General features: G+C 58.9%; 40 protein-coding genes, 1 tRNA gene and 2 pseudogenes (1 of these 43 running past the window's edge). 17 read left to right on the top strand and 26 right to left on the bottom strand.

Going from position 1 to position 57671, the window contains the following annotated elements:
* Window positions 1-1197: the 5' end (the start) of a glycoside hydrolase family 3 N-terminal domain-containing protein gene (locus H3T89_RS08290; RefSeq protein WP_198216803.1), read on the bottom strand. It extends 1881 nt beyond the left edge of the window; the window shows 1197 of its 3078 coding nt (coding positions 1-1197); it begins with the start codon at window positions 1195-1197; its stop codon lies beyond the left edge, outside the window.
* Window positions 1198-1618: 421 nt separating this feature from the next.
* Between H3T89_RS08290 and H3T89_RS08285 the strand changes: the two genes are divergently transcribed.
* The 3 genes from H3T89_RS08285 to H3T89_RS08275 all read left to right on the top strand — a co-directional run bounded on the left by H3T89_RS08285 (window position 1619) and on the right by H3T89_RS08275 (window position 5933).
* A complete protein-coding gene (locus tag H3T89_RS08285) occupies window positions 1619-4048 on the top strand; it encodes a glycoside hydrolase family 3 C-terminal domain-containing protein (protein WP_198216802.1) in 2430 nt (809 codons plus the stop codon).
* Complete coding sequence (locus H3T89_RS08280) at window positions 4041-4712, top strand: hypothetical protein (protein WP_198204248.1); 672 nt, start codon at window positions 4041-4043, stop codon at window positions 4710-4712. Before H3T89_RS08285 ends, H3T89_RS08280 begins: the two co-directional genes overlap by 8 nt.
* 171 nt (window positions 4713-4883) lie before the next feature.
* Window positions 4884-5933, top strand: coding sequence for a glycosyltransferase family 2 protein (locus H3T89_RS08275; RefSeq protein ID WP_198216801.1), 1050 nt, complete (start codon window positions 4884-4886; stop codon window positions 5931-5933).
* On the opposite strand, the gene H3T89_RS08270 is transcribed toward H3T89_RS08275, so the two are convergent.
* On the bottom strand, window positions 5897-7264 hold the full coding sequence (locus H3T89_RS08270; protein ID WP_198204250.1) for a sensor histidine kinase: 1368 nt from the start codon (window positions 7262-7264) through the stop codon (window positions 5897-5899). The two genes, H3T89_RS08275 and H3T89_RS08270, sit on opposite strands and share 37 nt — an antisense overlap.
* Window positions 7261-7971 (bottom strand): LytR/AlgR family response regulator transcription factor, encoded by a 711-nt coding sequence (locus tag H3T89_RS08265; protein WP_015021056.1) that lies wholly within the window; start codon window positions 7969-7971, stop codon window positions 7261-7263. The genes H3T89_RS08270 and H3T89_RS08265 overlap by 4 nt, the downstream gene beginning before the upstream one ends.
* 196 nt (window positions 7972-8167) lie before the next feature.
* On the opposite strand from H3T89_RS08265, the gene H3T89_RS08260 reads away from it, so the two are divergent.
* Window positions 8168-9121, top strand: a complete 954-nt coding sequence (locus tag H3T89_RS08260) for a DMT family transporter (RefSeq protein WP_198204251.1) — start codon at window positions 8168-8170, stop codon at window positions 9119-9121.
* Here H3T89_RS08260 and H3T89_RS08255 read toward each other — a convergent pair.
* From H3T89_RS08255 to dnaA, 8 genes are all read right to left on the bottom strand, one after another.
* Window positions 9067-10182 (bottom strand): VanZ family protein, encoded by a 1116-nt coding sequence (locus H3T89_RS08255; RefSeq protein ID WP_198216800.1) that lies wholly within the window; start codon window positions 10180-10182, stop codon window positions 9067-9069. The two genes, H3T89_RS08260 and H3T89_RS08255, sit on opposite strands and share 55 nt — an antisense overlap.
* Window positions 10183-10240: 58 nt before the next feature.
* Window positions 10241-10867 (bottom strand): DUF3566 domain-containing protein, encoded by a 627-nt coding sequence (locus H3T89_RS08250; protein ID WP_198216799.1) that lies wholly within the window; start codon window positions 10865-10867, stop codon window positions 10241-10243.
* A 105-nt stretch (window positions 10868-10972) separates the two neighbouring features.
* Complete coding sequence (gene gyrA, locus H3T89_RS08245) at window positions 10973-13600, bottom strand: DNA gyrase subunit A (protein WP_415873482.1); 2628 nt, start codon at window positions 13598-13600, stop codon at window positions 10973-10975.
* A gap of 135 nt (window positions 13601-13735) precedes the next feature.
* Entirely contained in the window at window positions 13736-15784 is a 2049-nt protein-coding gene (gene gyrB / locus H3T89_RS08240) for a DNA topoisomerase (ATP-hydrolyzing) subunit B (RefSeq protein ID WP_198216806.1), read from the bottom strand.
* Between the two features lie 292 nt (window positions 15785-16076).
* Window positions 16077-16562 carry a DUF721 domain-containing protein gene (locus H3T89_RS08235; protein ID WP_232348564.1) on the bottom strand — a complete coding sequence of 162 codons (486 nt, stop codon included), beginning with the start codon at window positions 16560-16562 and terminating at the stop codon, window positions 16077-16079.
* Window positions 16563-16570: 8 nt separating this feature from the next.
* Window positions 16571-17833 (bottom strand): DNA replication/repair protein RecF, encoded by a 1263-nt coding sequence (gene recF, locus H3T89_RS08230; protein WP_198216797.1) that lies wholly within the window; start codon window positions 17831-17833, stop codon window positions 16571-16573.
* 29 nt (window positions 17834-17862) lie between these two features.
* Window positions 17863-18987 carry a DNA polymerase III subunit beta gene (gene dnaN, locus H3T89_RS08225; protein WP_110416627.1) on the bottom strand — a complete coding sequence of 375 codons (1125 nt, stop codon included), beginning with the start codon at window positions 18985-18987 and terminating at the stop codon, window positions 17863-17865.
* Window positions 18988-19401: 414 nt separating this feature from the next.
* On the bottom strand, window positions 19402-21144 hold the full coding sequence (gene dnaA / locus H3T89_RS08220; RefSeq protein ID WP_198216796.1) for a chromosomal replication initiator protein DnaA: 1743 nt from the start codon (window positions 21142-21144) through the stop codon (window positions 19402-19404).
* Window positions 21145-21476: 332 nt separating this feature from the next.
* Between dnaA and rpmH the strand changes: the two genes are divergently transcribed.
* From rpmH to H3T89_RS08180, 8 genes and pseudogenes are all read left to right on the top strand, one after another.
* Window positions 21477-21611 carry a 50S ribosomal protein L34 gene (rpmH, locus tag H3T89_RS08215; protein WP_015022700.1) on the top strand — a complete coding sequence of 45 codons (135 nt, stop codon included), beginning with the start codon at window positions 21477-21479 and terminating at the stop codon, window positions 21609-21611.
* Window positions 21612-21637: 26 nt separating this feature from the next.
* A pseudogene (gene rnpA, locus H3T89_RS08210) lies at window positions 21638-22021 on the top strand (ribonuclease P protein component); the annotation flags it as partial.
* A gap of 119 nt (window positions 22022-22140) precedes the next feature.
* Window positions 22141-22452, top strand: coding sequence for a membrane protein insertion efficiency factor YidD (gene yidD / locus H3T89_RS08205; RefSeq protein ID WP_015022698.1), 312 nt, complete (start codon window positions 22141-22143; stop codon window positions 22450-22452).
* Window positions 22453-22454: 2 nt separating this feature from the next.
* Entirely contained in the window at window positions 22455-23477 is a 1023-nt protein-coding gene (gene yidC / locus H3T89_RS08200; RefSeq protein ID WP_198216795.1) for a membrane protein insertase YidC, read from the top strand.
* Window positions 23478-23654: 177 nt separating this feature from the next.
* Window positions 23655-24296, top strand: coding sequence for a Jag family protein (locus H3T89_RS08195; protein WP_198216794.1), 642 nt, complete (start codon window positions 23655-23657; stop codon window positions 24294-24296).
* A gap of 354 nt (window positions 24297-24650) precedes the next feature.
* Window positions 24651-25535 (top strand): 16S rRNA (guanine(527)-N(7))-methyltransferase RsmG, encoded by an 885-nt coding sequence (locus tag H3T89_RS08190; protein ID WP_198216793.1) that lies wholly within the window; start codon window positions 24651-24653, stop codon window positions 25533-25535.
* Window positions 25536-27580: 2045 nt separating this feature from the next.
* The gene (locus H3T89_RS08185) at window positions 27581-28528 is read left to right on the top strand and encodes a ParA family protein (protein ID WP_198216805.1); all 948 of its coding nucleotides are present in this window, start codon (window positions 27581-27583) and stop codon (window positions 28526-28528) included.
* A 4-nt stretch (window positions 28529-28532) separates the two neighbouring features.
* Entirely contained in the window at window positions 28533-30125 is a 1593-nt protein-coding gene (locus H3T89_RS08180; RefSeq protein ID WP_198216792.1) for a ParB/RepB/Spo0J family partition protein, read from the top strand.
* A gap of 774 nt (window positions 30126-30899) precedes the next feature.
* Here the strand turns inward: H3T89_RS08180 and trxB are convergent.
* Window positions 30900-31850 (bottom strand): thioredoxin-disulfide reductase, encoded by a 951-nt coding sequence (gene trxB / locus H3T89_RS08175; RefSeq protein ID WP_198216791.1) that lies wholly within the window; start codon window positions 31848-31850, stop codon window positions 30900-30902.
* A 121-nt stretch (window positions 31851-31971) separates the two neighbouring features.
* Here trxB and H3T89_RS08170 point away from each other — a divergent pair, with 121 nt between their 5' ends.
* Window positions 31972-32316, top strand: coding sequence for a hypothetical protein (locus tag H3T89_RS08170; RefSeq protein ID WP_198204261.1), 345 nt, complete (start codon window positions 31972-31974; stop codon window positions 32314-32316).
* A gap of 1205 nt (window positions 32317-33521) precedes the next feature.
* On the opposite strand, the gene H3T89_RS08165 is transcribed toward H3T89_RS08170, so the two are convergent.
* The 5 genes from H3T89_RS08165 to H3T89_RS08145 all read right to left on the bottom strand — a co-directional run bounded on the left by H3T89_RS08165 (window position 33522) and on the right by H3T89_RS08145 (window position 43326).
* The gene (locus tag H3T89_RS08165; protein ID WP_198216790.1) at window positions 33522-34724 is read right to left on the bottom strand and encodes a D-alanine--D-alanine ligase family protein; all 1203 of its coding nucleotides are present in this window, start codon (window positions 34722-34724) and stop codon (window positions 33522-33524) included.
* Window positions 34725-34727: 3 nt separating this feature from the next.
* Window positions 34728-36011, bottom strand: coding sequence for an aminotransferase-like domain-containing protein (locus tag H3T89_RS08160; protein WP_198216789.1), 1284 nt, complete (start codon window positions 36009-36011; stop codon window positions 34728-34730).
* A 243-nt stretch (window positions 36012-36254) separates the two neighbouring features.
* Window positions 36255-40478 carry a lipid II flippase MurJ gene (locus tag H3T89_RS08155; RefSeq protein ID WP_198216788.1) on the bottom strand — a complete coding sequence of 1408 codons (4224 nt, stop codon included), beginning with the start codon at window positions 40476-40478 and terminating at the stop codon, window positions 36255-36257.
* Entirely contained in the window at window positions 40475-42688 is a 2214-nt protein-coding gene (locus H3T89_RS08150) for a DUF6049 family protein (RefSeq protein WP_198216787.1), read from the bottom strand. The genes H3T89_RS08155 and H3T89_RS08150 overlap by 4 nt, the downstream gene beginning before the upstream one ends.
* Window positions 42685-43326, bottom strand: coding sequence for an NUDIX hydrolase (locus H3T89_RS08145; protein WP_373637670.1), 642 nt, complete (start codon window positions 43324-43326; stop codon window positions 42685-42687). Before H3T89_RS08145 ends, H3T89_RS08150 begins: the two co-directional genes overlap by 4 nt.
* A gap of 108 nt (window positions 43327-43434) precedes the next feature.
* On the opposite strand from H3T89_RS08145, the gene H3T89_RS08140 reads away from it, so the two are divergent.
* On the top strand, window positions 43435-44847 hold the full coding sequence (locus H3T89_RS08140; RefSeq protein ID WP_198216786.1) for a CCA tRNA nucleotidyltransferase: 1413 nt from the start codon (window positions 43435-43437) through the stop codon (window positions 44845-44847).
* Between the two features lie 122 nt (window positions 44848-44969).
* On the opposite strand, the gene H3T89_RS08135 is transcribed toward H3T89_RS08140, so the two are convergent.
* From H3T89_RS08135 to H3T89_RS08095, 9 genes are all read right to left on the bottom strand, one after another.
* Window positions 44970-45629: a hypothetical protein gene (locus H3T89_RS08135; protein WP_198216784.1), complete on the bottom strand. Its 660-nt coding sequence runs from the start codon at window positions 45627-45629 to the stop codon at window positions 44970-44972.
* Complete coding sequence (locus H3T89_RS08130) at window positions 45602-46258, bottom strand: InlB B-repeat-containing protein (RefSeq protein ID WP_198216783.1); 657 nt, start codon at window positions 46256-46258, stop codon at window positions 45602-45604. Before H3T89_RS08130 ends, H3T89_RS08135 begins: the two co-directional genes overlap by 28 nt.
* A 221-nt stretch (window positions 46259-46479) precedes the next feature.
* Window positions 46480-47091, bottom strand: a complete 612-nt coding sequence (locus tag H3T89_RS08125) for a LytR C-terminal domain-containing protein (protein ID WP_015022681.1) — start codon at window positions 47089-47091, stop codon at window positions 46480-46482.
* Window positions 47092-47101: 10 nt separating this feature from the next.
* Window positions 47102-48022 carry a 4-(cytidine 5'-diphospho)-2-C-methyl-D-erythritol kinase gene (locus tag H3T89_RS08120; RefSeq protein WP_198216782.1) on the bottom strand — a complete coding sequence of 307 codons (921 nt, stop codon included), beginning with the start codon at window positions 48020-48022 and terminating at the stop codon, window positions 47102-47104.
* Window positions 48019-48900 (bottom strand): 16S rRNA (adenine(1518)-N(6)/adenine(1519)-N(6))-dimethyltransferase RsmA, encoded by an 882-nt coding sequence (rsmA, locus tag H3T89_RS08115; protein WP_198216780.1) that lies wholly within the window; start codon window positions 48898-48900, stop codon window positions 48019-48021. The genes H3T89_RS08120 and rsmA overlap by 4 nt, the downstream gene beginning before the upstream one ends.
* Window positions 48901-48933: 33 nt before the next feature.
* On the bottom strand, window positions 48934-50364 hold the full coding sequence (locus tag H3T89_RS08110) for a G5 domain-containing protein (protein WP_198216778.1): 1431 nt from the start codon (window positions 50362-50364) through the stop codon (window positions 48934-48936).
* Between the two features lie 402 nt (window positions 50365-50766).
* Window positions 50767-50840 (bottom strand) — tRNA-Thr (locus H3T89_RS08105).
* Between the two features lie 110 nt (window positions 50841-50950).
* Window positions 50951-51874, bottom strand: a complete 924-nt coding sequence (locus tag H3T89_RS08100; protein WP_198216777.1) for a DsbA family protein — start codon at window positions 51872-51874, stop codon at window positions 50951-50953.
* Window positions 51875-51935: 61 nt separating this feature from the next.
* Entirely contained in the window at window positions 51936-53954 is a 2019-nt protein-coding gene (locus tag H3T89_RS08095; protein ID WP_198216776.1) for a serine/threonine-protein kinase, read from the bottom strand.
* A gap of 165 nt (window positions 53955-54119) precedes the next feature.
* Here H3T89_RS08095 and H3T89_RS08090 point away from each other — a divergent pair, with 165 nt between their 5' ends.
* The 3 genes and pseudogenes from H3T89_RS08090 to H3T89_RS08080 form a co-directional block, all read left to right on the top strand.
* Window positions 54120-54518 (top strand): carboxymuconolactone decarboxylase family protein, encoded by a 399-nt coding sequence (locus H3T89_RS08090; RefSeq protein WP_154312993.1) that lies wholly within the window; start codon window positions 54120-54122, stop codon window positions 54516-54518.
* Window positions 54519-54719: 201 nt separating this feature from the next.
* The gene (locus H3T89_RS08085; protein WP_015022674.1) at window positions 54720-55847 is read left to right on the top strand and encodes an ABC transporter ATP-binding protein; all 1128 of its coding nucleotides are present in this window, start codon (window positions 54720-54722) and stop codon (window positions 55845-55847) included.
* A 171-nt stretch (window positions 55848-56018) separates the two neighbouring features.
* Window positions 56019-57380 (top strand): annotated as a pseudogene (locus H3T89_RS08080) (DUF4032 domain-containing protein); the annotation flags it as partial.
* Window positions 57381-57671: the final 291 nt, after the last annotated feature.

Below are 57671 nucleotides of genomic sequence, written 5' to 3'. Positions count from 1 at the left end.
CACAAACCGGTCACCCTCCTGGTTGATGTGCAAGTCTCGCCAGTCAAAGGTGGTGTAGCTCAGACCATAACCGAAGGGATAGATGACTTCGTGGGCATGGTCGAAGTCACCGGCATTCCCTTGACCGAGGACCTTGTCCTCATAGCGTGTTTCATAGTAGCGATAGCCGACGTAAATACCTTCCGCATAGGTCAGATAGTTGTACTTCGTGGGCTTGCCCTGCTTGTTGTAATACTGGTAATCTCCGAAATTGTGCGCAGCAGGGGAGTCGAGCGCATGCCGTGCGAAGGTGTCGACCGTTCTGCCTGATGGATTCAGTCGGCCAGAAAGAACGCCTGCCAGTTGGCGGGTGATGTTCTCTGAGTAGACTACCGATCTGATGTGAGGGAATTGATCAAGCCAGCCCAGGTCCAACGCAGCATTGGACTTGATGACTAGGACAACATTGTCAAAATTCTGGTTCAGATAGTTCAGAACAGAAAGCTCATTGGAGTCTGGCTCTAGGTAAGTCCTGCGCTTGTCCTGGTCCGAACTTGCATGGTTATACATCGAGCGAGGCATATCACGGCCTTCGCCAGCTACACGGCTCAGTAGATAGACCGGCACTGTACCCTTAACAGAATCCAGCAATCCCGGCTCCCGCTTGAGGACATCGATAGAAGCCTCGTTGATGCGAAAGTCTTCGCCATCGCCAAAGTTAACGGATCCTGCGGCCAAGCCGTATTTCTTGCCAGCATCCTTGCTATAGAACTGCCAAAGTTTGTCATTTACCTTGAACCCTTCCTGCTCAAGTACTTCTTTGGCAGTAACACCCTTGGACTTAGTCAGCATGTTGGCACCGTCTGCCTTCACGCTATTGGCGCTGAAAAGACTCAAATGGGCACCTGACTTGAGGGGCAGGGCCTCGTCCTGATTTTTCAGCAGAACTGTACCTTGTTCAGCGATGTTCGAAGCCAACCTGTTTTCGGCAGCTTTGATGGTATCGACATTGTAATCGGCTTTGTAATAATTCAGGTCGAGATTTTTATCCTTGATTTGGGAATTATCGATACTCTGCCTGTTGTAGTTCATGATGTTTGACAGAATTTTGTTGGTTTTTAGCTGGGGGTTTGCAAGCATCAAACCAACGATGAGTGCCACAGCGAATATAATGGAGACGATCGTTTTGATTATCCTCACTACTTTTGCCTTCTTCATTGAATTCCTTTCTCTGGCATTGACGTGGTAATCCCTGCATCACCTCCGAGAACCGGGTATTCCGATCGTCAATTCAAATGAATGATAAAAAATTACAGAATCCGATGGTCCATAAAATGACTGAATTGTTCTTTCTCCCACTTAAATTGTCGGAATTCCTTATCAACGCCACAAAAAGAGCAACGAATATTCATGATTGCCACTCAGCTTTTCAACCATTCATGCCAGGAAAATGACAATTTATGGAGTTTTTTCTCAGTATCACTAGTCTTCGCTGAATAATGAACAGCGGAATATGGCAAAACGATTGATGCGAAATCATCGTTGCCACAACCGGAATACGACTGACGATATTCATATCCAAACAGAGCAAGATTGAAATTGCAGCGTTCCGGCGGAAGTTGTTTGGAGAAGGAACACTATGGAAGTCAAGGATCTGACAGTTCTGGAACGGGCATCGCTGCTCTCCGGAAAATCCACCTGGGCGACCCGAGCCTTGAAGAGGGCGGGCATCCCGAGCATGGTCCTAAGCGACGGCCCGCACGGCCTGCGCCGCCAGACCGGATCAGGGGACAACCTTGGTATGGGCAAGTCCAAGCCGGCCACCTGCTTCCCCACAGCCGGCACCGTGGCCTGCTCATGGGACCCGGAGCTGGCCAAGACCATGGGCCAGGCGCTGGGCAGCGAAGCCAGAAGTCTGGGCGTCAACATGGTTCTGGGTCCTGGCATGAACATCAAGCGCAACCCCCTGTGCGGCAGAAATTTTGAATACTATTCCGAAGACCCCCAGGTGGCCGGTCGTATGGCTGCAGGCCTGATTGAAGGCATCCAGTCCCAGGGCGTGGCCGCAACCCCCAAGCACTTCGCCATGAACAGCCAGGAGCTGCGCCGCCAGGCATCCGACTCCGTGGTGGACGAGCGCACCATGCGCGAGCTCTATCTGACCGGATTCGAGATCGCCGTGCGCCAGGCCCACCCCTGGGCCATCATGACCTCATACAACATGGTCAACGGCACCTATGCCAACGAGAATCCCCACCTGCTCAAGGACATCCTGCGCAAGGAGTGGGGCTTCCAAGGAATGGTGGTCTCGGATTGGGGTGGCTCCAACAGTGCAGTCGCCGCAGCCGCCAATGGTTCCTCCCTGGAAATGCCCCAGGCCGGATACGACTCCGTCCGCCAGATAGCCAAGGCCGTGCAGGAGGGCCGCCTGGCCGAAGCCGACCTGAATGCCCGGGCCGAAGAGGTGGCACGGCTGGCCAAGCTGACCTACCACTCGGATATGGATCCTGATGGAAACCTGACCGCGGATCAGATACGGGACCACCATCAGGTGGCACGGCGCATCGCCGAGGGATCAGCCGTCCTGCTGGTCAACCGGGAGGGACGCCTGCCACTGGCTGCCGGCACCAGGATCGCCCTGGTCGGGGATATGGCCAAAACCGCCAGGTTCCAAGGATCCGGATCATCAAAGGTCAACGCAGCCAAGCAGGAGAGCATGCTGGACCTGCTCAGACAGGGCAAGGGCGACGGCCTGGAGCTGGCCTCCTACAGCCAGGGATACGAACGCCATGGCGAGAAGAACCAGTCTTTAATCGACCAGGCAGTGGCTGCGGCTAGCCAGGCTGACGTGATTGTCGCCTGCGTGGGCCTGGATGAACGCAGCGAATCCGAGGGCCTGGACCGCTCCCACATGGACATTCCCAGCAACCAGGCCGACCTGATCAAGGCCCTTGGTGCGGCGGACAAGCCCCTGGTGGTCGTCCTGGTGGCGGGCTCCCCCGTCACCACCGACTGGATCGACCAGTGCGATGCCGTTCTCTACATAGGATTGTCCGGGCAGGCTGGGGCATCAGCCACCCTGAACATCCTGACGGGCCGGGTCAACCCCTCAGGCCACCTGGCGGAAACCTGGCCCAAGTCCTATGCCGACTGCCCTAGCGCCGACTGGTACCCCGACCCTGCTCACGAATCGATCTACCGGGAGGGCCCCTTCGTCGGCTACCGCTACTATCTGACCGCCGACGTGGAGGAACGCTTCCCCTTCGGATACGGCCTGTCTTACGCACACTTCACCTACGCCGATCTGGCCGTGGACGACAAGGGAGCCACCTTCGCCCTGACCAACGACTCGGACAAGCAGGGAGCCACAGTTCCCCAGCTCTATGTCCAGGCGCCCAAGGGCGGCGTGCTCAGACCGGTCCGGGAGCTGAAGGGCTTCAAGAAGGTCAGCCTGGAGGCCGGCCAGTCAACCCAGGTCCGTATCGACTTCGATCAGACGACCTTCCGGCACTTTGACACGGCCAGCAGCTCCTGGCAGGTCGAGTCCGGCGACTGGACCATCATGATCGGGTCGAACGCCCGCAACATGGAGTTGAGCGGGCATCTGACCGTCCAAGGAACCGTCGATCCGCAGAATCCCGACCCTGCCCTGGGCGCCTACCTGGACGGCCGGGTCAAGGAGCTCGACGATTCCGCTGTGACAGCGCTCTTCGGTCACGCGGTAGCCCGACAGGGTTCAGTCACCACCTTCGGCGTCAACGATCCGCTCTCATCCTGGAAGGACTCCAGAAGCGCCCTTGCCCGGTTCGTGGCCAACTTCCTGTCCAAGAGCGAGAGCCGCCACGAAGCCAAGACCGGCAACCCCGACCTGAACACCCTCTTCCTGCTCAACATGCCCCCAAGGGCCATGGCCAAGATGACCAACGGACTGATCGACACGGCCATGGTCGAGGCCGTCGTGCGCATTCCCAATGGCCACCTATGGCGGGGGCTGGGCGGATTCATCGCCGGATTCTTCAGGAACATGTCCGCCAACCGCCGGACCGGAAAGGAGCTCAATCATGAGTGATCAGCACAGCCAGCAGGCCGGACAGCCGACTCAGGGGAAGGCAACGACGACCTCACAGTGGGCGATCGTCCGCTGGTGGCGACGGTTCAGCGACCGGCACACCACCCTGGCCCAGTTCATCGTCTTCTTCATCCTGTCCAACGGGGTCACCGTCCTGCAGCTGGTGCTCATGCCGGTGCTCAAGGCCATCTTCAACGGCACCTCCCTGGTGGGCACCAACTTCCAGATCTGGCGCATGGGTACCGTCGGCGGCAAGCCCTACTACCTGTTTGACTATGCTGCCGGATCCATCGGCCAGGGCGGCGGGGGCGGCCTGGCCTACTTCCTCGCGGTGGAGATCACCCTGCTGATTGCCCAGATCATCAATTTCTTCCTCCAACGCAACATCACCTTCAAGTCCAACTCCTCGGTCTGGAAGGCGGCCTTCTGGTACCTGGTGGCCTATGTGATCATCACCATCATCGCAGCAGCGTTGCAGGGCTGGTACAAGGACCCCATCTACGGCTTCTTCCAGCACACCCTGAACTGGGGTAGCCTGGGGACCACCATTGCTGACCTGGTCACCATGATCATCAACTCGGCCATCTCCTTCTGGGTCTTCTTCCCCATCTTCAAGGTCATCTTCCGTCAGGAGCCCACCGAATCTCAGGCGAGCGCCCAGTAAAATTCCGGCCCCACTCCCCCGGCTGCCAATGAACCGGCATGCATAGGCGGCCAGAGGGACGGGGCCTTTTCCTCAAACCCATCATGTACAGTGGTCGCAACGGCCGCCGGCGGGATTACGGCAACCCCGCCGACATACCCGCTGACCCATTCTTTTGCGAAGTGATCGTTCATGACAGCTGACCGACCGGCCTCCACGAGCCCGCCCGTTCTCACTTTCATCGTCCCCGCTTATAACATGGCAAAGCATCTGCCGACCTGCCTGGATTCCCTCCTGAGCAGGGAGTGTGACGATCTGGAGGTCATCGTGGTCGATGACGGATCCACCGATGCCACAGCGCAGGTGGTGCAGTCATACCAGGCACGCCATCCGCACACCGTCCGTCTGATCAGCCAGACCAACAAAGGTCACGGCGGCGCGGTCAACACCGGCCTGACAGCCGCCCGGGGCCGCTACGTCAAGGTGGTCGATGCCGACGACTGGGTGGACCCGACCTCCCTGAGTCTGGTCCTGGACCAGCTGCGTGACCAATCGCGACGTACGAATCCAGTGGACATGGTGGTCACCAACTACGTCTATGAAAAGGAGGGCCGCAAGCACAAGCGGGTCATCAACTTCCGCAGCGTCATGGATCCGGGGCGGGTACTGGACTGGAACCACCTACGGCGGTTCGGACTGGCCCAGTACATGATCATGCATGCCCTGATCCTGCGCACCGAGGTGCTCCGCCAGGCCCACACACGCCTGCCCGAGCACACCTACTACGTGGACTTCATCTACTCTTATCAGCCCCTGCCCTGGGTGCATACCCTGCTCTACCTGGATACGAATTTCTACCGCTATCACACCGGTCGCCAAGGCCAGTCGGTACAGACCTCGATCATGATCGCCCGGGTTTCACAACTGCTGCTGGTCAACGGGCTCATGGCGGATTCCACACCTGAACCGGGGATGGTTCCCCGTGGACTCTATCGTTATATGATCCACTATCTGTCCATCAACTGTGTGGTGACCTCGGTCTTCCTGATCCTCTCCCGCAATCCCAGCAACTACAGGAACAAGGACATGCTCTGGAACAGGCTGAAGCACCGCTCCCCCGTCATCGCCTCCGACGTCCGCTCCACCCTGCTCTGCCGGATGATCAACATGCCGGGCAGGCCGGGCCGCCTGGCCATTCGTCTGGGTTACAAGGCCGCCGAAGCCGCCATGGGCTTCAACTGATCGCCCTTCCTGGGCAGGAGCACGCAGAGGCTGAACCAATGATGCTCGGTGCGCAGGGTCATCTCCCCCTGGTAGCGGTGGGCTATGTGCCGGATGGACTTGACACCATACCCATGCAGGCCATCGTCAGTCCTGGTCTTGGTGGTGGCCAGCTCGCCATTGCCCTTCCAATTCAGGGGCGAGGTGAAGTAGTTTTCGATGCGAATCACCACGAATTGTCCTCGAGCATATAAGGCTACCTTGATCAGGCGGCGGTCAGGCTCCTTGACCTTTCTCAAGGCCTCGATGGCATTGTCCAAGGCGTTGCCAAAGAGGGTGGAGACATCCATGGGGGCCATCCCCTCCAAAAGCGAACCGTCGGCCACCATGGTCAAAGTGATTCCCTCTTCCGAACAGATGCGCTCCTTGGTGGACATGACCACGTCCAGGATGGGGTTACCAGTGTGCTGCTGCGACCCGTACCGTCCGACCGCAGCCTCCAGCTCCTCGAAGTCCTGGGACTTGCGCTCGGGGTCCATCTGCGAGCGCAGGGCGGCGATCTGATGCTTGAGGTCGTGGGCAAGCCTGCCCATGGCCTCCAGATTCTCCTTGGAACGCATGTACTCGCGATGCTGGCTGTATGAGCGGGCATTGATGGAGGCCAGTTCGGCGCTGGTATGGCTCTCCCGCAGCTGTTCCTGCTGGGCGTAGAGCATGGCGAACCCGCACAGATCCACCAAGGTGCGGATGTAGAAGACCTCCAGTCCGACCCGACCGGAGAAGGGGGTATTGGTTGACACGAAGCTCAGGTTGGACATGGCGAAGGTGACCACTGCGATGACCGCGGCAATAAAGACGCTGCGTCCAGGCACGGAAGGCTGGGCATCGGCGAAGTTTCGCCGCTCCGCCACCCAGGCCAACAGCCCGACACCGCCATAGATCAGGACCAGCAGGATCAGGGAGGCCGGGCCGTACAGGCTGTGGCTGGAAGGCCGCATGAAGGAGTCCAGCTGCCAGTGCAGGGAAGCGACCAGCTCAGCCAGGACGAAGGCACGGGCCAGCAGATAGGCCCCATCCAGCGCACCCAACCCTGAAGCCAGCATGATGATGGCATACATGCAGGCCACAGCCAGGCACATACTGATGATCCAGAAGGCGATAGGCAGGGTGCCAGCCCAGTATTGAACCACGATCAGCACAGCCAGACCAGGCAGGAGGACCGCTGCCATCCGCAGGCGGGAGATTCTCGGCCCGATGGCCAACAGGTAGACAAGGCAACCCAGCCACTCGCTGATGGCCGTATAGAGCCGGGGGATGTCAGGCAGGGCATTGAGGATGTGGGTGGTGGTCATGGCCGACCTGCCACGTAGGCGGTAAGAGCCGTCATAAAGGACTTCTTGCGGGGCCTGCTGACCCGCAGCCGCTGACCGGTGGACATAATGCAGTCCTGGTCCTCCATGCCCGTCACGTGGGCCAGGTTGACCAGGTAGCAGGAGTTGGAGCGAAAGAATCCCCGCTGGTCCAGCTGGCCCTCAAGACTCTTCAACGTACTGTTGGTGGTCAGCGAGGAATCCAAGGTATGGATGACGCTGCTGTGGCGGACGGATTCGATGAAGACAATGTCCTTGAGGGGAATTCTGGTGGATCGGGCGCCCTCGGTAATCAGAATGGACAGGTCCACGCGGCCGCGCACCTGGGCGATGGACCGGTCCAGCTCCTGGGAGAAGGCGAACCAGGGCAGGGGCTTGAGCAGGTAGGAGAGAGCGCCCACCTCATAGCCATTGATGGCGTACTGGGGGGCGGAGGTGATGAAGACGATGACCACCGACTCATCACGGGCGCGTACCCTGCGGGCCACTTCAATCCCGTCCATGGGGGTCATCTGAATGTCCAGAAGGAGGATGTCGTAAACAGGCCGATACCCATCTGCAAAGGCCTTGCCATCGGTGAAGACGCTGACCGTCAGTTCCTCCTGACGCTCCTTGCGATAGCGGCTTAGGTAATTGACCATGGTCCGACAGCTGATGGAATCGTCATCCACCACTGCGATTCTGATCATCCTGGCGCACACTCCTTACCCCGTCGGCCAAGGACCTATGGCCGCCGTTATCACCATTCTTCCATGATATCGGAGATGTCCGGCATGGCAGACCCTGCTTGCCCGAAGCCGAACCAGGACAAGCCTGGTTTGGACTACTCGCTTTTGTCTCGCAAATCAATTCTCACTTGTGGACGGGCAAGATTAGAGTCGAAACATGTCTACCTTCGCACCCCCTTCGTCCTGGAAACCCTCCACCTGGCTGGCCCGTCTGATGCTGCTGATGGCCGCCGCCGCCTGGGGAGCCGGATACACCTTCGAAAAGGTTGCCATGGAGACCCTGACTGTGCGTTGGCTGATGGGCATTCGCATCCTGTGTGCCATCGTCATCATGACGCCCTTTTTGCTGCCACGGCTGCGCAGAACCGGAGCCATACACACCCTGGTACCGGGTCTGATTCTGGGGGTCAGCTACTGGGCGGCTTTCAGCCTGCAGCTGATGGGACTGACCACCATCGCCCCAGGCCGCAACTCATTCCTGACGGCCACCTACTGCATCTTTGTGCCCTTCCTGGTCTGGATCATGGCACGTCGACGGCCGGCCCTGCGCCACTTCATCGCGGCCGCCATCTGCATCCTGGGTGTGTCTCTGATCTCACTGCCAGCCCACGGCGGGGGACAGGGGCTGGCTCTGAGCACCGGTGACCTGCTGACCCTGGCCGGCGCCCTGCTCTACGGGGTCAACCTGGTAATCACCGGCTTCCTGACCAAGGAGTTCGATGCCCCCACCCTGACCTACCTGGAGCTGCTTTTCGGCGGCATCCTCTTCCTGGTCTGCGCGCTGATCTTCGATCCCTTGCCCAGTGCGGCCGACTTCACGCCTTCGACCCTGGGCTCCATGATTTATCTGACGCTGATCTCGACCCTGATGGCTCAGAACTTCCAGAACATCGCCTTTTCCAGGGTTCCAGCCGCCCAGGGTTCGCTGATCCTGTGCTCGGAGAGCCTGTTCGGCATGCTGGTCTCGGTCCTGGTCCTGCACGAGGAGCTGACGGCCACCCATCTGTTGGGATTCGCCATCATCTTCGCCGCCATCATCCTGTCCGAGGTCAGGCTTCACCCCCACCGGTCGTCGGAGGATTCCTCTGCACCCGTGTCCTCCTCCCGGTAGGCTGTCCCAGGCAAGAGGTCATAGGGCATCTGCCGCTTGATCAGATAGAAGACCAGCAGGAGCAGGGCCAGGATGCGCGTTGCAATCTGAACGTTGCCGGTCCAGGGGCCGAAGACTGCCAGGATGACTGCGGTCCGGAACAGATAGAAGAGGAAGCGGGACCAGCCATGCCGCTGCTTGGTCTCGACGGTCATGTGGGTGAAGGTGGCACCCAGCGTCCGTCCCCGACGGGGCAGGGGGATGAGCAGTTCGAAGATCAGCAGCATGACCAGATTCACCACAGTTCCAAACACATCCAGAGCGGATGGGGCGATTAGCAACCCGCCAAAGCGGTAGTGGCCATCCAGCTGGTAGGTACCCAGGCGATGGACCGCATAGGTCACGCCCATCCCCAGGGACATGGACAGGATGGTGGCCAGGAGCAGATCCAAAGCCAGCGAGACGGCACGGTGTATGAACCCGGGGTTGGTGACCAGCTGGGCGGCGTCAGCCTGACGGGTGGGGACTAGTTTGTTGGCCACCATGGCCACCAGGTAGCCGATTATGGCGCCAGAAGTATTCCAAATCAGATCGTCCACGTCGAAGAGACGGTAGGCGCAGCCCACGATGCCGAAGACCCCGGTCAGCTGGGCCGTTTCGATGAAGAGGGAGACCAGGAGGGCGACCGGCAGGGCCAGGATGAAGCGCCAGCGGAAGACCCGCCCCATAATGAAGCCCAGGGGCAGGAAGAAGACTACATTGAGTAGGATCTGCAGCATGGCCATACGACCGCCTGTGCTCAGATCGGTCAGGAACTGCAGGGGGTTGAGCTGGGGGCTCAGATGATGGGTGGCGCAGAAGGCGGCACGGTCGTCAGGCATGGGCCAGAGGGTGAAGAAGACCAGGGCCAACAAGTATAAGACGGTCAGGTAGGCCGCCATGGCTGCTGTCAGCCGGAGCCGGTGATAGCGGTTGTAGATCAGGGCAAGAATGGGCAGGGTCAGAATCAGCGAGGCCAGCGGCCAAAAAACCAGAGATATGCCAAAGGAGCCGCTGAAGTAGTCCAAGTATGTCGAGAGCACGAATCCAGTCTAAATCGCTCTCGAGTCTATCGACCGATTGACCGTGCCGACGAAGAGCTCAGTCGTCGCCCAAGGTCACGTGGATGCCGCCTACCAGGGAACTGACCAGGTTGTAGAGGAAGGCGAAAATGGTGACCATAACCACTACTATGACAATCTCGAAAATGGAGAAGATGGTCACCGAACTCAGAACCGTCCCCAGGCTCAGCACCTGGCCCAGGTCGAAGCCGCCCGCGTCCAGGCCCGTCTTGGAGATGACCTGGGTCAGGTTGTCAAAGAGCCCCATGGCGTTGAGCAGGAACCAGAGCAGGGCAGCAGCCACCACCTGAATGATGCCCCCGGCGATGGCCAGCAGGAAGGTGACTTTGGCCACCGACCAGGGCTCCAATCGGGTCAGGGACAGTTGCATACGCCGGGCCCGAGGAACATGAGGACGCGCCGTCGAAGCCGAAGCCGCAGGCCTAACAGGACGGGACGAGGATACCTTGACCGGACCGGCAGCAGAAGCTGCGGTTCTTGCGGGACGTCCAGATGCCGTCCTGCCGGCTGCAGGAGTCGGGGGAGTGACCGATGAAGATCGACGGGACTCGCCCTGTGCGGATTCATCAGCCTTGGTCTTCCCCTTTTGGGGCTTACCAGCACCCTGCTTGCCGGCCTTGACCTGCTCCTGATCATCCTGGCTCATCGGCACTCCTTGATCCTTGCGTTCAATGGCCCGCGCATACTGCCGCTGGGCCTGCATGACTTCTTACGAGGCTACCAGTCTTGTCAGACTGGTAGCGGACCAAACTCAGTCCTCCTGGGTCAGGCTCTGACCGTCGCCGGTTCCGGTGGTGGCGATGGGCTGATCCTTGGCTGCCAGGGGAGCGGCGGAAGCCAGGTCGGTCTGACCGGCATCCTCTTCCTGGTCATCACGTTCGGCATTACGAGCGATGGAGAGAATCTCGTCACCCTTGTCGGGCTTGGCCAGGGTGACCCCCTGGGTGTTACGACCGGTCCGCTTGACCTCGGCCACATCGGAGCGGATGACCTTGCCGGACTTCATGATGGCCATGATCTGGTCATTCTCGTTCACCACCAAGGCACCGACCAGGGATCCACGGCCCTCCACCATGGCGATGGCCTTGACACCGTAGCCGTTACGGCCCTGCAGGCGGTACTCGCTCAGGGCGGTTCGCTTGGCAAAGCCCTCATCGGTGACCACCAGCAGGTCATCCTCGGACTCCTTGGCAATCACGTCCATGCTCAGCAACTCGTCGCCGGGCCGGAATCGCATGCCCTGGACGCCGGCGGTCTGCCGTCCCATGGGCCGCAGAGTGGAGTCGTCCGCCGAGAAGCGCACGCTCATGCCCTTGCGGGAGACCAGGATGATTTCGTCGTCGGCATTGCAGAGGGCGGCACCCACCAGCTCGTCGCTCTGGGGCACCTCCTGTCCCTCCTCGTCGGTGACGGTGCCCAGCTCCATCAGTCGCACGGCGATCAGGCCGCCCTGACGGGGCGAATCATACTCGTCCAGGCGGGTCTTCTTGACCCGTCCTGTCCGCGTGGCCAGTACCAGATAGTCGGCATCGTCGTAGCCGTGCAGGGAAAGGACCTGTTCAATCCGCTCGCCTTGGCCCAGCTGGAGCAGGTTGGCTACATGCTGACCCTTGGAGTCACGGGAACCCTCAGGCAGTTCATAGGCCTTGAGCCGGTACACCCTGCCCTTGTTGGTGAAGAAGAGCAGCCAGTTGTGGGTGCTGGTCAGGAAGAAGTGGTCCACCACGTCGTCCTCGCGCAGCCTGGCCCCGCGGATGCCCTTGCCGCCGCGGTGCTGGGCACGGTACTCGTCGGCCTTGGTCCGCTTGACGAAGCCGGAATGGGTGACGGTGACCACCACCTGCTCGTCGGCAATCAGATCCTCCACGTTCATCTCGCCCGAGTAAGGGACGATCCGGGTGCGCCGCTCGTCACCGTACTTGTCGACGATCTCGTCCAGCTCGTCGCCCACGATGGTGCGCTGGCGCTCTGGGTGGGCCAGGATGTCGTTGTAGTCGGCGATCTTGCGCATGAGATCCTCGTGCTCATCCAGGATCTTCTGCCGTTCCAGGGCGGCCAGACGGCGCAGCTGCATGGCCAGGATGGCGTCGGCCTGAACCTCGTCCACATCCAGCAGCTCCATCAGGCCGGTGCGGGCAGTCTCTACATCCTTGGAGGCTCGAATCAGGGCAATGACCTGGTCGATCATGTCCAAGGCCTTCAGATACCCCTGCAGTATATGGTCGCGATCCTCGGCCTCACGCTTCAGATAGCGGGTGCGCCGCTCGACCACGTCCAGCTGGTGGTCCACCCAGTGGCGGATGAAGGCATCCAGACTCAGGGTCCTGGGAACCCCGTCCACCAGGGCCAGCATATTGGCCCCGAAGGTCTGCTGGAGCTGGGTGTGCTTATAAAGGTTGTTGAGAACCACCTTGGGCACGGCATCGCGCTTGAGCACCAGGACCAGGCGCTGGCCGGTGCGGCCCGATGTCTCGTCGCGCATGTCGGCGATGCCCTGGATCTTGCCGTCGCGCACGGCCTCGCGGATGGACGAGGCCAGCCGGTCGGGGTTGACCTGGTAGGGCAGTTCGGTGACCACCAGGCACATCCTTCCGCGGATCTCCTCGGTATTGACCACTGCCCGCATGGTGATCAGGCCCCGTCCTGTCCGGTAGGCCTGCTCGATGCCCTTGTGCCCAAGAATGGTGGCGCCCGTGGGGAAGTCAGGCCCCTTGATGATGGCGATCAGGGCGTTGAGCAGCTCCTCCTTGGAGGCCTCGGGATGCTCCAGTGCCCAGTGCACACCCTTGGACACCTCGCGCAGGTTGTGCGGAGGAATGTTGGTGGCCATACCCACGGCGATCCCGGCCGATCCGTTGACCAGCAGGTTGGGGAAGCGGGAGGGCAGAACCGTCGGCTCCTGGGTTTTGCCGTCGTAGTTGGGGATGAAGTCGACCGTATCCTTGTCGATGTCGCGCACCATCTCCATGGCCAAGGGGGCCATGCGGCACTCGGTGTACCTCATGGCGGCTGCCGGGTCGTCGCCGGGGGAGCCGAAGTTGCCCTGGCCGTCCACCAGCGGATAGCGCATGGACCAGGACTGGGCCAGGCGCACGATGGTGTCATAGATGGCCGCATCGCCGTGGGGGTGGTACTTGCCCATGACGTCGCCTACAACGCGCGAGCACTTGTTGTAGCCGCGGTCGGGCCGGTATCCACCGTCATACATGGCGTAGATGACCCTGCGGTGCACTGGCTTCATGCCGTCGCGGACGTCGGGCAGGGCGCGCTCCACAATCACTGACAGGGCATAGGACAGGTAGGATTCCCGCATCTCCTGCTGAAGGTCAATGGGCTGAATCCGCTCGCCCTTCAGGAGGCCGTAGTCGGTGTTGTCCATCTCCTGAGGGCTGAGTGGCTCTCGAGACCCGTCGGGCAGGTTGAGGCCATCCTGTTCCGGGTTGTTGTCGTTGTTGTTATCGTCTGCCAAAATCAATCCTTAGCTCAAATGTTGAAAAGGGGAGGCGTCCGCGTCTCAGGCGTCGATGAAGCGGGCGTCGTGGGCGTTGCGCTGGATGAACAGACGCCGGGGTTCGACCTCGTCGCCCATGAGCATGGTGAAGGTCTCGTCGGCCTGCTCGGCGTCATCGATACGGATCTTCTTGAGGATGCGGTGCTCCGGATCCATGGTGGTCTCCCAGAGCTCCTGGTAGCTCATCTCGCCCAGACCCTTGTAGCGCTGGATTCCTTCGCCCTTGGGCAGCTGTCGACCGGAGGCCTTGCCCTCGGCCAGGACCCTGTCGCGCTCGGCATCGGTGTAGACGAAGCTGTGCGGTCCCTTGGTCCACTTGAGCCGGTAGAGCGGTGGCATGGCCACGTAGACATAGCCAGCCTCGATCATGGGCCGCATATAGCGGAAGAAGAGGGTCAGATTCAGGGTGGCGATGTGGGCGCCGTCCACATCGGCGTCGGCCATGATGATGACCTTGTGGTAGCGCACCTTGTCGATGTTGAAGTCCTCGCCGTATCCGCCGCCCACGGCAGTGATCAGGGATTCGATGGTGTCGGACTTCATCATGCGGTCCAGGCTGGCCCGCTCCGTGTTGAGGATCTTGCCGCGCAGGGGCAGGATGGCCTGGGTCATGGGATTGCGCCCCTGAATAGCCGAGCCGCCTGCGGAGTCGCCCTCCACGATGAACAGCTCGCACTCCTCGGGGTCGTTGGACTGGCAGTCCTTGAGCTTGTCTGGCATGCCGGCCGTCTCGAAGATGGACTTGCGACGGGTGTTCTCGCGCGCCTTCTTGGCCGCGATCCGGGCCCGGGATGCCTCCATGGCCTTCTGGATGATGGCCTTGGCCTGGCCTGGGTGGGCGTCGAACCAGTCGCTCAGTCTCTCGGTCATGACCCGCTGGACGAAGGTCTTGGCCTCGGAATTACCCAGCTTGGTCTTGGTCTGGCCCTCGAACTGGGGGTTGGTCAGCTTGACGGAGACCACGGCGGTCAGCCCCTCGCGCACGTCGTCACCAGAGAGGTTGTCGTCCTTGTCCTTGAGGATGTTCTTGTCCCGGGCGTAGCGGTTGATCATGCTGGTCAGAGCCGCACGGAACCCCTCCTCATGGGTGCCGCCCTCGGTGGTCGCGATGGTGTTGGCGAAGGTGTGGACCGACTCCGAGTAGGCGGTGGTCCACTGCATGGCCACCTCGGCGGAGATGCCCAGCTTCAGATCCTCGGCCTCGAAGTCGATGACCTCGGCCTCCACAGGCGTGGCCTTCCTGACCTTGACCAGGTAGTCCACATAGTCCTTGATGCCGTTGGCATACTGGTAGCTGACTGACTGGCCCTTCTGCTCCGGGGTCTGCTCCTCGCCCGCCACCTCGTCACCGGCCTGGTCATTGGGGCGCAGGTCGGTCAGGGTGATCCGCAGACCCTTGTTGAGGAAGGCCATCTGCTGGAAACGGCTACGCAGGGTCTCAAAATCATAGACCGTGGTTTCGAAGATCTTGGGATCGGCCCAGAAAGTCACCGAGGTGCCGGTGCTCTCGTCCGGCCCCATGGCCTGGTCCTTGGACAGGGGAGCGGTTGGCTTCTGGTTGCGGAAGCTCTGATGCCAGTGATAGCCCTGTCGGCGCACCTGGACGTCGATCCGGGTAGACAGGGCATTGACCACGGAGATGCCCACGCCGTGCAGGCCGCCCGAGACCGCGTAGCCGCCGCCACCGAACTTGCCACCGGCATGCAGCTTGGTCATGACCACCTCGACGCCGCTCTTGCCCTCGCCTGGCACCTCGTCCACAGGGATGCCGCGCCCGTTGTCGTCCACACGGATGCCGTTGTCAGGCAGGATGGTGACTTCAATATGATCGGCGTACCCGGCCAGGGCCTCGTCGACCGAGTTGTCGACGATCTCGTAGACCAGATGGTGCAGGCCCCTGGGGCCCGTCGAGCCGATGTACATGCCGGGACGGACGCGAACTGCCTCCAGCCCCTCCAGCACCTTCAGATCGCTGGCGTCATAGTGCTCGGGGGAGAGCGAGTCATCCAGCTGCGCGTCGTCCAGCCGGTCCAGCTGATCCTGGCCCGTCATGCCATCATCCTGAGGCTTGTCCTCCTCATGCTCCCGGCCCTCTTGCGGGGTCCGGGACGGGTCGGTGTTGAGATCTGCCACGGATAGTCCTTTCTGCACCCCCATCGTCGGCCACTGACGACAAAGCAGCTTCCGTTCGTGGTCGAGCGGGGGATTGAGTCATGGTCACCAGGTTCCAAATCGTCCATAAAGGGGCCTTGGAAGCGTTTGACCCTATAACCTATAGATTACCAGCGCTATGGGACTTTAGGCTTACAGAAAGCTGGGAAGACGGTATTCGCAGATTATGGGTTCACCCATAGGTGTCGCGCACGCCTCGGCCGGGCGGATCGAACCGCGAACGGCGGAAGCTGTAGTTGTGGGGGCCGGTCACTCGAATCTGCTTGACCGGCATGCCCAGTCGTTTGACAATGGTCGCCTTGAGCTGGGGGACCAGGTAAGTCAGCTGGGTGGCCCAGACCGTGGTCTGCGCCTGGATAATCAGCACGCCCTCCTGGTAGGAGACCACTCTCGAATGGGCGGCGATGCCGGGTCCCACCACACTGTCCCACTGGTTGCGCAGCCGGGCCACCTTCAGATGGCTGGTCCACCCGCTCCCGGCAGCCAGGCTGGTCACCACGCCTCCTAGTTTGGCTGGATCGCGGCCCGGCTTGCCGAATGCATACCAGGCCTTACGGGAGTTGTCCTCCCGCTGTCGACGAGTGGCAGCCCGTCGCGTGCAGCCTTCGAAGACCAGGGCCGGCAATCGACGCTGGTCCAGGTGCAAGGTTTCAACCATGGGCGCCTTCATGACTGGTCGTTTTCTTCCGACTCATGCGGCATATCCGAGTCGTCATGAGCCGTCCCTCTGGTTCGACGCAGGTCCTGCATGGCACTGGCAATGGCGGGATCCTGGGCGGCCGGATCGGATGGCTGCACAGGCCTCAGTTGGGACACATCCACCAGCCTGGCACCCTGCAGGGAAGGAATATCGCTGTCGGCGGCCACGGTGATCAGCACCTGGTCCTGCTGACGGGCAAAATCCAGAATCTGATCCCTGCGGCCCCGATCCAACTGGGCGAAGACATCATCCAGAATGACGATGGGCTCCATGGAGCGACGATCCTTGACCACCTGCAGCAGAGCCAGCCGCAAAGCCAGGGCCAGGGTCCACATCTCACCGTTGGAGGCGAACTCCCGGGCAGGCATGCCATTGAGAGTGAAAGCCAGATCATCGCGCTGGGGACCGATCAGATTGGTTCCCCGGGCCACTTCTCCCGGGTATATCCGCTGAAAGTGACGGCTGACGGCTTCGGCGACTTCGGGACCTGTCTGCTTATCTGGGCCAATCTCCTCCAGAGATGGCCGGTAGGTCAATCGAGCATCCTGATCAGAGCCTGCCAGCCGACCATACAAATCGCTGAACGGCTGATTCAGAGCCTCTACCAGAGCCGCTCGTCGGCAGCTCAAATCCAGTCCGGTGCGAATGAACTGCCCAGTCCAGACCTCAAGGCCGGACAAGGCGGCGTCACGCCCATTACCCGAGGGATCATAGCCTGCTTGGGAGAGCTGCTTGAGCAGGGCGGAGCGCTGCCTGGCTACATGGCGAAAATCCTGCCGGACCTGGAAGTAGTCGGCATCGAGCTGGCTGCCGGCCTGGTCCAGCACGGCCCGCCTGGCTGCCGGCTCTCCGGAGACCATCAGCTGATCCTCGGGGCTGAAAGTCACGCAGGGCACCCGACCTACCAGGTCACGCTGATAGAGGGAAGGCCCGCCGTTGATTCTTCCCCGGTTGGCTCCCTTGGCGGCAATGGTCAGCTCATAGTCGGTGGCGGTTCCGTCCTGCTCCAGCCTGGCCCTGATGGTGGCCTTGGACTGCCCACGTTCTACCAAAGGCAAGGAGGATGAGGTCCTATGGCTGCCGCCAGTGGAAAGGACCTCGATGGCCTCGACCAGGTTGGTCTTACCCAGGCCGTTGCGCCCCTCGAGAATGGTCACCCCGGGTTCAAGATCGAGGACGCAATGCTCCCAGGAACGGAAGTGATCCAGAACCAGACGGGAGATGTGCACGACGATCGTTCCTCGAACCTGCCCGGGTGTCAGTTGTTGAAACGCATGGGTACCAGCAGGTAACGGTAGTCCATGGACTCCTCAGAATCCTGCTCCTGCTGACCGTTGAACTCCACGGCCTTGACAGCCGAGGTCATCTTGATGCGGACAAAGGGCTCGGCAATGGCGCCCAACCCATCAATCAGATAGCTGGGGTTGAAAGCCACCGTGATGTCTTCACCGTCCAGATCCACCTGCAGAACCTCATGGGCCTGCGCCTCGTCAGCTGTGCCTGCGCTCAGGGTCACCTCGTTGCCGGAAAAGACCATACGAATGGGGGCGTTGCGTTCGGCCACCAGAGCCACACGCTTGATGGCGTCAATCAGATCCTGCCGGGCGATGACCGCCTGGATGGGGTACTCGTCCGAAAAAAGACGATCAACGGCCGGAAATTCTCCATCAATCAGCTGGGTGGTGGATATTTTGCCAGCGTTTTCCACGCCCATGATGGTGGGGTTGTCAGCCTCGTAATCCATGGTTACATTCTGGTGTTCGTCCAGGGAACGGGCGATGTCTCGCAGCAGGGAGCCACGGATCAGCATGGAGGTGGAAAAGTCGGAGTCGCGAGGAGTCCAGGTGAAGCTCGACCGGGACAGCCTGAAACGGTCGGTGGCGGTCATGACCACCTTGTCACCGGTGATTTCGGTCTTGACGCTGGTCAGTACAGGCCGGCTCTCTTCCCTGGAAACGGCGACGATGGACTGGGAGATGGACTGGATAAAGGTCTCAGCATCCACCTGACCCATGGGTTCGGGGACGGCAGGGAGGTCTGGATACTCGCTGTCGGGCATCAGTTGCAGGGAAAAAGTCGATTTGCCCGAGGTAATGGTCATCTTGGATCCCTCGGTTGACAGATAGGTCTTCTCAGACGGCAGGGATTTGGTGATGTCCGCCAACAGTTTGCCCAGAACCAGAGCTGTTCCGGATTCGTCGATGCCTGCTTCGATGTGGTTTCTTGCCGAAACCTCGTAGTCGAAAGCGGACAGTTTCAATGTTCCGTCAGAGGCTTCCATCCTGATACCCGCCAGAATCGGCGAAGCCGGTCGGGAAGGGATGATGCGGGTGGTCCAGGCCACTGCATCCGAGAGTGCGGATGAATTCACTTCTACTTTCATGGGAGCCTTCTTGTCGATGAATGAACTGGTCTCATTCTATCGAATAGCTCTGGTGATGTGGTTGGAGTGAGCAGATGTGCTTGAGTATGAAGGTGACTATTGCATAAATATACATAGAGTCATCGTAATAAGCACGGTGGATGGTGTGGATAAGTTCTTAAATCCTTGCAACGCGGTGGATACGCATCACCCAATCGCTGTGGATAAGTGGTGAGGCCGATGTGACCAAGAAGCCAAGTTATGCACAGGGATGGATTTCTGCAGAGTTATCAACAAAAGTAGTGTGGTTATTCGCTGAGAATCCACCACCCGTCCCCGGAAAAGTGGTGGGTTATTCCCAAGGTTTGCCCACATCCGGGGATAAGTAGGTGGATATCTTTTTCCGGCAATCCACACTGGTGCCTGCGTGTCGTGTCAGTTCTGAGGCTGCTTGAGCCGGACCGTCAGCTCCATGACGTAGTTGTAAATCTCCCGCTTTTCCTGCATCTCATTGGAGATACGAGTGTATGCGTGCATGACTGTGGTGTGGTCGCGGCCACCGAAGACCTCGCCAATGTCAACCAAGGACATGCTGGTCATTTCCCGTGCCAGGTACATGGCAATCTGCCGGGCCAGGGCGATGTTCTTGGTGCGCGTGCGGCCGACTATATCGTCAAAGGTCAGATGGAAGTACTTGGCCACCTGGGAGATGATGTCAGTGGGCTTGATTTCTACGTCCGTTGAGAAGAAGTCCTGCAGGGTCTGTTCAGCCAATGCTGTGGTAACCGGCTGATTATTGAGGCTGGCCACGGCCGTGACGCGGGTCAGGGCCCCCTCAAGTTCTCGGATGTTCTCGGTGAAGCGTTCCGCAATCAGGTCCAGGACCTCGTTGGGAATGCTGACCCCGTTCATGGAGGCCATCATCCTAAGTATGGCCACCCGGGTCTCCCTGTCTGGTGGTTTGACATCCACGGTCAGACCCGAATCGAAGCGCGAAATCAGTCGGGATTCGAAGCCTTTCAGATTCTTGGGGGCCACATCCGAGGCGATGACGATGCGCTTATTGGCGTCATGGAGGGCATTAAAGGTGTGGAAGAACTGATCCAGGGTGGCTTCCTTGCCTCCCAGAAATTGGATGTCATCGATAAGGAGCACATCCACCTGCCGATAGCGGCGGTTGAATTCAGCTATCTGGCCCGATCCTTGGGTGGAGTTCTGCAGGGCGTCAATGAATTCGTTGGTGAATTCCTCCGAGTTGACATATCGGACCTTAAGCGAGGGATCCTTGACCAGAGCATAATTGCCGATGGCGTTGAGCAGATGGGTTTTGCCCAGGCCTGAGCTGCCGTAGATACATAAGGGGTTGAAGTCCTGGCCCGATCCTTCGGCCACGGCCAAGGCCACGGTCCGTGCAAAACGGTTGGAGTCGCCTGGGACGAAGGTGTCGAATGTGGCGTTTTTGTTCAGGTGGGTCTGTGGGTCACGCTCCACCCTGTTCTGGCTCATGGGGAAGCGCGGCACGGTAAAGGCGGGCCGGGATGCGGTCCTCTCTGCCTCGCTTTGTTGATCGGCATCACCGCCTGCCGTTGACCTCATAGCAGGGGAGGGCTCTGACAGCTCAGCCTGCATATCCAAGGTCATGGGCACATAGGTGCCCTCATGGAAGTCATTAACGGAAACAACAGGGGACTTGGATGTTCCAGCAGTCTCGGTCTGCCAGTCCGAGTGGGTCTCCGATCCGGGGGTTCGATCTGCGCCGGTCTGACGCTGATAGTCGCCGTAAGGATCCTGAGCGGGACTGTGGACCTGACGGAACTCGCCGCTTCCCGGGGCGGAGCCAGCCAAGGCGGATGTTCGTTGGTCTTTCTGCTGGTCGGCAGCCATCTGTTTGGCCATCTGCTCCGGATAGACGATCTTGATGGCCGGGAACATTTCCTGGTTGGTGACCAGCTGCAGTGCATTGAGGAGGGGCTGACTGAGCGGTCCCTGCACAGCCTCCTGGGTGGCCTTGGAGGAGACCCGCAGAACGATGGTGGTGCCGAAGACCGCCTCAGGGGTGATGTCCTCCAGCCAACCCTTGTCCCTGGAGGTCAATGAGCTGCTGTAGCGGAGCACCTGCAGGACCGAATCCCAGATTCTCTCGGCCTGGGCAGCGGCATCCAGCGGATCCTGCGCCATCAGTGTGCTCCTCTCTTCTCGACGACGGATTGTCCCGGTCTTCCTGCTTCTCTCAAAGTAGACAGTAGCCCATTGTTACACCGACTTTGCGTGGTTATCCACAGGATAGCGTGTTGTATCTGCGCCGAATGTGAATAACAGTGATGTAATTTGTGGATAAGTGAGGGGGCTCTTTCTCCCGCCATGACAGGGTTTGCGCAAGGTAGGGAGTGGTTTTCACCAGTAGGATGATGGAAGCCTGTTTGACTCCGTCCCGGCTCATGTGTACCGTGATATAGCTTGACTCATTACGAGCCGTACTCGAGTATGTCTACACACGGGAGCAACGAATTATGAAGAGGACATTCCAGCCCAACAATCGCCGTCGTCACATGAAGCACGGATTCCGCGCTCGCATGCGCACCCGCTCCGGTCGTGCCCTGATCAACCGCCGCCGGGCAAAGGGCCGTCGGACCCTCTCCGCCTGAGCCGGATCCCAATCCCTTTTCAGAAGGTGGAACGGCTGAGGAGCCACCGGGAGTTCACGGCGGTGCTCAGGCGACGTCATCGGGTCAGTAGTAGGGATCTGGTCATACATTATTGGATACCCGGATCTGACCGGACGGCGACCCAGTTGCCGGTGACATCGGCTGTGCGCGAAGGGCGGCATGACATCCTGCCTGTAGGCAGACGCCGCATGGGGCTTGCTGTGTCCAAAAATGTGGGTAAAGCCGTGACCAGGAACAAGGTCAAGCGCAGATTCAGGCAACTTGCCGGATTCAAGGAGGACCTGCTGCCATCCTCCTGTGATCTGGTCCTGCGCGCCAAACCCAGCGCTGCTACAGCCACCTACAAGCAGCTGGAGGAGCAAGTGGACAGGCTCTTCCGTGACCTCACGCATAAGACCGGAAAGACTGTCGGCAGTCTCGATGCACAGGGACAGTCAGGTCTGCAGCTCGCCGGCGGATCCAAGGGTCGACCGATTCAACGACTGGAAGCCAACGAAGGATGCAGGGCATGAGCGGCCTGGCCTCCCGGACTTTGCAGGGTGCAGTCCGCTGGTATCAGCGCCACATCTCACCCTTGTCGCCGCCGAGGTGCCGTTACTACCCGACGTGCTCACAGTACGCTTTGACCGCCCTGAAACGGTTCGGGGCCTTGCGTGGAACCATCCTGGCAGTTCTGCGGCTGTTGCGTTGCACACCCTTCAACAACGGCGGAATCGATGACGTGCCCCAAAGATTTTCCATCTTCTATCGGTTCTCGTGGTCAAAGGCCCATGAGGAGGCCCGGCTGACCCCCATGGCCCCAGACAAGGAGACGGCCTGACAATGTTCCAGAACAACGACACCTTTACTTTCGATACGGGCATATACGGCTTCTTCTACAAGATCCTGTACCCTATCGAGTGGCTCATGACCTACATCATGACCTACTGCCACAAGTTCCTGACATTGATCGGGTTCCACAAGGGTCCCGGCGTGGCCTGGGCGCTCTCGGTAGTGATGTTGGTGCTGGTCGTCAACCTGTGTGTCCTGCCGCTCTTCATCAAGCAGCTGCGATCCATGCAAAAGATGCAGGCCCTGCAGCCCAAACTGATGAAGATCCAGAACAAGTACCGCAACAAGAAGGATCCGGCTAGCCGAGAGGCCATGAGTCGGGAGACCATGAAGGTCTACCAGGACAATCATGCCAACCCTATGGGGTCCTGTCTGCCTGCGTTGGTTCAGGGCCCGGTCTTCATGACCATGTTCTATGTGCTTTCGGCTGTGCCCTTTATTGCCAGGGGCAAGCGGGCGCCCTTGGGAGCCTTCAATCGACAGGTGGCGCGAGAATTCGAGGAGACCACCTTCTTCGGGCTGCGGATTTCTGACAACTTCATGTCAGCCCAGGGTGCGGGCCGCATAGTCATTGTGGTCTTCATTGTGCTCATGTGCCTGGCCATGTTCTACTCGCAGTTCCACAACGTCCGGCGGAACATGCCCAGGTCGGCCATGCAGGGACAGCAGTACAAGTTGCAGCAGATGATGGCCTTCATCTTTCCGGTCATGTATATCTTCTCGGGCATATACTTCCCCTTCGCTGTGTTGATTTACTGGTTGACCAACAACCTTTGGAATCTGGGCCGAACCCTCTTCCAGGTCCGCCATATGCCAACGCCGGGCTCGCCTGCCGCGGAGAGCAAGGAAGAGCGTGACCATCGCCGTGAGAATGCCCGCCGCAAGCGCCAGGGGCTGCCCTCTTTGGAGGAGGAGCAGTTGATGGAGGCCAAGAGGTTGGAAGAGGAAGCCCGCAACAACAAGAACGTTTCCCACCAGCGCTCTCAGCCCCATCGCAAACGTCGCGGCCGTTGATGCGGCTACTGGCGGTGGAGGCCGGCGTGGTGACCCGGCTTTCGGTCGGGCGAATACTGGAGTAGTCTGCAATCATCACGTCCGTGTATCCTCAATACTGGACACTCGATTTGTGACCAGGAATCCAGTGGACCTGAGGTTATGAATCGGATGTAAACGCGTGTAAGGAGAGCATAGATGTCTCAGTCTCTGGACCAGGGAAAGACCATCGAGCAACTCAATGAGGAGGCGGATGTCGCCGCCGACTATCTGGAGGGGTTGCTGGACATCGTCGATTACGAGGGCGATATCGAGATGGGGGTGCGCAACCACCGTCCGACCGTACAGATTGTGGCTGACGACGATACGGATATCAAGCATCTGATCGGCAAGGATGGTGAGGTGGTCGATGCTCTTCAGCAGCTGACACGCTTGGCCGTGCAGCAGAAGATAGGGGAGCGCTCCCATCTGATTGTGGATGTGGATGGTTTCCTGCGGCGCAAGCGCGAACATCTTCGCGAGCAAGCCCTGGATGTGATTGATGAGGTTCGTGAGACTGGCGACCCTGTCAATATGAAGCCTATGAACTCTTTCGAGCGCAAGATCGTCCATGACATGGTCCGCGAGGAGGGGCTGAAGTCACGTTCCCACGGCGAGGAGCCCCACCGGTACGTCACTGTCTATCTGAAGGCCAAGAGCGAAGACGAAGACCTGCCTGACGATGTTGAGGACGAGCCAGTCGGGTATGACGACCCGCTGGACGTGGATGAAACCGATCAGGTCGTCGATTCGGCTGAATACGAGGCTGATGATGATCCTGCGGATGCTGATAGGGAGTGACTGTTAAGCCTCACAGGGCTATGCGTTGATCAAGTATTCATGACGTCGGCCTTTCTGGATTGGTACACTGTTTGGTTCGGTCATACTGTCTGTTGTGCTATCTGCCAGCGCTGTACCATTTGGCAGGTGTGTGTAGTGCTGTCTGGCTCATGATTGTGCTTAGTCTGCCATGTTGCTTAATCCGGATTGCTCTTTTGCGTTTGAAAACCATATGGTGGTAATGGTCTTAGAAATGCAGCTGTTTTCGATTCTGGCAGCGTGAATAATCCTGCTGGATACGACGAGACTATATGACGCTGTTATGGTCTGTGGCTTTGGCCGACTGGGCGTGGAAGGTGAATGTGAGGAGTTGAAATGGCTGTTGTGGATGATGAGCTGAACGATAGTCCCCTCTTGAGGCAGGTGCTCGGCGATGCTCTGGTACCCATGCAGCGCTTTCATGATAAGCTCTTGCGCGAGGGTGTGGAGAGGGGCATCATTGGCCCTCGCGATGAAGACATTATTTGGGAACGGCACATACTCAATTCAGCGGCTATTGTGCCTTTCGTGCGAGAGCGATTGAGCACTGACGGCCAGACGGCAACGGTGGCGGATATAGGTTCCGGTGGGGGCTTCCCAGGCATTGTACTGGCTGCCTGCCTTCCGCAGTGCAGTGTTGTTCTTGTCGAGCCAATGGAGCGGCGTGTGACCTGGTTGCAGGAAGTGGTTGATGAGTTGCACCTGGCAAATGCTGTTGTGATTCGCAAGCGTGCGGAGGATCTGGTTCCACAATCCTCTAAGGCTTCGATTCGGCACAACAAAAAAAGTTCACAAAGCCGCCATCATGGTCGTCGTCGAATAGAGAAACAGTCTGTTTCGGCATACGGCCGTGTTGGCTCTTTAGCCTCGACCGAAACCAGGAATGCTGACAGCCAACAAGATGTAAATGACCATGACTCTTCGGAGGTTACGGGTGGTGCAGGTCTAGCAGACGTCCAATCCAATCTTTCAGTTCCACAGACTTTTGACGTTGTGACGTGCCGAGCTGTAGCCCCCATGACTAAGCTCGCCGGATGGACCCTGCCGCTTTTAAGATCGAGAGGTCAGCTTATTGCCCTTAAGGGTCGTTCGGCACAAGCTGAGCTGGATAAGGCTGCCAAAGAGATAAAAAAATGTCATGGAGAGAATCCACGGGTTTGCCTAGCTCCAGTCGCACCCGGCCTTGAGGATACTCACGTGGTTCTCGTGGACAAACACTAAAGTACGACACTGATGTGACCTTGTTTGATGACTTTGATGCCTGAGATGTTGCTCAATCTAAAGACAAGAATAGGCTAGGTAAGATAATCAATTATCAGTATTCAACACAGAGCCTTATCGAATACCTGATTAGAGATAATTGATTAAGCTCTATCAGATTTAAGTAGGCCTTTTCCGGACAGCGGCTTAGCCGATATTCATTCGTGGTGAATGGAGTATTAGATTAAGAGGAAAACAAGCACGCTTGTGATTTTTATTGTCTGACTCGTGTATGCTTTCACCTCAAACATTCTCAGGTTTTTTGATACTCTAGTTTTAGACAACGCCGTAGACAACAGTCAGAACTGGCTATATACAATTAGATTATTTAAAATAAAGGTATTATATATTTTGAATGTACCGCACATCAAAGTACCTCTTTGGGTTTGTTGCGCAGGAGGTTTCATTGTATCCTGGTGTAGCCGTCCAAGTAGTATTGGAATGATTGTATGATGCCCTATATCTGAGTTGGATATACTGACATCTCTTTCTATCCTTGCATTAAGAGTCTCGGGAGATGTTCTACTTTCGTTGCTGGGGATCTATGCGTTTACCTACGTCCTTAACTAGACAGTCGAAGTTATGCACCTCTTGCTGTAATCATTTATGTGTTTCTCTTACTCCCAGTGAGTTTATTGTGTCTATCCTTTATCTCGATCTTCTCGGCTTTCTAAACTGTTCGGTTTCCTCCCTTTCCTTAGGAAATATCGATAGGGGTATCCTGATTCTTGCAAATGCATGAAGATTACATGAGTTATCGATTAAACAGCACAGATTATGTCTCTAAAATAATCCGGAATGGCGAGAATCCCCCTGATGTGGGAGTTGGGGGCAACCGAACCGAGCTATAAGAGAGCTGTTCACCGGTTTCAGATGCGTCCACGAAAGAATGTTTCACGTGAAACATTGAAAAAGGATCTTTTTTAACCCAAAACAAGTAAACTAGGCTTCATTGGTTCCAGCTGTAACTCATCTAGATGACTTAGCACACTGTTATGAGTATGTTCTACAAGAACGACCTTCAGTAACGACTACATTTAGGGCACCTTAGCATATAGCAATATTCGAGGGGATGCTTCCGGTGGATGATCGCTATGTAGAGATAGATCGTAATGTTTCACGTGAAACAATTAACGCAGAATGAAATAATCAGGATTAGGTATATGAAAGCACAGACGAGAGAATATCGAAATATTTTCTATGTCTTTTTTAGTAAAAGTTGTTAAAGGTCTTGCTTCTTAGCTACGTCTCCTTCAATCATAATTTTGCGGAGTAAACTAGAGTCCTTATAGACATAATGAAGTCTTTTGTTTAACAGCACTAAAATACTACTTAAAATTAGCATTTAGTTCTGTTTTCTTGATTCGGCAGCCGTTATTGGAGGTAGATGGATAGATTCCGCAAATAAAAGACAAAACTAAGTTAGCCGACTGTGTTAGAAGACAATTAACGGGGTAATAATACTGCTCAGGCAGTATAGATGTTTCACGTGAAACCTCCCCCTTGCTGTACGTTTGTATAAGGCTTGTCACCCGAAGGATTTATTTTGGTATTACAGCGGTGTTTATAGTGGCTATCGTACAGATGGATAAGATCATTGAATATAACAATGAATAATGTTGCTTGGTTTGACGAGTTAATAGATTTATAGATTTGTTGCTAATAAGTTATGCACAATTCGGGCCTGGCCTTCGAATTATCCACATCATCGTTTGGAGACGCTGGCCTGGGGTGGGAAGTGCCAGACTTACCAATAATTACAAGGCAAATCTAATAATCTTGGGTAAGGGCCAGCCGCTGTGGCTCCGTTGGATCTATCCACACTTGTCCACAGTTATGAACAGTGACCGTGTATAACTTTCGGCCGTTCTGACATGTCCAACTAGGACGGGAAAATTGAATGGTTATCAAAAGGAGGAAGGTTCGTGACCGCATCGAAGAAGGTGAAAGCCGTTTCGGGGAATACCCCGGATATCGGTGAGAAGCCCACGCCAACCCCATCAGGTATGGAGTCGGCAACGGATATTCTCAATAGAATATTCGCTGAGGGGACTGGTTCGGTGTCTGGTGCGGAGATGGCAGATCTTTCTGCGCGCTATCAGGCCTTACATCAGGCTGAATTTCCTCACCCTTCAAAAACGCGCTTCATTGCCGTTGCAAATCAAAAAGGCGGGGTAGGGAAAACCACGACCACTGTCAATCTGGCATGTGCGTTTGCTGAATTTGAGGAACGTGTGTTGGTAATCGATATGGATCCACAAGGCAACGCTTCTACTGCATTGGGTGTAGCTCATGAATCCGGGACGCCATCAACATACGATGTGCTCGAGGGTCGTCTTGGAATTGACGACGTTAAGGTAGTATCCCCTGAATTCCCCAACCTTGAGGTTGTCCCATCATCTATTGACCTCAGTGGTGCTGAGCTGGAAGTTGCGGATATGCCCAACCGCAATCAGCTCATGAAGAAAGCGGTTGCCGACTATCTTAAAATCTGCCACCAGCATTATGACTATGTTCTAGTCGATTGCCCTCCTAGTCTAGGATTATTAGTTCTGAATGCCATGTGTTCGGTCAACGAGGTATTGATCCCAGTGCAAGCTGAATACTATGCTCTTGAAGGACTGCAACAATTACTGCATACCATAGGACTTGTTCAGCAAAGCTATAATCCTTATCTCGTAATCTCAACCATGTTGTTGACTATGTACGACAGGCGGACGCTGCTCAGCAAAGAAGTGTTTGATCAAGTCAAGGAACATTATCCAGAGATAGTGCTTAATACGACCATCCCACGTTCTGTCAAAATCTCTGAGGCTCCCAGCTTCCGGCAAAGCGTTGTCACCTACGACCCTAAAGGAGCTGGCGCTATTGCTTACGAAGAGGCGGCGTTAGAAATTGCCCAGAGATCCGAGCAAGTGTTGGAACATATTGCCAATAGAAGACAGGGGGAGTGAGGACATGACAAGCCGTTCACGGTTAGGCAAGGGCTTGGGGGCTCTATTTCCCGCCCTGCCAGGTGAAGATGACGAAACCAATGCTGACAATGGCCGTCAACAAGATAACGAAGTACCGAATTCCGGCAATAAGCAGCCCACCCTTCAGGGCTTGGGTGCTGAATCGGACGGACGACTTCGCAAAGATATAGATGCCTCAGAAGAAGACGGAGACAAAAGAGAACGCAGTACTACGCATTCGGGGAGTACAAGCTCTCAACTAGCGGCTTCGGCAAAGTCTTCTGGGAACGGTCGTAAACGTTCCAACAAGGGACAAAAGCGTGTCAGCATTTCCGAGTCTCTTAATGAGGATGTTTCACGTGAAACATCCACTTCGAAGAGAACTACAAAGCGTCGGTCAGTCCCGTCCATCAGCAGCCTGGAACACCCAAGTGATCTATTCTTTGGTCCTACGACGACAAATGTTTCACGTGAAACATTGCCGATGACGGGATCGAGTAGGGCTGTCGATCATCGGACAAAAGAGACTCAGCAAAGCGTCAACCGTGCACCTATTGTTGGCAATGCTGCTGAGCCGAATAAGACGGAGAGCAATAGCCGAGAGGAGCTGAAACCCGTCCAAGGCGGGTACTTGGCTGAAGTGCGTGTGGACGATATTAGGCCCAATGCTCAGCAGCCGCGACAAATCTTCGATGAAGACGAACTGTTGGAGCTTTCACGCTCCATCAAAGAAGTTGGTGTATTGCAGCCCATAGTGGTGCGAAGATCAACTCTTATAGACCGTCCAGGAACAATCAAGAATAAGACAACCTCAGTTGGCGGCGCGGAAAGCAAATCCGGAGCAATTGGCGCTAAGACCGGTGAGGAACAATCGAGTCAGCTTTCAAATCAGAGGGAAGAGGGTCTACAGCAAACAACCAATTATGAAATCATAATGGGTGAGCGTCGTTGGCGTGCTACTCGATTGGCTGGTCTGGATACCATACCTGCAATTGTGAAAACAACGAGCGATGACACCATGTTGCGTGATGCCTTGCTCGAGAATCTCCATAGAGTGGCCCTTAATCCGTTGGAAGAAGCAGCCGCTTATCAGCAAATGATTGATGATTTTGGCTTGACTCAGGACGGTTTGTCTAAGTCGATCTCTAAGTCCAGACCTCTGATTACGAATACACTTCGATTGTTGAAGTTGCCCCCAAGTGTGCAGAAAAAGGTAAGCTCAGGTGTGTTGTCGGCTGGACATGCCCGCGCCTTGCTTACTTTGCCGGATGAAAAGTCTATGACTGCTCTGGCAGACAAGATCATTGCTGAAGGTCTGTCGGTAAGATCTACTGAGGAACTTGTCGCTTTGCAGACTGGGCAGGCCAAGAAGAGAGCAAAAAAGCCTAGAGTAGACGCCTGGGCGGATAGTCCCGTACGCCAGGATCTAGAAAGTCGCTTTGACACCAAGGTGGCTATTAAGGGCACTAAAAAGCACGGGAAAATAGAAATCGTTTTTTCTTCGCCTGAAGACATGGACCGCATCGTTGCCATTCTCTTGGAAAAGAATCAATCTGCAAGTAATGACGGAGATTCGGGTGATAAAGGCTGGGTTTGATCCCATTCTGGAAATGGAACTTCAGGGTTTGCTCATCCAAACCTTGCCGTTAAAGTGAGCGATTGCTTCATGGCTCGATCGAGTTTGGGATGGGTTGATGAGCAATCGCTGCATTTGCCTTGGAATCAGAATGATTGGGCTATCCTAGGTATGTGTTCCATTCACCAACCAGATATATCTGCATTGGAATGTTGATTAAATAGCTTGAAGCTGGCAAACAGTCAGTCGGCAGGCTGTTGGATTATGAATCACTGCATAATGGGTTACCCGGTCATTTTGTCGGGTCACCATATCTAACTGGATCCGTCTCTGGTAGCTTGATAGCTGTCGGCAGTGTGATGGGTATATGCAATCCTGAGATATGCGATTAGTCGTTGTTGACCGGCTACCCAGTAGGTCATGATTGAATTGCTGCTTCTTTGTACGCCGTCTGGTAGGTAATAAGCCCTTGCTTTCGTACGGCTTTTGACGGAGATTGGCCTTGGCCGTTGATGTGAGGTGGCAAATCCGTGCAGCGAGACATTGAGAATTTCAGTTACGGCTTTGGGGAGGAGGGAATCGGTTGTGGGAGATTGTTTCGATGAGAAGCAGCCTGTGTCAGCGGGGGATGATGTGCGTAGCTGTAAGGTCGGGAATGCTCCTGTTGAGTAGAGTGTCCGGTCGTGGCCAATGGAGAACTAGAAGAAACTAAGTAGGTAACACGGCATAATCAATAAACGGAGTGCCTGACAATCGTAAACTGTCAGGCACTTAAATCTTTGTTTGCGGGGCCGTTCAAGCCTTATGGCTATCCAAACTTGTCAGATATTCCTGAGCGTCTAAAGCAGCACGGCAACCCATGCCAGCAGCAGAGATGGCCTGACGATAGATCTTGTCGGTCACATCACCAGCGGCAAAGACTCCAGGTACAGAAGTGGTTGTCGATCCACCCTTGACCAGGATATAGCCGTCCTGGTCCAGATCAACTTGTCCATTGAGGAAAGCAGTCTGAGGGGTGAATCCAATAGCAACGAAAACTCCGTTAGCTGGAATAGTGGACTGCTGGTCAGTGGCTGTATTGCGAATATCCAAAGACGTCACACCACTATCGTCGCCATTAATCCGCGTGACGACCGAATCAAGAAGGAAGTTGATCTTGTCATTAGCCTTGGCGCGGTCCACCATGATTTTTGAAGCGCGGAAGCCTTGGCGACGGTGAATCAGTGTGACAGAAGAGCCGAAACGGGTCAGAAAGTCCGCGTCACCCATGGCAGAGTCGCCACCGCCAACAATAACAATCGGCTTGTCTTTGAAGAAGAAACCGTCGCATGTGGCGCAGTAGGATACCCCTCGTCCTGAGAACTCGCGCTCGCCAGGAACATCCAATTTACGATATTGCGAGCCAGTGGTGATAACGAGGGATCGAGCCTGGTATTCCTGGCCGCCATCCGTTGTTATCCGCTTGACGTCTCCGTTCAAGTCAACTGAGACGACATCGTCGTATTCAATCTGGGCACCAAAATGTTCTGCCTGATCGCGCATCTGATCCATCAGATCGGGGCCCAGTACCGCTTTAGGGAATCCAGGGAAGTTCTCTACTTCGGTGGTGTTCATAAGCTGACCGCCAGGCGTAAGAGCTCCAGCAATAACGAGTGGAGCGTATCCGGCTCTGCCAAGATAAATGGCGGCTGTGTAACCTGCTGGTCCGGACCCTATAACAATGGCATCATGAACAGTTTGCTTCATAACGCTACTGTATCCATGCAGGATGACCGAGGCACACGCGGTGGGCGAAAAGGGCGCTACTTATCTCACAGTAGGTTCGGTTCTGATAGGGGCAGGCTATTCTTGAACTATGGAGAAAACCGTGGTAGTCGCCATCGTGACCAATCTTGGGACGATTCTAGTGCTGATTTGGTTTATGCTCCGAGTTGATCGGTTGCTGCGGGAGCATCCTAGCCATCAAACAGATGATAAGAGTAAGGATGACAGCTGGCATAGCTGGCGTTTTTGGAATCCCCCAAGCCTTGAGGACAATGTCGACGAGTTGGACGCTGATTCTCCGATAAAAGACAAAAGCCTTGGGACTGGTGAGGATATGACTGCCATGACTGCTGACCGATATGTATCTTCAAGTCAGGAAGAATCTGTCGAAAGTTCTTCGCTCGCATCGGACAAGGACGAGGACGAGGAAGGTAGCAGAAATAAGTAAGACGTATCTAGCCAGGCCGTAGATAGTTCGATAAGGGTGGGGTGCGGTTTCAATTGTTAGTTCGATTTTACGAAAGTATGGTCTTTCAATAAGGACGGATGCGCTTGGGTATGTTGTACATGCGAATCCAATGACTTGCAGGGTATCCGCGGGTTTTTACCTATTTGCTTTGGATCGGTTGCCGGGGGGCAAAATGCGTAAGCTCTATGACTCGATGAATCAATTCTGATAAGGAGATTGTACTCATCAACGATGAGGATGTGCGAATCGGGGTAAATCAATCAGTACAACAATGCCGATAAAAGAACGACAATTTACTGGTGCGGTCTCGCCCGCGCTCAGAGTTCCTGCTGGCACAGTAGAGATGCGCGCTCGATTTTTGAAAGTATAGAGGCAGCGTTGCCTCAATGTAGTCGCGCTTGATTAATAAACGTCACGGTAAAGAAGCCTGAGCCGATTAATGCATAACCCGTAGTGATTGCGATCCTATGAAGGCTGTATTCATTTGCTCGAGGCCCGTATCTTTATTCGACTCGCACCGTTAACTGGCAGGATTCTCTGTCGGTCACAGGCGTTGTGGCATGCGGGGCTCTCGCTGGAGTTGATGAAGTAAGTTGATCATCCGAGAATGTTTCACGTGAAACATTCGATACCGACCATGCGCGCATGCATAGGCGTAGAGCAATATAGCACTGTCGTGAGTTGAATCCTGGAAGGTGACCAGCCATACCGGCATCGGCTATTTATTAGACCGCGTCTCTTCTGCAAGTCAGCCTAGTCGGCAATATAAAAGCAAGGACTTGATTGAACATACCTCCAATCAGCCTTGGCTTTGGTGGAGTAGTAAAGGCGAAGCGGGGGAGAGGAGAGGAACGGAGAAGTTGGGAGTCGAGATTGACGGATAAAGGGAGGGAGATAACCGAGGCAGAGTGGTGAGCAGTGAACAACTGACATTTGGCGGGTAGAGAAGAATGATGATGAGAATAATGAATGCAGAATAGAGTACCGGGTTTAATGATTACAAACTGTCAGTCCGTACTGTGTGTAATGTGCCCGTCTTGTGCACTATCTGCTCTGCCTGTATTTGCAAGCTATTTAAATTGCAAGTCCGCATGATACATATTGTGCAGTTTACACACCATATATCATGCGGACTTTGCTCATGCTAACCGAGTGGTAGGCAGAGCCAGGTAGGCTTTGAGGTCTCAGTTGGTTCGTTTTTGATTCAAAACCGATTGAACCAATGCAGTGTATAGCTCTGGCAGGTTGTAGCCGGCGGCCAGGGCTGATTGCGGTAGAAGCGAGGTGTCCGTCATGCCGGGCGCAACATTGGACTCCAGGAATTGCGGCTGACCTTGGGCATCGACGATGAAGTCGGTGCGCGAGATATCTCGAAGCCCCAGAGCCCGATGGGCGGTCAGTGCAGCATCGCTCACAGCCTGTGTGGTCTTGGCATCCAGTCGAGCTGGAACATAGAACTCCGTCGGGCCAGGTGTGGAGCGAGCCTCGAAGTCGTAGGTGCCTGAGGGGGTCCAGATTTCAAGCGGAGGCAAAACCAGGGGGTGTCCGTCAAACTCGAGGATGGAGACGGAGACTTCAGTGCCCGTGACAGCCTGTTCGATTAGTGCCACATCACCGTAGGCAAAGCAGTTGATCAACGCTTGAGTGAGCTGGCTCTGTTCCGTCACCATGGTGCAACCCATGGCCGAGCCGCCCATGGTGGGCTTGATGAAGAGCGGAAGTCCCAGCGAACCTAGAAGCATATCGATAACGGGTTCGACTCCCAGCTCGCGGAACATGGATTCAGGCAAGGTCACGGAATGTGGTGTCTGCAATCCGGCCAAGCGGACAACGTTCTTGGCGATGGGCTTGCTCCAGGCGGTCCTGGAGGCCTTGGCCCGGGATCCGATGTAAGGCAGTTCCGCCATTTCCAAGACATCACGGATGGATCCATCTTCGCCGTTGGCGCCGTGCAGCAGAGGCCAGACCAGATCAGGACGGGTCGACTCGTCGGTCAGGTAGGGCAGGAGCGAGCCATCCATGTCATGGACATGGACCGTCCATCCGGCCTCCTCCAGGAATCCCTGAACTCGATGTCCCGAGCTGATGGAGACATCGCGCTCATGGCTGAGGCCGCCGCAAATAACCAGGAGGGACTTATCAGCACGCTTGGTGGCCTTGCTCGCCAGGGAGAGGACATCGTCCATGGTGAATGGCGTGGCCTCGCGGGTGGAGCGGTGCGAGGTACGCCTGGCTCTTTTGGCCACTTCGCCAGCAGTCGTGGCTACGGTGGTGTCCGGGCTGTCGACTGTGGTCGGCGTCGCGCTCGCGGTTGTCTTGGTCTTGCCGACTGCGGGGGTTTTGCCGCCGGTCTGCTGCCGTGGTGTCTTACTGTGCTTGGCCGCCATGATTCAGCCCCTTTCCTTGCCGCTGTCGGGCTCGAACAGCCGGACGGTGGCGAGTTCATTCTCGATGACCGTGGACAGTCTGCGTATTCCCTCTCGGATTCGATCGGGAGTGGGGTAACAGAAGGACAGGCGCATATGGTCCGCGCCCTCCCCGTTATCGTAGAAGGCTGTGCCCGACACGTAAGCCACCTTGGCGGTGATTGCCCTGGGCAGCATGTCCTTGGCATTGAGCCCCTGGGGTATCTTCAGCCAGATGTAGAAGCCACCCTTGGGTTTGAGCCATGAACAGTAGGGCAGATATTCCTTCAGAGCCTCGTCCATGGCATCGCAGCGTTCCTTGTACATTCCCCGGTAATCGTTGATTTGCGATTTCCAATCGAAGTTGTCCAGATAGGTGGTGATGGTCATCTGGCTCATGTTGGAAGGACAAAGGATGGCCGACTCGTTGGCCAGAACCAGTTTCTGTCGGATGCCGGGAGGCGCAACCATCCAGGCCACACGCATGCCAGGAGCGATGATCTTGGAAAAGCTGCTCAGGTAGACAACGCCCTCGGAGTCGTAAGAGCGCAGGGCCGGGTAGGTTTGGCCGTCGAAGGCCAGCAGTCCATAAGGATTGTCCTCGACGATTAGCACGTGGTACTTCCTGGCGATCTCAATGACTCGTGGCCGCCGTTCCACGCTCATGGTGGCCCCGGCAGGATTGTGGAAGTTGGGCACAGTGTAGAGGAATTTGACCGACTTGCCCTGGCGGCGCTGCTCCAAAATGGTCTCCTCCAGAGCCTCGGGAATCAGTCCGTCTCCGTCCATGGCCACATTGACCACATCGACCTGGAAAGATTGGAAGACGCCCAATGCACCTACATAATTGGGTGCCTCGGCCAGAACCACATCACCGGGGTTGCACATAATCCTGGTGATCAGGTCCAGTCCCGACTGGGAACCGTTGACTATGACCACATCATCCGGCTGGACGTCCTTGATGCCTTCCAGCTCCATGATGGGCAGCACGTCTTCACGCAGGTGGGGATCGCCCTGTGCTGACCCATACTGCCAGGCCACCTGGCCCTTGCTCCGCAGCATATCGCCAAGCTGGTCGGCCAACTTGGCGAAAGGCATCCGGCCCAGATAGGGCATGCCGCCGGCCAGGGAGACCACCTCAGGCCGATTGGCCACGGCGAAGAGGGCACGAATCTCGGAGGCCCGCATCTGCTCGGCTCGTGTTGCATAGGAGCTATACCAAGGATCGTTCTTGATGACCTTGGACGCGATATTGGGATCATCCGCCATAACTGACTTCCGCCTTCCTGCCGCCGTTGTCTAAGGAAACTGTATTACCTGTGGGCGCTATGTAGGAGGAAAAATCCAACACATTACCATTTCGGTACACCCATAGTATCGGCATACGGATGGGTGGGCAGTCATGTCCGATTGACGGGGCCCATGGGGCCTGCAGGCAATTGCGGTCGACAAGTGGCCCGTGGGCCGACGTCGGGATGATTCGCCTTTGTTGCCGTCGACCCATAGTCATGCTCAGAAGACTTGGACGGAAGTGAAGCGCAGGGTATTTCCCGGCATACCATCCATGGGTACCCAGATGACCAGGTCCTGAGTCGTTGCCGGCTCGCGCAGGGTGACCTGGGTTGTGCCCGAGGCATCGAAGCTGAAGTCGGCCAGAGGCTGTCCCTGGTTGGGCTGAGCCGCTGTGGAATTCGCATAGATCTGGGCATGGCCACCGCTCTGAGGTGCGACGATGGTCAGGCGGGAGACCTCTTCCGGCTTGGTTAGATGCATATACCATCCATAGCCCTGCAGGCCGGCAGGCTTGTTGAGGAAGAGCTGGCGACTGGTCTGATAGGCTGTGGTGTTCTTGGGCTTGGGCGGATTGGGAACCTTGCCCGCCTTCTTGTCAGCGTGGCTGACCTTGTCGTTCCCGGCATTGGTGCCGGCCTGAGCCTGGTCGTCACCATTGCCATTGCTGGAGGGAGTCGCTTCGTCGCTCTCATTGGTCTTGCCGGGGAAGGGCACGTTGGACATGACCGGCCAGCCGCCCTCACTTTTACTGACCTCGGATCGGGATCCGGTAATGGTTGAGAGGGCCCAGACCAGGGCCACCACAACGATTATAGCCGCTATGGCGATGACCACTGAGCGAGTCGTGAAGCGTCCGAACAGACGGGTGTCAGCCATATCGGCTTCGTCATCCAGACCCTTATCCTGCTCATCGTCGGAAAGTACCGAGTATGTCACCGGCACGGGCATGGAGTGGATTTCAGGTGTGAAGCTGGGGGGCAGCGGCTCCATGACTGTGGTCTCTTGCTCCTCCTCATCGAAATCAGGGTTCTTAGAGGAACGGGCCACCTGGGCAGGGGCCACGGTCTTTTCAGAAGATGCGGCAGAAGGCGAATGTCCACTGCGAGCTGCAGGTTCTCCACCGCCTGCGATATGAGATTCAGCGGCGGCAGCTCCTGTTTGACGCGCATGCGAATCCACGTCGTCCTGTGAAGCGGTCCGGTTGGATATTGCTGTGGTCTGGCGACTGCCGGCCGTCGCATCATCCTGCGCACTGCCGGATTTGTGGAAGTCCCACTGGGAGAAGCCTCGCTCCACGGGATTGTCGGCAGTTACGCCGTTGCCGCTGAGAGCCTCGGAGGATTTACGCTGATCGTCTTTGATGGTTGGCATCCGTCCGGTCACAGCCTTGGACTCTTCCTCATTGGCCGCGGGCCTGGGCATTGTCGCCCTGAGTGCGCTCACATCCATGGCTGCGGTCTTGCGGGAGGAGCTGTTCAGCGAGCGTAGCCGCTGACGCTCGTCAAAGAGCGAGAAGAGATCCGTATCCGTGTCTTCTGGATTGAGCATCTCAATCTCACTGCGGCCGGGGAAGAGCAGTTGGTTGGTCTTCCAGTGCGGCTCATGGTGGGATACGGTCTGCGCGGCAGGCAGGGCTGAGGAGGTCAATCCCGCGGGAAGCGGGAGTACGTTCCTGGGGTCCACCGGGCGTAGGGCCACGGCCTCGATGGAGGCACGGCCGTCCAGCTCGGGCCAAATCAGATCGCTGTCGGTCAGCTCCTCGGGCGGGACCCAGGGGCTGAGCAGGGCCGAGAGCTCCGCCAGGGTGACCAGTGGAACCGGCATGGCTCCCTGCTCATTAGTCAGGCCCAGTCCACGCATGCAGATGATTTTGAACTCTTCCGGGGTCTGCTCGGGCAGCTCCTGCAGACTTGGCTGTCGTCCGTCCTGATCGGCCCGTCTGGTCAGCATGGCATAGAGCACGCCGGCCAGCCCGTGTATGGCATACTCCTCGTCCGTCAGTCCCATTTCAGTTGAGGCCGACGGGTGCTCGAGCATAGGCGATATGGGTGCATCGGCCAGGGTGATCGAGGCTGGCGCCAGCCTGATGGTGCTCGTGGAGACTGCATAGTCGACCATGCCGGCGGCATGTAGGGTGCGCATGGCCTCGGTGACCTCTCCCATGATGGTGCCGATGGCCCGGTTGCTGAGCGTTTCCCCGGCGGGTCCGTGCATGTAGTCCCTCAGGGACATACCGGCATCGGGGGCGGTGACGATCAGGGAGACCTTGTCACGGGTGTGCAGCTGGTAGACCGGGGTGAAGCGGCGGTCCTTGCTCAGCGCCAGGCTGGAGGCGTTGACGTTGATCCGGTCCATGCAGGTTGAATCCCCGGCGATGAAGAGCTGGCAGTCCCTGTCCAGGACCTTGTCCTTGGCCCGCCAGGCGCTCAGACCGTTTGCGCGGCGGAGCAGGGTGACCAGGGTATATCTGCCGAGGATGGTGTCTCCGATATGCGCGTTCATGGTTGCCGAGCTCTCATCAGAAGTGGGGCGTCGCCTGTAGTCGGCGACACCGTGGTGGACCTTGCTGTTCCTAGGTACAATCCTAACGGGTTGCGGGGTCGGAGGGGCCGGCGGAGGCCCGGCTATCGCGGATTCTCCATCAGTATCGGACTCATGGGCCTCTTCGAAGTTCTCCAGGGCTGCGTCCATGCCGGGCAGAGCGGAGTCAGGGGAGGAGGAGTGCACCACCCTGACCGAGCGGTCGGCCAGCCGGGAGGGTCGTCCCTGCAGAGTGTCCATGCTGCGGACGGGGTGCCGGGTTGCCCTGCCCAGTCGACGGGCCAGGTCGATCAGGAACTGGGTGAATTCCTCAGTGCGCAGGGCTACCAGGGTCACGACATAGATGACCGCCGTCAGCAGGGTGATGACCACGCAGATGAAGAGTGCCTGCACCCAGCTCATATGGCCCTGTCGGCCCTGAACCCAGGCGCCGACTAGGTGGGTCACCGGGGTCTTGACCGTCAGGGCGGCTGCCAGGGCCAATCCCGCAGCCAGGAAAGCCTTGGCGTAAGTTGTCAGAATCCGCCGCTCGTCCAGATTCCCCTGGAAGGGGCTGCGCAGCATGTGGGTCAGGACAGGGAAGCTGAGGATGCTGCTCAGGGACAGGCTCAGACCCACCAGCGCTGCCCAGTAGCGGGGAGGGAACAAGCGTATGGATACCAGAACCAGTGCTACTTGGATGGTGTTGGAGACAGCAGCGAAAATGAAAGGATGCCGCCCATCCTCGAAGGCGTAGAAGGTGCGCTGAATGAGCAGGAAGGCGCTTGAGGGGACCAGCCCCAGGGACAGGGTTATCAGCGGCCCTGAGATAAGGACAGACTCATGGACACTTACCGAAGGCAGCAGTGCTCGTGTGATGGGCACTGGAATTGCCAACAGGACTGCAGCGAAGAAGAACATGGCCAGTCCGACGTTGCGCAGGGCTTGGCTCAGCTCATTGCGGGCATCCCCGATGCGGCCGTCCGAAACCGCTTTGGACAGCTTGGGAAAGAGGGCCGTGCTGACCGAGACGGCTACCAGGGAATAGGGGAGGATGAAGAGCGTGTAGGCGTTCTGATAGGAGCCGTTGCCAGCGATGTCGAATGGGTTGCCTTCAAGGGGCGCGCCGTTGTTGATGCGGGCATTGACCACGTTGGCCAGCTGGTCGATGATGACCACGCACATGCTCCATGCCGCTACCGAGCCCATGGATCGCAGGCCGATTCCACGCAGACCCCAGCGAGGACGATAGCGGAAGCCGCTCATGATCAGGGGGATGAAGAGGACCAGTGCCTGGAAGGCCACGCCCAGGGTCCAGGCTCCAGCGGTCAGGGCCACCTTACCGTTGTCCCAGAAGCCGACCGGCTGATTGCGGGCGTTGCCGAACAGGAGGATGAAGGCCAGGAACCCCAGGCAGCTGATGACGTTGGCGCCTACCGAGCTCCAGGCGTATGCGGTGAACCGGCCCTTGGCGGCCAGGATCTGACCGAGGACCGTGTAGAGCCCGTAGAAGAAGACCTGGGGCATGCACCAGAGGGTAAAGGAGTTGGCCAGGGCCCGCTGGGCCGGGTTCCACTTGGAGTTCAGATAGATGGTGGTCAGTACCGGGGTGCCCAGCATCAGCAGCAGGGTCAGCAGGGCCAGGAGGACCATGGCGACCGTGATCAGCTTGTTCAGCCGGTCTGCTGCGTCCCGTTCCTTGAGGGTGCGCACGATCTGCGGGACCAGGATGGCGTTGAAGATGCCGCCTGAGATCAGGGTGAACATGACCTGAGGGATCATGGCGCCGGTCTGGTAGGCGTCGGCCGCGATCCCGGTGGTGCCTATGGCGGCTGCCAGCAGGATGGTGCGAATCTGCCCGGTCACGCGGGAGGCCGCGGTCCCCGTGGCCATGATGGCGGAATTGCGCCCTACGGAACTCATTCGTCCGGGTCCTTCGTACGGTGGAACTGCCGCCAGAGCCCCAGGAGTCCTAGGAGTACGGCGATGACGATGATGATTAGGCCGCTCATGTCGCTCAGTCGCAGATTGCTGGTGATCTGAGCCCGGCGCACCTGGCCGAAGGGGCGGCCCTGGCTGTCCAGCAGGCCGATGTCCACGTTGGCCCTGCCGGCTGCCGCCACCCTGACCTTAAAGGTCACTTGAGCCTCGGAGCGGGCGGGAATAACCACCTCCGCCATACGCGAGGTGACAATCTCCATGGAGTCGGTTCGAGCGCTGATGCGAGCGTATACAGGGTAGGGGTGGCTGTTGCTGACGGTGACGGGCATAGAGGCCGTCTCGCTGACCACGTTCAGGGACTCGCTGGGCGTGATGCTGATCCCGTCAAGGAGCCGGTGGGATATGGCCTCGGCCTGATCGGCCAGACCAGCGGCGGTTGCGGTTCCCCCCAAGGACTTCAGAGCCAGGTCGTCGTGGGTTGCGGTCAATTGGTTCAGCCACTGATGCGGGTCCTTGGGCTGGCGGGCGGTGGTGTCGGCATCTTGGCGGGCCAGGGCCTGACTGTCGGTCTTGCCTGCTGTGGCACTGGCGGTGGGTTGGGAATCCTGCTTGTTGTCAGCCAGAATGGAGGTGGCAAATCGGTCGATGTCGGCCCGGCTGGCAATCAGAGAGTCCAGAGTGCCTGTCGAGCCATCGCCGTGCTTGGTGCCGCTCTTGGTGCTGCCGAGCTCCATGGCCTTGAGCAAACCCGACGACCCTCCGGTGAAGTCGGGTGCCTTCATCAGATTGTCCATGGAGATCAGGTTGATCCACGGAGCATGCTCCAGTTCGTTCATGATCTGGTTTGCCTGTTGGGTGTCCTCATCGGCGTCGAAGCATACCAGGAGGGAGCGTTCGGCGTAAGGCTGTTCCATCTGGTAGAAGGCACTCTGGGCTATGAAGCGGGCCGTCTGCCCAGCCTGAGTCTGCTCACCGGTGGCGCGTGTGGAGCTGGGATGGCCCCTGGCCAGGTTGCTGAGCTCTCGCTGGGCCGACAGGACGGTTACCTTTCCGGCCTTGGTTTCGAAGGTGTACTTGCCGGTGTGGGCGGAGGTGCCGGCGTCGACCTCGAAGCCTTGGGGGGCGATGACCGTCTGATAGCCGGCACGTCGGGCGACGGTGATGGAGTCCATGGTCCACTCCTGTCGGCCCTGCCAAGCGTATATGCCAGGCGTTGCGTCAGCATAGAGCTTGGCTGCAGTCTGGGCGCTCCAGGACTCGGGGGTGACTCCAGCCTGGACATAACGGTCCTGACTCTGGGATGCATACCTGGTGATGTCGAAGTCGGCCGGCTGAATCAGCCCCTGAATCTGGGGACGGTTGGCGAAGGCGGACAGGTAGATCGGATCGCCCAGGGCCTGCAGGGACTTGTGCTTGGACAGCAGCTGGCTCTGATCCTCCTGGCGGCGGGCACCCTGGCGGGTCAGTGTCACATTCCGGTTTTTATCGTTGCCTGGGCCTGACTCGGATTTGGCACTGGACTGGGTCATCAACGCCGTCATGGCCCTGTCGTCAATATTCCAGTCCGAGGAGGTCAGCGGAAGGACCATGGTCAGGGACAGGGCGGGGGTGCCTGCGGTGGGCAGGCCATCCCAGGTCCTGGTCAGAAAGGTGAACACATCGCCCAGGACCCGGTCCTGATCGTCGCTCAGGGAGAGCCGGACAGGTTTGGGCCCCCAGCTGGTCATCTTCTTGATCGCGTCTTGATCAGTCGGCACGTTGACTGCAACCTCGATGCTCTGCCCGGCCGGGATTGTCGGTACGGTCTGCGTACCCAGCACGTCCGGGGTGGGGATGCGGGCGTGGCCTTCGGACCAGGCCTGCATGTCGACCCGGGAGCTGAAGGAGTAAAGGGCGCTGGTGGACACGCTCAGATGCGCATGCTTCATGGGCTGGCTCGCGGTGTTGGTCACAGCAGCGCGCAGGGCGTAGCCGGACTTGTCGGTCACCACCGGCGTCGACCAGCGCAGGGCCACCTCGGCTGAGCTCTGATGACTGGTGGCAGCCAGGGCTGTTGTCGGGTGCCAGGGGGTTATGACCAGGGCCAGCAGAAGGACAATCGCTAGCAGGATTCGAGCCCACCGAGCCCATCGATTAAAGGCATGGGTGCGCTGGCTGGTGCGCCCGACCGGGCGCAGGGGGGTCTGGATCATGGCTGTTTTTTGTACTTCCTCGCGTAGAGCCAGGCTATTTTACGCTCATTGGGGTAACTGAGCACCGAGGTCAGGTCGGAGAAGTCCACCCAGATGGCATCTTCGGCCTCATGATCGGGGTCGCCTTCCACGCTCAGGGATCCTCCGATCATCCGCAGGACGAAATGATGGACCAGCTTGTGGACCCGCTGGTTGGTTCCGGTGAACCAGTAGTCGATGGTGGCGATGGAGTCGGTCACCCTACCCAGTATCCCCGTCTCCTCATGGACCTCGCGCACCGCCGTCTGTTCGGGTGTTTCCCCCTTCTCGATATGCCCCTTGGGCAGGCACCATTCCAGATGGCCCGAGCGGGAGTGCCGGGCGATGATGGCCACCCGGTCATGCCGGTCGAAGATCAGCCCGCCCGCCGAATACTCGCGGACCACGGGCAGCTCCTGGGCATCCAGGGAGGCGAAGGTTGAAGGTCCTGAGGCATGCTTATGCCGGGGCATGAGGGCAGGTGTGGGAGCGTCATCCTCGGTCTGTATGCGCTCGCGGACCTGCGGATCCAGACGTTCGCTTACGGTTTCCACAAGATGGCCCCGCTTCTGCTGGCCGCGGGCATGAATGTCCGCAGAGTCGGCGCTATGCGCAAGCATGCGCGCCATGTCTGCGGGCGTAATCATACTCCAACTCTACGTAAGGTAATGTGCAGGTGGGGTAACGGTATGCTAGTAGGCGCATCAACTCCGTAGGAAAGGGTGAGCGTGGATTTCCAAGTCTGGCCGGAGGCCATCGAGCTCGGGCGCCTCTTCGCTGAGCAGGGATATGAACTGGCGTTGGTAGGGGGTCCTGTACGCGATTTGCTCCTGCACCGGCCCTCCCACGACCTGGACTTCTGCACCTCGGCCAGACCCGAGCAGTTCGAGCCCATCCTGCGCCATTGGGGGTCGGGCTTCTGGGACATGGGGCGCAAATTCGGCACCCTTGGCGCGCTTCGGCGGCGTCCTGACGGCACCCAGGTCAAGGTGGAGGTGACCACCTACCGGCGAGACACCTACGATCCCGACTCCCGCAAGCCCGAGGTGGACTATGGGGACAGCCTTGAGGGCGATCTTTCAAGGCGCGATTTCACTGTCAATGCCATGGCCCTGCGGGTGCCTGACCTGGTCTTCGTGGACCCCTACCGGGGGGCCAACGACCTGGCCAAGCAGGTGTTGCGGACCCCGGTGGATCCCCGCCAGTCTTTCGACGACGACCCTCTGCGGATGATGCGGGCTGTGCGGTTCGTGGCCCAGCTGGGATTCACCATAGCCCCGGAGACCGCAGAGGCCATCACCCGCATGACCGATCGAATCAGCATCGTCTCGGCAGAACGGATTCGCGACGAGCTGACCAAGCTCATGCTGTCCGATCACCCTGTGCAGGGCATCGAGGCCCTGGTGCAGTCCGGCTTGGCTGACATCGTTCTGCCCGAGGTGCCGGCTCTGCAGCTGGAGATAGACGAGCACCACCGGCACAAGGATGTCTTTGAACACACCCTGATGGTGGTGGACCGGGCCATCGCCCTGGAGACCGGACCTGACGGTCCTGTGCCCGCCCCGGACCTTACCCTGCGCCTGGCCGCCCTGCTGCACGACATCGGCAAGCCCGCCACCAGACGCTTTGAGTCCGGTGGCAAGGTCAGCTTCCATCATCATGATGCAGTCGGAGCCCGGCTGGCCCGCAAGCGCTTGAAGGCCTTGCGCTTCGACCGCCACCTGATCGCCGACGTCTGCGACCTGATCTCCATGCACCTGCGTTTCCACGGCTACGTGGATGAGCGGTGGACCGATGCGGCCGTACGCCGCTATGCCCGGGAGACCGGTCCTCTTTATGAACGGCTCAATCGCCTTACCCGGGCCGATGCGACCACTCGCAACAAGCGCAAGGCCCAGGTCTTCTCCTCCGCCATGGATGAGTTGGAGGACAGAGTGGCTCAATTGCGTCGTCAGGAAGATTTGGATGCCATCCGGCCTGACTTGGATGGACGACAGATCATGCAGATTTTGGACCTCAAGCCCGGACCGCAGGTGGGACGTGCCTATCAGCACATGCTGGAATACCGTCTGGATCAGGGCCCGGTCGACCGGCAGACGGCCGAGCAGGAGTTGCGGGACTGGTGGCAGAGCCAGGGCTAGGGCAGGCCTGACCTGCGTTCTGCGTGTTCGGATGCCGCCGAATTATATGTGGAAGATGCTTGCATGGTCATCAGGTGCCAGGCTGGTATTGGCTGTGATTGTTGTGTGGCCCGGGCTGTTGCTTACTCGTGTGAAGTGTTCATGCCGTCTGTCATTCGGGCCTGCTTTTGGCGGCTTTTGGCGGCTATTGCGGCTCCGGCGGTGAGCAGTCCTGTGGCGAGCAAGAGGAGCATGCCGTCGCCTCCGGTCAGGGGCAGGCTGGCCATGGAAAGGTACCGGTAGGTGTTGCCCTTGTCGGTTTCCTGCTGTTTGCCGTCCTGGGTCCAGTCGATGGCCACGGGCACCAGCCCCGGCGTGTAAGGGGGAGTGGTCACCTTCCAGGTGCCGTCGGGGCTGGGCTTGAGATCCTTGCCTGCGGCGAGGCACGTGCCCTGCTCCTGATTCTGGCCGAAGCATACGCTGGTGGTCTGAGGCTCTCCGGGGAAGCTGACCGGGCCTGGTCGGCTGGCCGGCCAGGCGTTGGAGGGGGCACGCCCCAGCTGGCCGTTGCCGTTGTTTCCCCAGGTGTAGAGTTGGCCGTCGGAGCCGATGGCTGCGGAATGATACCATCCCAGGCTGGCTTGTCTCCAGGTGAATCCTTTGGGCGCTCCTTGGGGCTTGCCTACCAGGGTCGGCGTCTGCCGGTCGGTGGTGGTGCCGTCGCCCAGCTGGCCGGTGTAGTTCCACCCCCAGGCGTACAGGTTGCCGTCCGAGCCTATGGCAGCGGAATGAAGGCCTCCCATGCTGAGCTGGCTGAGTCTGATGCCGCGTCGCGCGGGCGGGGTGAGGTGACCTTGGCGCCTCCGGCTATGGGCCCTTGGCTGGGGCTGATGGCCCAATAGCCGTCTCCCTTGGTCCAGTGAGCGGTGAGGGTGGTGCTGCCGGTGACGGGCTGGGTGAAGTCGTAGGCAACGTCGCCTTGGAACCAGCCGTCGAACAGGTATCCGTCCCTGGCGGGGTCGGGGCTGGGCCGACTGGCCTGGCCCCCGTCGGGGACGGTCTGCCTGTCGACGCTGTCGCCGCCTGCCGTGTCGAAGCTGACCATCCAGGCTGCGGAGGATTGGGCCTGGACTGCAGCAGCATCGTCGGCAGCATCGAGTGTGGGTGAGGAGGGCATCGGGGTCGTGTGGCTCAAAGGCGAGGGCGTTGGCAGGGGTGAGGACGTTGACGGGGGGGGGGAGGACGGCGATGCGGCCTGCGGGCTATCATCCCTGTCGGGGTTCTCCAGACCCCCTCCTCCTTGCTGTTTGTCCAGGGTGGTGGGCGTGGCTGTTCCGGATGGGCCGCTGATGCTCCCGGCCAAAGCAGGTGTGCAGGACAGGGCTAGGAGAAAGGCCGGGGCGGCGGCTGCCATGCCCGAACGTTGACGCAAGATGAGTCGATCCCCTTCTTCGCAGAGCCTGCTACAGCATCCCCCGGACATCACACTCAAAACTGTACTAAGAAACTGTATCAAGCGCGCAAACACCCGCCAACCAAGGGTATTACGCTTGCTACCTTATCACGGCGCGCAAACGCCTCCTGTTGGGGGTTCTGCAACAGCCGGGTCCGCGCTCCTGGGCGGGATGCCAGGCCGGCAACATTGCTGCGGTGTCAGGCCTTGGGAGCCTTGGGCAGGTTCTTCATGGAGGAGGGGTCGGCCTGGCAGCCCTTGATGGCTTCGATTCTACGTCCTACGACAGGGGTGCTGTCCTCGTCGTTAAGATCGGTAAAAGTGGCCCCGACGACTACGTCAATCAGATCGTCACTGCGGTCGTCCATGATCAGAATGGCATCATTGAATTGGGATCCCACTGTGTAGCCACGGTCAATGGCCGAAGCTCCGAAACGTATCTCGGTACGGGCTGTCTCGGTCTTGCCCGGATAGTCCGCCACATCCTGCATATTGAATCCCCGATTACGCAGGGCAGAGGCCAGGGCAGTGGCCAAACCTGACTTGTTGGTTCCGTTGAGCACCCGCACACGGATGTCGGGGTGGTTGACCAGCTTGGACTTGTCAGGCGGGCAGGGCACGGCGACACCATAGTTGGGCTTGGTGATGCTGGCATGTTTGGCGGTATGCCCGATGGACTCGAAGATAATCAGACCGCAGATGATAAGGATAACAACCAGAGCGCTGACGACTATGGTGAAAACCATCTTCTGCCGCCGTCGTACGAACTGCCTGCGGGCCTCGCGTTCGTCGAGTGGTTCGGGATTCGTCATGCTGCCTACTCTACTGTCCATGGGTGACTCTCAGGGGGACCATCCTGGGCAGGACTGGCGAGTCAGCCTCGATTATCCTGTCCACGGCATTTTGCTCCCGCCAGAGCCTTATCAATGCGATTGCCTGCTTGGGGTGAGGGGCCATGACCACCACGGAGGGGCCCGATCCAGAGACGAAGGCCGGTCCGATGCCTGCCTGCCGGGCAAGGTCCAGAGCCTGGCGCGAGCGCGGGTGCAGGGTGCAGGCGGTCTCCTGCAGGTCGTTCGGGTCGTTGGGGCCGGGTCCGATCAGATCGAAGGCCTTGTAGACATGGGCTGTGCTCAACTGATCTTCGTAGGCACCGATCAGGAGGTGTCCGGTCAGCCCAGCACGGGACAGCCGCTGGGCCTGCAGGCCATCCGGATCCAGGGGCTCAAGAATTTGGCCGAAACCTGTACCTCTGCTGAGCCCTCCATGCAGGCAGAAGGGCAGGTCCGCGCCCAGCCTGGCGGCGATGCGGTCCAGCTCGGCGGCAGCCATTCCAAGATTCCAGAGCCGGTTCAACCCCAGCATGGTTCCGGCAGCATCCGCGGATCCACCGGCCAGCCCGGCGCCCACAGGTATCCGTTTGAGGATGTGAATAGCCACATCAGGCTGGTGCCCGGTGGCCTGTGCCATGGCCAGAAGGGCCTTGACGGCCAGGTTGGCGCGTGGATCGGCATCCCGGCGGTTCAGGTCGCCCAAGTGGTCGCCCTCCAGGCTCAAGCGGAAGCCGTTGCCGGGTTCTGTCCGACGTAGTTCCACCCGATCCCAGATTCCCACAGCGCTGTAAATGGTGTCCAGGCGGTGTCGCCCTCCAAGTTCGGCTTGGGCCGGACCGACACGAAGCCTCAGATTGATCTTGGCGGGACAGTAGAGGGCAATGCCTTCCCTTCCGGCGGCCGGGCTCAAGCGGCCACCTCGCGGCGGGCTTGCTCCAGGGCCACGAACTCCTCGATGGTCATGGTTTCCCCCCGGCGTGCAGGGTCGATGCCTGCGGCCTGGAAGACTTCAGCGGTCACCAGGCCCTTCAGGGCGGCGTGTAGGGTTTTGCGGCGCTGTCCGAAGGCGGCATCAATCAGGGAGAAGACTCGGGTCCTCGTTCCCTCGTCCGTGCGTCCGGGTCCGTCCTTGTCCCGGGTGAAGGAGACCAGTGCCGAGTCCACGTTGGGGGCTGGCCAGAAGACATGGCGCCCGATCCTGCCCGCCTGGGCGGCATGCCCATACCAGGCCAGCTTCAGACTGGGAGCGCCGTAGACCTTGGAGCCCGGGGTGGCCGTCAGCCTGTCCGCAACCTCCTTCTGGACCATGACCAGGAACCGGCTCAGATTGGCGAACCGGGCCAGGAGGGTCAGAATGATCGGAGTGGCTACGTTGTAGGGCAGATTGGCCACCATGGCCAGGTCGGTGGCTGTGCCCGCGTCGCCTGCCAGCTGAGGGGTAAGTGTCAGAGCATCCCGGTTGATCACAGTCAGCCGGTCCAGGCTCTCCGGCATGCGCTCGCGGACGGTCCGCGGCAGCTGCCGGGCCAGGGCGGGATCGATTTCATCGGCGGTCATCAGACAGCCCGCCTCCAGCAGACCGAGAGTCAGGGATCCCAGACCAGGACCCACCTCCAGAACGGATTGGCCGGATACCACTCCCGACAGACGGACGATCCTGCGGACAGTCCCTGGATCGATGACGAAGTTCTGCCCCAATCGTTTGGTGGGGTGGATGCCGATCTGGTCAGCGAGGCGTCGGATGTCGGCTGCTCCCAGGAGGCGGTCACTCTCGGTTTTAGTGTTCATGTCGGTTCGTTGCTCGTGGATGTGGTTAGGGGATCAGTAGTTATGATGTACGTTCCAGTAGCTCATGGCCGCACTAGGACTGCCGTACCGTTGTGCGATGTAGTAGAGGCCCCAATCAATCTGGACAGCAGCATCGTCACGCCAATTGGCTCCGAATTGCGCCATCTTGAAGCCAGGGTTAGCCTGGGGAATGCCATAGGCGGGTGAACTGGGGTTCTGGGCATACCAGAGCCAGCTTGACTCCTTGTTCCAGAGTGTCACCAGGTCATTGAATTGCGAACCCGTCCATCCGCGCTGGGCTGCTGCACCCCCGGCGTAGACCTGGGCTACACCAGGTTCCGCATGCCAAAGACCGTCACGAGATGGGCTCGGCGCTGGCGACGGGGCTGGTTTGTTCTCGGGCTGAGCTGGAGCCGGTGTGCTTGGTTGTTTCGGCTTGGTTGTCTGCGTCGTCTGCGGAGGCTTGGTCTGTGTTGGCGTAGGGGTCGGTGTCGTTGCCGACTGCGAATCCTGGCTGGGCGAGGGGCTCGGAGAGGGCGTCTTCTGCGTCTGCTGGGAGTCCTTGCCTGTGTCCTCCTTGGACTGCTGCCCGCTGTTCTGTTCCTCTTTCGGCTTGTCGGGACCGACGGCCACCACCTGATCCACCGGCATGGCTACGGTCTCCTCCTTGACCACCTGCTCTGATTCGGCCTGCCCGTCCACGTAGGTGACCTGTATGGTCTGCAGCCGTTGACCGACTACGCCCGCCTGTCGCATTTGGGTCTGACCGGGCGCCAGGCTCGGGTCGACCACGGTCCTGGTAGCGAAGGGTATGGGGATTGTTTTTTGAGTGTTTCCGTGGGTGACCCGTTGGACCCGCAGCACAGTGGTGCCCTGGTCATGCTCCACGCTGACCCGGTCCTCCTTGCCCAGCACGATGCCCTTGGAGTCCAGGATGGATGCTGCTGGAAGCTTGCCGTCAGGGGCTACCGAGGTCTTCCCGTCAGCAATGACAGTGACCGGCCCCGCCTGGTTGATGACCAGACCGCCGGTCAGCTGGTTGTAGATGTTGCCTACATCCACGGTGACCTTCATGGCCTGCCTGCGGTTCTCCTCAAAGAACCCAAGCAGCTGGTCCATGCTGGTGGCCGTGGTCCAGAAGGGCACCCGCTGGCCCTGGATGACGATAGTGGTCTGATAGGCGGAGCGCACAGTGACCGCCGCGTGGTTGTGCAGCTGGCCTCCGGAGGTGGAATCAACCAAGTCGTGGGTCTTGACCTTGATTCCCTGCTGGCGCAGCAGACCGTCCACGCTGTAGGCGTAGGTGGTCACCATCTTGGTCTGCCCATTGACGCTTAGCGCCACGCTCTTGCGCGCAGTAACGCCGAAGGTCAGGATCATTGCCAGAACGACCAGGAGGGCGCAGGAGACCACGCGAATCCTTCTGAGCACGATGAAACGCCGCGGTGTCCAGCGTCTGGCCATGTGCTCGCCTCCCGTTCCTGCCTTGTCCGTACCCGGCAATTCTAACGGCGCGGGCATGGAACGAGGCCGCACAATCCGCAAGGTCGGGCAAATATCCACATTTGTCGCAGAGGGAGTGGCAACAAAAAAGCCGACTTGACCGTCATCGGTCAGTCGGCTTTTCAAGACCCGGGCCCTGGGCCGGCGGATCAACGTCAAGAGGACGGGAATGAAGGGGAATGATCCCGTCCTCGAATACGAACGGAGATGGTTGGGGAAAAGCTCCGTTCGTACTTCGGAGAACGAGCCTCCGAAATGACTTACTCGAGGGAAGTATTTGCAATTATCCAGGTAATGTCCACTATTATAACCTGCCCGGAGACAAAGCCGAACAGTAGGATTTATGGTTCGTTCCTGGCGTAGAGCCTCCTGTCAGAGTCGAACTGACGACCTGCCGCTTACAAGGCGGCTGCTCTGGCCAACTGAGCTAAGGAGGCGGTCCCGGTGGTCCATTACAGCATTCCGGGCCGCGGTACGGAATGATATCGTACCATCACCGTGCCCCCAAGGGGACGCTGGACGCGAAATTTCTCTCGCCGTGCCCAGCTCAGTCCAGTGAGCGCGGATGGCCGGAGGCGCCGATGGCCGGCATGGCTCCCTTGACGCCCACCTTGGACTGGTCCAGACCCAGAGCCTTGAGCAGGCCCGAACTGTAGTCCAAGCCCGCCCGGGACAGGTTGCCCAGCTCCCAGTAATTGCCGTTGATGCGAACCGTGGGCGTGGTCATCTGTCCCTTATTGGAACCGGAGGGATTCCAGAGTTCCTTGCGCAGGGGGGTATAGGCGTCCATGGCCTTGATCCAGTCCCGGTAGTGGTCGTTGAGCGCCTGGTCGGCAACCTTGGGATCAACCCCGGCCTTGATGGCCTGCTGACGGATCTTGTCGTTGCTGACGGGGTGGTAGTCGGATTCGTCCGGTTGGAAGTCCTTGGCGTAGAGGTTGGCGATGAAGGGCAGCAGGTGGTCCGGATCGTGCTGTGCCACGTAGATGGTGGCCGTGCCCGTCCTGGTCGAGTAGTTGTCCGTGGAGAGCCGGTCCATGAAGCTCATGGGGTAGATGACGAGGTTGATTTGGCCGGCATCCACCAGACCGGTCAGTGTGGAGTCCAACCCGCGATGCAGGGCGCCGCAGCCTGGGCACATGAAGTCCATGTAGATCTCCACGGTCGGAGCCTTGGCCACCGGCTTGTTGAGTCCCTGGGAGCTGATCAGAAAGCCGCCCTGGTCATTGGCGGCCGAGGGCTTTTCCTTGACCTTTGCGACGGCCTGACGGGCCTGCCCCAGGTCCTGGGACTTGACCGGGCGATGGCTGCGCCAGTAGAGGAATCCGCCCAGAGCGATCAGGATGATGAGCGCCACGGTGACGATGACGCCGATCGTGGTCTGCTGGCGGCGTTCCTTGGCCTCCTGGAGCCGACGGGCCTCTTCCTGGGCCTTGAGCGCGGCCTTGCGGTTCTGCTTGCCCTTGGACATGACCTGGATCCTTTCCTTGGCGTACTGAGCACAGTGTAGCCGTCAGGGGTGGAGCACGACCTTAGGCACGCAGCAGGTGGATAGGGGCCCAGTCCATGGAGGGCTGGACAATCAGCCCGGCCAGGAGAACGGCCACAATCAGCAGCCAGATCAGGAGCAGAATCCACCTGCGGCGGGGGTTGCCCGGTGCCTCGGGATCCTGGCGGCCCATAGGGATTCGGCCCGCCGCCAGGCGCAGGACCATGTTGCCGCTGTTGGCCTTGGGGGCTGAGCGGTCCTGCGTCGGCAGAGTCGTCAACATCCAGCCGGCAAGCGTCGCCAGGGCCATGGCCAGTCCGCCGGCGGACAGGGGCCTGGCCGCTGGCAGGGGGACGGTCAGAAGGCGCTCGCCCAAGGTCAGACCGACACGAACGGTGGTGAGGGCGCCCGCCCAGGTCAGCGGCAGAGCGACCAGGACTTGAACGAGGATCATGCCCGGCAGACGGAGTAGGGCGGCTGCCAGGCCCTTGAGCAGGTGCCAGGGGAGGGCGGCTGCGTTCAACAGACGATCGGTGCCCCGCCTAGGGCCGTCGCGACGCAGTTCCCGTTCGATTTGGGCTTTTATGCTCCATCCTGCGGTGCTCAGGGCCCAGAGGAGGATTCCGGCGGTGGCCAGTGCGGAGACCGGGGCCAGAGCTGTCAGCAGTGCGGGGAGGATTCCCAGCATTACCAGGCAGGAGGTTCCGGCTTTCAGGTAGCACAGGCGTCGCATCTGGGCGGGGGGTTGGTCTCCCAGCCAGCGGGTGTTCGCCTCGTTGCGGTATCCGCTGGGCAGGGGCTGTGCCGGTGGAAGAGGATCCTGGACGGTGGTGGCTTGAAGATCTTGGCGGTCGGCCAGGGGCTGGCGGTCCTGCCAGGTCTGCGTCTGCTCCTGCTGCTCCTGGGCTGCGGGAAGGGGATTCAAGAGGGTGGTGGGTTGCTCCAAGTCGGGCAGGAGGGTCGTCTGTTCATCGGCTTTGCCGTTTGTCGGAGGCTGTGACCAGGCCGTCCGTGGACTGTCTGGATTAGCCTGCGTAATAGGCGGCATGGGCATGGTGGCCGGCTCAACGACCATGGTGGGCGAGTCGGTCTGCTCCTCAGCCTCCGAAGAGCCGCCGCCAAAAGGGCGCATCGTCTCCTGACTGCCCTTGCCGTTCTGCTGCCCTTCCACGCTCTGGTCGTCTTGCTCCCCTTGCCAGGCCTGCGGATCCATGGCATCCCGGCTGATGGCCTCCAGGAGCTCCTGGGGTGTGCAACGCGCACCTCGGTCGGGGGAGAGGGCCGAGCGCAGGGCTTTCATGGTGCCGATGGGCAGTCCGGACAGGTCAGCATTGCCCGAGGCCTCCCGTTCCAGGACCGCCATCATGGGTTTGTCGCCGAAGACTGCCCGTCCAGTGGCTGCATAGGCCAGAACTGCGGCTGTGCTCCACCAGTCGGTTCCCTGGTCGGCCTCGGCTCCGTCGATGATCTCCGGGGCGATGAAGCCAGGGGTTCCCATGACCAGCCCGGTCCGGGTCACATGGCTCTGCCCTTGGCCCATGGCGATGCCGAAGTCCACCAGCACCGGACCCGAGGCCGAAATCATGACATTGGTGGGTTTGATGTCCCGGTGGACGATGCCCGCCTGGTGGACGGCAGCGACGGCATCGATCAGCTTCCGTGCCAGCCGCTCCAGATCGTCGCCCCGATAGGGGCCATTGACAGCCACGTCGTCGCGAAGGTTGCGCCCCTCGATCAGTTCGGTCACGATGAAGGCCAGGGCATCATCAAGTTCCATATCCACGATCCGGCAGACGCCTGGATGACGGATCCGTTGCAGGGCCAGAGCCTCGCGTCGCAGGCGCTCGCGGGCCGAGGCGCGGTCCCGTTCGTCAGAGTTGTCTGGCGAGGTCTGCTCGTCCTCCTCCAAGGATTCCCGCAGAATCTTCATGGCGTAGTCCTGGCCCCCGCCATCCCGCGCGCGCCAGACGGACCCCATGGCTCCGCCACCAAGGGGCTCAATCAGGGTGTAGCCCCCGACCAGCCGTCCCGGCCTTAGGTCCAAACCCTCAAGATCGCTCATATCTCCATTGTGCCCCGACAGGTTGAAAAGCACCTGATTGCGGTTCCTGCTGTTTCGCCGCGTCCGAGATTGCCGCAAATGGCTAGACAGTCGACGGCATAAAACAGGCGCTGATACAATATTCTCGGCTGGGCAATATGCAAAACAACAGAAAGAAGGGGCTTCATGGAAGCTTCGCGCTTTGAAAAGGGATCCGAGGCCTTGGCAGCTATTGACGGCAAGGGAGGCCAGGCTGTCATCGACTCCCTTCAGGACATAGCGCCGGACCTGGGTCGCTGGATTGTCGAATTCGCTTTTGGCGACATATACACCCGGAAAGGACTCGATCTTCAGCAGCGCGAGTTGGTCACCATAGGGAGTCTGGTGACGCAGGGAGACACGGCTCCACAGCTGGCCGTTCACATCCAGGGAGCCCTGAATGTGGGCCTGAGCAAGCAGGCCGTGGTCGAAGCCATACTCCAATGTGCTCCCTACGTGGGATTCCCCAGGGTCATCAACGCGATCAACGTGGCCAGGACGGTCTTTGAGCGCGATGCCGAAGATTCCGACAAGCCCAAGGACTGAGTCGGCGAGGGTTCGCACGTCGAATTCAGACCCTGGTGTATAGTGGACACTGGCTCAAGGGAGAGTTTCTCTTAACCACAAAATAGAAAACCGTCGCATGGCCATGCCGATGTCGGTGTTGACCCCGGGACGGAACCACAGTGAAAATCAACCCTTCACTACGGATCGTTCGGCACGTACCTGCCGATGAAAGGATGAACAATGGCAGAAGTCGTATTCGACCACGTCACTCGTATCTACCCGGGCAACGATGAGCCCTCGGTCAGTGACCTCAGTCTGGACATCAGAGACGGTGAATTCCTTGTTCTGGTAGGGCCTTCCGGCTGCGGAAAGTCCACCACCCTGCGCATGCTGGCCGGCCTGGAAGAGGTCAACAAGGGCCGTATCATGATCGGCGACAAGGACGTGACGACCATGCAGCCCAAGGACCGCGACATCGCCATGGTCTTCCAGAACTACGCCCTTTACCCTCACATGACCGTGGCCGACAACATGGGCTTCGCCCTGAAGATCGCCGGCACCCCCAAGGACGAGATTCGCCAGCGGGTGGAGAAGGCCGCCGAGGTGCTGGATCTGACCGAGTACCTGGACCGCAAGCCCAAGGCTCTGTCCGGTGGTCAGCGTCAGCGTGTGGCCATGGGACGCGCTATTGTGCGTCAGCCCAAGGTCTTCCTGATGGATGAGCCTCTGTCCAACCTGGACGCCAAGCTGCGTGTCCAGACCCGTACCCAGATCGCGGCCCTGCAGCGTCAGCTCAACGTCACCACCCTGTATGTGACCCACGATCAGACCGAGGCTCTGACCATGGGCGACAGGATTGCCGTCATCAAGCTGGGCGTCCTGCAGCAGGTGGGCGCGCCCACCGAGCTCTACGATCGACCTGAGAATGTCTTCGTGGCCGGCTTCATCGGCTCGCCCTCCATGAACATCAACATCCACCCTGTGGTCAACGGCCAGGCCAAGATCGGCGAGGACACCATCAGCCTGCCGCGCGAGGCCGTCGACAAGCTGACTCCCGAGGACCAGGGCAAGATCGTCGTGGGCTTCCGTCCCGAGAATGCCGGTCTGGCCAGCCCCTCCGATCCGGATGCCTTCTCCCTGAAGGTGGCCAACGTTGAGGATCTGGGTTCCGACGGCTACATCTACGGCAACATTCTGACCGACAACAGCGTGGCTGAGCAGGCCATCGTCATGTCCGACCAGAACAAGCTGACCACCATCCGCGTCAACCCGCGCGACCTGCCCAAGGTTGGCGATGTGGTCAAGATTCACATCGATCCTGAAAAGATGCACCTGTTCTCCCCGGCCAGTGAGCTGCGGCTGAACTGAGCGTTTCTGTGACCCTGTGGTTCGGCCACGGTTTCCCGCCGATCCGCAGGGCCTGTATCAATCATTGATATCATTTCCTTTCCTTTTTGACCGGGTGACCAGAGGCCCCGCGCGGCGCATCCGTGCGGGGCTCTTCCCGTATAGGATGGGCGGCGATGGGATGGATGAAGCATGACTAGCGTGAACATCAACCGGGCGACGGCCTCCTCTCTGGATCCTCGCGCCATGAAAGCCACCTCGATAAAGACCACGGCCGACCCCTCTTCCGAGCAGGAACCGGCTGCCCTGCACATCACGGCTACAAGCTCCAATCCCAGGATGTTCACCCTGCCTTGGGAGCGGCCGCTGGCCACCTGGCCTCGGGATCTGCTGGCCAACCTGCCCAGAGGCATCTCCCGACACGTGGTTCGCTTCGTCCACGTGGGCGACGATGTCTACGCCATGAAGGAGATTACACAGCGGGTGGCTGAGCGTGAGTACGAGCTCCTGCGCAAGCTGCAAAAACTGGAGCTGCCCACGGTCAACCCCATCGCCGTGGTCACAGGACGGCACACCCGTGAGGGCGAGCCTCTTGAGGCCATGCTGGTCACCCAGCACCTGAAGTTCTCACTGCCCTACCGTGCCCTCTTCGCCCGCAATCTGCGCCCGGATACAGCAGAGCGTCTGATCGATGCCCTGGCGGTCCTTCTGGTAAGGCTCCATCTTGCCGGCTTCTACTGGGGCGATGTCTCCCTGTCCAACGTGCTTTTCCTGCGTGATGCCGATGCTTTCTCGGCCTTCCTGGTCGATGCCGAGACCGGTGATTTGCACCCCAGCCTGACGGATGGCCAGCGCGAGTACGACATTGACCTGGCCAGGACCAACATCATCGGCGAGCTCATGGATTTGGATTCCGGCAACCTGCTGGCTGGCGAGGTGGACGAGGTCGGCGTTGGCAACCGGCTGGTGGACCGCTATCACTCCCTCTGGAGCGCTCTGACGGACGTGGACAGCTTCGATCCTGATGAGATGTGGAAGATTGAGCGCCGCGTCAACAGGCTCAACGATCTGGGCTTCGACGTGGACGAGCTGGAGATGAAGACCGAGGAGGACGGCAACCGGGTGTTGGTGCGCCCAAGGGTGGTCGATGCCGGCTATGCCTCCCGCAAGTTGCTCAGGCTGACCGGTCTGGATGTGCAGGAGAATCAGGCCCGGCGGTTGCTCAACGATTTGGATGCCTACCGGGCATCCACCTGGCGTCAGGGCGAGGACCTGGAGATCGTGGCCACCGACTGGATGCGCGAGGTCTTCGAGCCCACCGTGCGCATGATTCCGCCGGAATATCGCTCGCAGATCGAACCGGCCCAGTTCTTCCATGAGGTGCTGACCCACCGCTGGCTGATGGCCGAGAAGGCCGGCCACGATGTGCCCATGGCCGAGGCCGTGCAGAGCTACATCAGCGAGTCCCTGCCCGAGTACCGGCTGGATTCCGAGGACATGAAGACCATCAACGAAGAGGCCGATGCCGGGGTGGTCGACGACGAGATGAATTGGCAGGGCGGCCATGCCCAGGCCGGTCAAGGTGAGCAGGCCGGCCGCGATCGGACTGACAAGGATGCGAATGGCCATGAAGTGGAAGGCCAAGACGCAGCTGGCAGTGGGGTGACTGGCCGAACCAACGCTGGAGGCCAGAACGGAGCAGGCACCCAGACGGACCGTGACCGGGCTGTCAAGGAGGTGTCGTCGCAGCCGGCCTTTGAGGATGCGGGTGGTGGTCGGGGTTCGTTGAGGTCGGTCTATGCTCCTGGCAGTCTGGATGCGGCTGCCGATCAGGATGATCAGGAT

The sequence above is a fragment of the Bifidobacterium sp. W8114 genome (genome assembly GCF_016101165.1).
GTDB classification, from domain to species: Bacteria; Actinomycetota; Actinomycetes; order Actinomycetales; family Bifidobacteriaceae; genus Bombiscardovia; species Bombiscardovia asteroides.
Note: the sequence above shows the minus strand (reverse complement) of the source record. Positions and strands in the feature narration are given on the sequence as shown.

Excerpts from the sequence above, each read along its gene's own strand:
- trxB (WP_198216791.1), bottom strand. The coding sequence starts at position 31,850 with ATGAAGCAAACTGTTCATGATGCCATTGTTATAGGGTCCGGACCAGCA.
- gyrB (WP_198216806.1), bottom strand. The coding sequence starts at position 15,784 with ATGACGGGCCAGGATCAGCTGGACCGGCTGGACGACGCGCAGCTGGAT.
- H3T89_RS08135 (WP_198216784.1), bottom strand. The coding sequence starts at position 45,629 with ATGGGAGGCCTTCATTCCGCTGCCATAGGCTCGGACGGCAACCTGTAC.
- H3T89_RS08180 (WP_198216792.1), top strand. The coding sequence starts at position 28,533 with ATGACAAGCCGTTCACGGTTAGGCAAGGGCTTGGGGGCTCTATTTCCC.
- yidD (WP_015022698.1), top strand. The coding sequence starts at position 22,141 with ATGAGCGGCCTGGCCTCCCGGACTTTGCAGGGTGCAGTCCGCTGGTAT.
- rsmA (WP_198216780.1), bottom strand. The coding sequence starts at position 48,900 with ATGAACACTAAAACCGAGAGTGACCGCCTCCTGGGAGCAGCCGACATC.
- gyrA (WP_415873482.1), bottom strand. The coding sequence starts at position 13,600 with ATGGACAACACCGACTACGGCCTCCTGAAGGGCGAGCGGATTCAGCCC.
- H3T89_RS08160 (WP_198216789.1), bottom strand. The coding sequence starts at position 36,011 with ATGGCGGATGATCCCAATATCGCGTCCAAGGTCATCAAGAACGATCCT.
- H3T89_RS08190 (WP_198216793.1), top strand. The coding sequence starts at position 24,651 with ATGGCTGTTGTGGATGATGAGCTGAACGATAGTCCCCTCTTGAGGCAG.
- dnaN (WP_110416627.1), bottom strand. The coding sequence starts at position 18,987 with ATGAAAGTAGAAGTGAATTCATCCGCACTCTCGGATGCAGTGGCCTGG.
- H3T89_RS08285 (WP_198216802.1), top strand. The coding sequence starts at position 1,619 with ATGGAAGTCAAGGATCTGACAGTTCTGGAACGGGCATCGCTGCTCTCC.
- H3T89_RS08090 (WP_154312993.1), top strand. The coding sequence starts at position 54,120 with ATGGAAGCTTCGCGCTTTGAAAAGGGATCCGAGGCCTTGGCAGCTATT.
- H3T89_RS08275 (WP_198216801.1), top strand. The coding sequence starts at position 4,884 with ATGACAGCTGACCGACCGGCCTCCACGAGCCCGCCCGTTCTCACTTTC.
- H3T89_RS08125 (WP_015022681.1), bottom strand. The coding sequence starts at position 47,091 with ATGACGAATCCCGAACCACTCGACGAACGCGAGGCCCGCAGGCAGTTC.
- H3T89_RS08145 (WP_373637670.1), bottom strand. The coding sequence starts at position 43,326 with ATGCTTGCGCATAGCGCCGACTCTGCGGACATTCATGCCCGCGGCCAG.
- H3T89_RS08270 (WP_198204250.1), bottom strand. The coding sequence starts at position 7,264 with ATGACCACCACCCACATCCTCAATGCCCTGCCTGACATCCCCCGGCTC.
- dnaA (WP_198216796.1), bottom strand. The coding sequence starts at position 21,144 with ATGGCGCAGGATCCGCTGGATGCCGCTGCCCAGGCCGAGAGAATCTGG.
- H3T89_RS08150 (WP_198216787.1), bottom strand. The coding sequence starts at position 42,688 with ATGATCCAGACCCCCCTGCGCCCGGTCGGGCGCACCAGCCAGCGCACC.
- yidC (WP_198216795.1), top strand. The coding sequence starts at position 22,455 with ATGTTCCAGAACAACGACACCTTTACTTTCGATACGGGCATATACGGC.
- H3T89_RS08280 (WP_198204248.1), top strand. The coding sequence starts at position 4,041 with ATGAGTGATCAGCACAGCCAGCAGGCCGGACAGCCGACTCAGGGGAAG.
- H3T89_RS08110 (WP_198216778.1), bottom strand. The coding sequence starts at position 50,364 with ATGGCCAGACGCTGGACACCGCGGCGTTTCATCGTGCTCAGAAGGATT.
- H3T89_RS08155 (WP_198216788.1), bottom strand. The coding sequence starts at position 40,478 with ATGAGTTCCGTAGGGCGCAATTCCGCCATCATGGCCACGGGGACCGCG.
- H3T89_RS08085 (WP_015022674.1), top strand. The coding sequence starts at position 54,720 with ATGGCAGAAGTCGTATTCGACCACGTCACTCGTATCTACCCGGGCAAC.
- H3T89_RS08260 (WP_198204251.1), top strand. The coding sequence starts at position 8,168 with ATGTCTACCTTCGCACCCCCTTCGTCCTGGAAACCCTCCACCTGGCTG.
- H3T89_RS08185 (WP_198216805.1), top strand. The coding sequence starts at position 27,581 with ATGGAGTCGGCAACGGATATTCTCAATAGAATATTCGCTGAGGGGACT.
- rpmH (WP_015022700.1), top strand. The coding sequence starts at position 21,477 with ATGAAGAGGACATTCCAGCCCAACAATCGCCGTCGTCACATGAAGCAC.
- H3T89_RS08195 (WP_198216794.1), top strand. The coding sequence starts at position 23,655 with ATGTCTCAGTCTCTGGACCAGGGAAAGACCATCGAGCAACTCAATGAG.
- H3T89_RS08265 (WP_015021056.1), bottom strand. The coding sequence starts at position 7,971 with ATGATCAGAATCGCAGTGGTGGATGACGATTCCATCAGCTGTCGGACC.
- H3T89_RS08095 (WP_198216776.1), bottom strand. The coding sequence starts at position 53,954 with ATGAGCGATCTTGAGGGTTTGGACCTAAGGCCGGGACGGCTGGTCGGG.
- H3T89_RS08100 (WP_198216777.1), bottom strand. The coding sequence starts at position 51,874 with ATGTCCAAGGGCAAGCAGAACCGCAAGGCCGCGCTCAAGGCCCAGGAA.
- H3T89_RS08165 (WP_198216790.1), bottom strand. The coding sequence starts at position 34,724 with ATGGCGGCCAAGCACAGTAAGACACCACGGCAGCAGACCGGCGGCAAA.
- H3T89_RS08235 (WP_232348564.1), bottom strand. The coding sequence starts at position 16,562 with ATGGTTGAAACCTTGCACCTGGACCAGCGTCGATTGCCGGCCCTGGTC.
- H3T89_RS08250 (WP_198216799.1), bottom strand. The coding sequence starts at position 10,867 with ATGAGCCAGGATGATCAGGAGCAGGTCAAGGCCGGCAAGCAGGGTGCT.